Annotated in this window: 47 protein-coding genes and 6 pseudogenes (1 of these 53 running past the window's edge); 22 read left to right on the top strand and 31 right to left on the bottom strand. The window is 69.1% G+C overall.

What is annotated here, in order from left to right; translation table 11 throughout:
* Positions 1–426: the end of a cytochrome ubiquinol oxidase subunit I gene (locus NOD94_RS16055; RefSeq protein WP_281206602.1), read on the top strand. It extends 1,044 nt beyond the left edge of the window; only the last 426 of its 1,470 coding nucleotides appear in the window; the start codon falls outside the window, past its left edge; it ends in the stop codon at positions 424–426.
* Entirely contained in the window at positions 426–1,466 is a 1,041-nt protein-coding gene (locus tag NOD94_RS16050) for a cytochrome d ubiquinol oxidase subunit II (RefSeq protein ID WP_281206601.1), read from the top strand. The genes NOD94_RS16055 and NOD94_RS16050 overlap by 1 nt, the downstream gene beginning before the upstream one ends.
* A 32-nt stretch (positions 1,467–1,498) precedes the next feature.
* Here the strand turns inward: NOD94_RS16050 and NOD94_RS16045 are convergent, their stop codons facing one another.
* From NOD94_RS16045 to NOD94_RS16030, 4 genes are all read right to left on the bottom strand, one after another.
* On the bottom strand, positions 1,499–3,079 hold the full coding sequence (locus tag NOD94_RS16045) for a GMC family oxidoreductase (RefSeq protein ID WP_281206600.1): 1,581 nt from the start codon (positions 3,077–3,079) through the stop codon (positions 1,499–1,501).
* 178 nt (positions 3,080–3,257) lie between these two features.
* Positions 3,258–3,782 carry a gluconokinase gene (locus tag NOD94_RS16040; protein WP_281206599.1) on the bottom strand — a complete coding sequence of 175 codons (525 nt, stop codon included), beginning with the start codon at positions 3,780–3,782 and terminating at the stop codon, positions 3,258–3,260.
* Between the two features lie 8 nt (positions 3,783–3,790).
* A complete protein-coding gene (locus NOD94_RS16035; RefSeq protein WP_281206607.1) occupies positions 3,791–4,699 on the bottom strand; it encodes a cyclase family protein in 909 nt (302 codons plus the stop codon).
* A gap of 39 nt (positions 4,700–4,738) precedes the next feature.
* Positions 4,739–6,559, bottom strand: a complete 1,821-nt coding sequence (locus NOD94_RS16030; RefSeq protein WP_281206598.1) for a glycoside hydrolase family 15 protein — start codon at positions 6,557–6,559, stop codon at positions 4,739–4,741.
* 480 nt (positions 6,560–7,039) lie between these two features.
* Between NOD94_RS16030 and NOD94_RS16025 the strand changes: the two genes are divergently transcribed.
* On the top strand, positions 7,040–7,306 hold the full coding sequence (locus NOD94_RS16025) for a hypothetical protein (protein ID WP_281206596.1): 267 nt from the start codon (positions 7,040–7,042) through the stop codon (positions 7,304–7,306).
* 195 nt (positions 7,307–7,501) lie between these two features.
* Here NOD94_RS16025 and NOD94_RS16020 read toward each other — a convergent pair whose 3' ends face one another.
* Positions 7,502–8,146 (bottom strand): GAP family protein, encoded by a 645-nt coding sequence (locus NOD94_RS16020; protein WP_281206595.1) that lies wholly within the window; start codon positions 8,144–8,146, stop codon positions 7,502–7,504.
* Positions 8,147–8,392: 246 nt separating this feature from the next.
* Positions 8,393–9,679 carry a DUF2254 domain-containing protein gene (locus tag NOD94_RS16015; protein WP_281206594.1) on the bottom strand — a complete coding sequence of 429 codons (1,287 nt, stop codon included), beginning with the start codon at positions 9,677–9,679 and terminating at the stop codon, positions 8,393–8,395.
* Positions 9,680–9,827: 148 nt separating this feature from the next.
* Here NOD94_RS16015 and NOD94_RS16010 point away from each other — a divergent pair, with 148 nt between their 5' ends.
* Positions 9,828–11,675, top strand: a complete 1,848-nt coding sequence (locus NOD94_RS16010) for a glycoside hydrolase family 15 protein (RefSeq protein ID WP_281206593.1) — start codon at positions 9,828–9,830, stop codon at positions 11,673–11,675.
* Here the strand turns inward: NOD94_RS16010 and NOD94_RS16005 are convergent.
* The 5 genes from NOD94_RS16005 to NOD94_RS15980 form a co-directional block, all read right to left on the bottom strand.
* A complete protein-coding gene (locus tag NOD94_RS16005) occupies positions 11,672–13,480 on the bottom strand; it encodes a cation:proton antiporter (RefSeq protein ID WP_281206592.1) in 1,809 nt (602 codons plus the stop codon). The two genes, NOD94_RS16010 and NOD94_RS16005, sit on opposite strands and share 4 nt — an antisense overlap.
* 1,205 nt (positions 13,481–14,685) lie before the next feature.
* A complete protein-coding gene (locus tag NOD94_RS15995) occupies positions 14,686–15,126 on the bottom strand; it encodes a hypothetical protein (protein ID WP_281206591.1) in 441 nt (146 codons plus the stop codon).
* Between the two features lie 39 nt (positions 15,127–15,165).
* Complete coding sequence (locus NOD94_RS15990; protein WP_281206590.1) at positions 15,166–16,062, bottom strand: hypothetical protein; 897 nt, start codon at positions 16,060–16,062, stop codon at positions 15,166–15,168.
* A 463-nt stretch (positions 16,063–16,525) separates the two neighbouring features.
* Positions 16,526–16,765: a hypothetical protein gene (locus NOD94_RS15985; protein ID WP_281206589.1), complete on the bottom strand. Its 240-nt coding sequence runs from the start codon at positions 16,763–16,765 to the stop codon at positions 16,526–16,528.
* Between the two features lie 116 nt (positions 16,766–16,881).
* Entirely contained in the window at positions 16,882–17,460 is a 579-nt protein-coding gene (locus tag NOD94_RS15980; RefSeq protein ID WP_281206588.1) for a hypothetical protein, read from the bottom strand.
* 339 nt (positions 17,461–17,799) lie between these two features.
* Between NOD94_RS15980 and NOD94_RS15975 the strand changes: the two genes are divergently transcribed.
* The 5 genes and pseudogenes from NOD94_RS15975 to NOD94_RS15955 all read left to right on the top strand — a co-directional run bounded on the left by NOD94_RS15975 (position 17,800) and on the right by NOD94_RS15955 (position 25,471).
* Positions 17,800–21,822 carry a protein kinase gene (locus tag NOD94_RS15975; protein ID WP_281206587.1) on the top strand — a complete coding sequence of 1,341 codons (4,023 nt, stop codon included), beginning with the start codon at positions 17,800–17,802 and terminating at the stop codon, positions 21,820–21,822.
* A 289-nt stretch (positions 21,823–22,111) separates the two neighbouring features.
* Positions 22,112–22,540, top strand: coding sequence for a hypothetical protein (locus NOD94_RS15970; RefSeq protein ID WP_281206586.1), 429 nt, complete (start codon positions 22,112–22,114; stop codon positions 22,538–22,540).
* The gene (locus NOD94_RS15965) at positions 22,540–23,886 is read left to right on the top strand and encodes a protein kinase (protein WP_281206585.1); all 1,347 of its coding nucleotides are present in this window, start codon (positions 22,540–22,542) and stop codon (positions 23,884–23,886) included. The genes NOD94_RS15970 and NOD94_RS15965 overlap by 1 nt, the downstream gene beginning before the upstream one ends.
* Before the next feature lie 205 nt (positions 23,887–24,091).
* Positions 24,092–24,325 (top strand): annotated as a pseudogene (locus NOD94_RS15960) (SAM-dependent methyltransferase); the annotation flags it as partial.
* Positions 24,326–24,604: 279 nt separating this feature from the next.
* Complete coding sequence (locus tag NOD94_RS15955; protein ID WP_281206584.1) at positions 24,605–25,471, top strand: alpha/beta hydrolase; 867 nt, start codon at positions 24,605–24,607, stop codon at positions 25,469–25,471.
* 67 nt (positions 25,472–25,538) lie between these two features.
* On the opposite strand, the pseudogene NOD94_RS15950 reads toward NOD94_RS15955, so the two are convergent.
* Positions 25,539–25,687, bottom strand: a pseudogene (locus NOD94_RS15950) (SulP family inorganic anion transporter); the annotation flags it as partial.
* 87 nt (positions 25,688–25,774) lie between these two features.
* Entirely contained in the window at positions 25,775–26,245 is a 471-nt protein-coding gene (locus tag NOD94_RS15945) for a pyridoxamine 5'-phosphate oxidase family protein (protein WP_281206583.1), read from the bottom strand.
* Between the two features lie 279 nt (positions 26,246–26,524).
* Between NOD94_RS15945 and NOD94_RS15940 the strand changes: the two genes are divergently transcribed.
* The 3 genes from NOD94_RS15940 (at position 26,525) to NOD94_RS15930 (ending at position 28,440) form a co-directional block, all read left to right on the top strand.
* Complete coding sequence (locus NOD94_RS15940) at positions 26,525–26,989, top strand: cyclic nucleotide-binding domain-containing protein (protein WP_281206582.1); 465 nt, start codon at positions 26,525–26,527, stop codon at positions 26,987–26,989.
* Between the two features lie 26 nt (positions 26,990–27,015).
* Positions 27,016–27,654 carry a CBS domain-containing protein gene (locus NOD94_RS15935; protein ID WP_281206581.1) on the top strand — a complete coding sequence of 213 codons (639 nt, stop codon included), beginning with the start codon at positions 27,016–27,018 and terminating at the stop codon, positions 27,652–27,654.
* A gap of 87 nt (positions 27,655–27,741) precedes the next feature.
* A complete protein-coding gene (locus NOD94_RS15930; protein ID WP_281206580.1) occupies positions 27,742–28,440 on the top strand; it encodes a response regulator transcription factor in 699 nt (232 codons plus the stop codon).
* 16 nt (positions 28,441–28,456) lie between these two features.
* On the opposite strand, the gene NOD94_RS15925 is transcribed toward NOD94_RS15930, so the two are convergent.
* The 5 genes and pseudogenes from NOD94_RS15925 to NOD94_RS15905 form a co-directional block, all read right to left on the bottom strand.
* On the bottom strand, positions 28,457–30,187 hold the full coding sequence (locus NOD94_RS15925) for a GAF domain-containing protein (RefSeq protein ID WP_281206579.1): 1,731 nt from the start codon (positions 30,185–30,187) through the stop codon (positions 28,457–28,459).
* Between the two features lie 142 nt (positions 30,188–30,329).
* Positions 30,330–30,512 (bottom strand): annotated as a pseudogene (locus NOD94_RS15920) (DUF1918 domain-containing protein); the annotation flags it as partial.
* Positions 30,513–30,547: 35 nt separating this feature from the next.
* Positions 30,548–33,124 carry a cation-transporting P-type ATPase gene (locus NOD94_RS15915; protein WP_281206578.1) on the bottom strand — a complete coding sequence of 859 codons (2,577 nt, stop codon included), beginning with the start codon at positions 33,122–33,124 and terminating at the stop codon, positions 30,548–30,550.
* Between the two features lie 7 nt (positions 33,125–33,131).
* Entirely contained in the window at positions 33,132–33,995 is an 864-nt protein-coding gene (locus NOD94_RS15910; protein ID WP_281206577.1) for a universal stress protein, read from the bottom strand.
* A complete protein-coding gene (locus NOD94_RS15905) occupies positions 33,992–34,900 on the bottom strand; it encodes a universal stress protein (protein ID WP_281206576.1) in 909 nt (302 codons plus the stop codon). The genes NOD94_RS15910 and NOD94_RS15905 overlap by 4 nt, the downstream gene beginning before the upstream one ends.
* 252 nt (positions 34,901–35,152) lie before the next feature.
* Between NOD94_RS15905 and NOD94_RS15900 the strand changes: the two genes are divergently transcribed.
* The 3 genes and pseudogenes from NOD94_RS15900 to NOD94_RS15890 all read left to right on the top strand — a co-directional run bounded on the left by NOD94_RS15900 (position 35,153) and on the right by NOD94_RS15890 (position 37,138).
* Positions 35,153–35,818: a CBS domain-containing protein gene (locus NOD94_RS15900; RefSeq protein ID WP_281206575.1), complete on the top strand. Its 666-nt coding sequence runs from the start codon at positions 35,153–35,155 to the stop codon at positions 35,816–35,818.
* A 33-nt stretch (positions 35,819–35,851) separates the two neighbouring features.
* Positions 35,852–36,031, top strand: a pseudogene (locus NOD94_RS15895) (universal stress protein); the annotation flags it as partial.
* A gap of 147 nt (positions 36,032–36,178) precedes the next feature.
* The gene (locus NOD94_RS15890; RefSeq protein ID WP_281206606.1) at positions 36,179–37,138 is read left to right on the top strand and encodes a nitroreductase family protein; all 960 of its coding nucleotides are present in this window, start codon (positions 36,179–36,181) and stop codon (positions 37,136–37,138) included.
* A 20-nt stretch (positions 37,139–37,158) separates the two neighbouring features.
* Here NOD94_RS15890 and ppk2 read toward each other — a convergent pair whose 3' ends face one another.
* Entirely contained in the window at positions 37,159–37,953 is a 795-nt protein-coding gene (gene ppk2 / locus NOD94_RS15885; RefSeq protein WP_281206574.1) for a polyphosphate kinase 2, read from the bottom strand.
* Between the two features lie 275 nt (positions 37,954–38,228).
* On the opposite strand from ppk2, the pseudogene NOD94_RS15880 reads away from it, so the two are divergent.
* Positions 38,229–38,689 (top strand): annotated as a pseudogene (locus NOD94_RS15880) (histidine kinase); the annotation flags it as partial.
* A 97-nt stretch (positions 38,690–38,786) separates the two neighbouring features.
* Here NOD94_RS15880 and NOD94_RS15875 read toward each other — a convergent pair.
* Entirely contained in the window at positions 38,787–39,473 is a 687-nt protein-coding gene (locus NOD94_RS15875; protein ID WP_281206573.1) for a pyridoxamine 5'-phosphate oxidase family protein, read from the bottom strand.
* Positions 39,474–39,478: 5 nt separating this feature from the next.
* Positions 39,479–40,555, bottom strand: coding sequence for a zinc-dependent alcohol dehydrogenase family protein (locus NOD94_RS15870; protein WP_281206572.1), 1,077 nt, complete (start codon positions 40,553–40,555; stop codon positions 39,479–39,481).
* Positions 40,556–40,733: 178 nt separating this feature from the next.
* Between NOD94_RS15870 and NOD94_RS15865 the strand changes: the two genes are divergently transcribed.
* From NOD94_RS15865 to NOD94_RS15855, 3 genes are all read left to right on the top strand, one after another.
* Entirely contained in the window at positions 40,734–42,155 is a 1,422-nt protein-coding gene (locus tag NOD94_RS15865) for an MBL fold metallo-hydrolase (protein ID WP_281206571.1), read from the top strand.
* Between the two features lie 95 nt (positions 42,156–42,250).
* Positions 42,251–42,505 (top strand): hypothetical protein, encoded by a 255-nt coding sequence (locus NOD94_RS15860; RefSeq protein WP_281206570.1) that lies wholly within the window; start codon positions 42,251–42,253, stop codon positions 42,503–42,505.
* Complete coding sequence (locus NOD94_RS15855) at positions 42,469–43,122, top strand: CBS domain-containing protein (protein ID WP_281206569.1); 654 nt, start codon at positions 42,469–42,471, stop codon at positions 43,120–43,122. Before NOD94_RS15860 ends, NOD94_RS15855 begins: the two co-directional genes overlap by 37 nt.
* 186 nt (positions 43,123–43,308) lie before the next feature.
* Here the strand turns inward: NOD94_RS15855 and NOD94_RS15850 are convergent, their stop codons facing one another.
* Entirely contained in the window at positions 43,309–43,995 is a 687-nt protein-coding gene (locus tag NOD94_RS15850) for an HAD-IA family hydrolase (protein ID WP_281206568.1), read from the bottom strand.
* A 194-nt stretch (positions 43,996–44,189) separates the two neighbouring features.
* Between NOD94_RS15850 and NOD94_RS15845 the strand changes: the two genes are divergently transcribed.
* Positions 44,190–44,834 carry a hypothetical protein gene (locus NOD94_RS15845; RefSeq protein ID WP_281206566.1) on the top strand — a complete coding sequence of 215 codons (645 nt, stop codon included), beginning with the start codon at positions 44,190–44,192 and terminating at the stop codon, positions 44,832–44,834.
* 618 nt (positions 44,835–45,452) lie between these two features.
* On the opposite strand, the gene NOD94_RS15840 is transcribed toward NOD94_RS15845, so the two are convergent.
* From NOD94_RS15840 to NOD94_RS15815, 6 genes and pseudogenes are all read right to left on the bottom strand, one after another.
* Entirely contained in the window at positions 45,453–45,842 is a 390-nt protein-coding gene (locus NOD94_RS15840) for a hypothetical protein (RefSeq protein WP_185296817.1), read from the bottom strand.
* Positions 45,843–46,073: 231 nt separating this feature from the next.
* Complete coding sequence (locus tag NOD94_RS15835) at positions 46,074–47,060, bottom strand: IS701 family transposase (RefSeq protein WP_348652333.1); 987 nt, start codon at positions 47,058–47,060, stop codon at positions 46,074–46,076.
* A gap of 49 nt (positions 47,061–47,109) precedes the next feature.
* Positions 47,110–47,234: pseudogene (locus NOD94_RS41415) on the bottom strand (transposase); the annotation flags it as partial.
* A gap of 176 nt (positions 47,235–47,410) precedes the next feature.
* Complete coding sequence (locus tag NOD94_RS15825) at positions 47,411–47,983, bottom strand: GNAT family protein (protein WP_281206564.1); 573 nt, start codon at positions 47,981–47,983, stop codon at positions 47,411–47,413.
* 360 nt (positions 47,984–48,343) lie between these two features.
* On the bottom strand, positions 48,344–48,562 hold the full coding sequence (locus tag NOD94_RS15820; RefSeq protein WP_281206563.1) for a hypothetical protein: 219 nt from the start codon (positions 48,560–48,562) through the stop codon (positions 48,344–48,346).
* Between the two features lie 197 nt (positions 48,563–48,759).
* Complete coding sequence (locus tag NOD94_RS15815) at positions 48,760–49,368, bottom strand: transposase family protein (protein WP_281206562.1); 609 nt, start codon at positions 49,366–49,368, stop codon at positions 48,760–48,762.
* Positions 49,369–49,440: 72 nt separating this feature from the next.
* On the opposite strand from NOD94_RS15815, the gene NOD94_RS15810 reads away from it, so the two are divergent.
* Positions 49,441–49,773: a hypothetical protein gene (locus NOD94_RS15810; RefSeq protein WP_281206561.1), complete on the top strand. Its 333-nt coding sequence runs from the start codon at positions 49,441–49,443 to the stop codon at positions 49,771–49,773.
* Here the strand turns inward: NOD94_RS15810 and NOD94_RS15805 are convergent.
* The 3 genes from NOD94_RS15805 to NOD94_RS15795 form a co-directional block, all read right to left on the bottom strand.
* Positions 49,754–50,425 carry an FHA domain-containing protein gene (locus tag NOD94_RS15805; protein ID WP_348652332.1) on the bottom strand — a complete coding sequence of 224 codons (672 nt, stop codon included), beginning with the start codon at positions 50,423–50,425 and terminating at the stop codon, positions 49,754–49,756. The genes NOD94_RS15810 and NOD94_RS15805 overlap by 20 nt on opposite strands.
* A 1,566-nt stretch (positions 50,426–51,991) precedes the next feature.
* Complete coding sequence (locus NOD94_RS15800) at positions 51,992–53,188, bottom strand: RNA polymerase sigma factor (RefSeq protein WP_281206559.1); 1,197 nt, start codon at positions 53,186–53,188, stop codon at positions 51,992–51,994.
* 535 nt (positions 53,189–53,723) lie between these two features.
* Entirely contained in the window at positions 53,724–54,854 is a 1,131-nt protein-coding gene (locus NOD94_RS15795) for a polysaccharide lyase (protein ID WP_281206558.1), read from the bottom strand.
* 1,315 nt (positions 54,855–56,169) lie between these two features.
* On the opposite strand from NOD94_RS15795, the gene NOD94_RS15790 reads away from it, so the two are divergent.
* Positions 56,170–57,285 carry a helix-turn-helix domain-containing protein gene (locus tag NOD94_RS15790; RefSeq protein WP_281206557.1) on the top strand — a complete coding sequence of 372 codons (1,116 nt, stop codon included), beginning with the start codon at positions 56,170–56,172 and terminating at the stop codon, positions 57,283–57,285.
* Positions 57,286–57,671: the final 386 nt, after the last annotated feature.

Raw genomic sequence — 57,671 nt, 5'->3', positions numbered from 1 at the left:
CTCTGGTACGCCTGGGCCTGGCTGCGGCACCGGGACCTGCCGCGCAGCCGCTGGTTCTTCCGCTGCGCGGCGCTTGCGGGGGGCGCCTGCCTGCTGACCGTGGAGTGCGGCTGGATCACCACGGAGGTGGGCCGTCAGCCGTGGATCGTGTACAACCACATGCGGGTCTCGGAAGCGGTGACCGACACCCGCGCTGGTTCGCTGTGGGTGATGTTCGGTTTCGTCGTGGTGGTGTACGTGGCCGTGTTCGGCGCCTTCCTGATGACCGTCCTCAAGATGCGCACGCGTTGGCGCATCGCGGATGAAAGTCCCGGCAGTCCGGGGGCACTGTCCCCGGAGGCCGATTCTCCCTACGGCCCGAGAGGCGAGCGGGAGACCAGCGGAGCCGCTGACACGCGGGGCGGGACCTCGGGTGGTGTGTCGTGATGGCCGAGGTCGTCGCCTGGGTCCTGGTGGTCGCGATCGCCGCCTACGCCTGTGCCGGAGGCACCGACTATGGTGCCGGGTTCTGGGACCTTCTGGCCGGAGGCGCGGAGCGGGGCAAGCCGGTCCGCCGGCTCATCGACCACGCGATGGCGCCGGTCTGGGAGGTCAACAACGTCTGGCTGATCTTCGTCGTCGTGGTGATGTGGACGGGTTTCCCGACCGTGTTCCAGGCCGTCTTCGAGGCGATGTGGCTGCCCCTCGCGCTCGCGGTCGTGGGGACGGTGCTCCGCGGTGCCGGATTCGCCCTGCGCAAGCCGGCCCGGCGGCTGGCCCGGCGCCGGATCGCCGGGGTGACGTTCGCCGTCGCGTCACTGATCACGCCGTTCTTCTTCGGGACCGTCCTGGGCGGCATCGCCTCCGGCCGCGTCGCGGTCGGCACACCCGCCTCGGCGGACGCCTGGGCCAATCCGACCTCGCTCCTCACCGGTCTGCTGGCCGTCGCCGCCACTGCCTTCCTCGGCGCGGTGTTCCTGTGGTGCGACGCCCGCCGCTTCGGCGCCGACGACCTCCTCGACTACTTCCGGCTCCGGGCCCTGCTGGCGTTCGGCGCCGTCGTCGTCCTCGCGCTCGTCGGCCTGCCCGTGACCCGTGACGACGCCCGCTACGTCTGGGAGGGGCTGAGCGGGGGCCTGGGGCTGGCGGCGGTTATCCTGTCCGCGGTCTGCGGCGTGGCGACGGTCCTGCTGCTCGTACGACGCATCCACCGCTGGTCCCGCTGGACCGCGGTGGGAAGCGTCGCCCTCACGGTCGGTGCCTGGGGCCTGGCGCAGCGGCCCTACATGCTTCCCACGTCGCTCACCGTGACCGAGGCGGCCGGTGCGGCCCATACCCTGCGGTGGCTGGGCATCGTCACGCTCGTCGCGATCGTCCTCGTGGGCCCGGCCCTCGTCCTGCTCTTCCGGCTCGACAATCTCGGCGACCTCGAAGGGCTCGGCGATACGGACACGCGCGCCGCCCCCGCGCCCGGGGACGACCTGTAGGGGCGCGCGGGCCCGCGTGTTCTTCCTTGGGTTCAGTTCAGGCGGGCGGCGATGTGGTCGCCGACCCGTAGGGCGTTGGCGATCGCGGTCAGGGAGGGGTTGACCGCGCCGATGCTCGGGAAGAAGCTCGTGTCGACGACGTAGAGGTTGTCGAGGTCGTGGGCCTTGCAGTCGGTGTCCAGGGCGGAGCTCGTCGGGTCGGTGCCGAACCGGATGGTGCCGGCTTGGTGGGCGGTGGCTCCGATGGGCATGCCCTTGTGCAGGTAGATGCTGTGGTCCAGCAGGTGGTGCTCGTGCATGCCCAGGTGGCCGAGCATGCCCTGAAGCTTGTGCTGGAGGCGCTTGAGCCCGACGATGTTGTTCTTCTCGTCGAGGGCCAGGTGGATGCCGCCGTCCTTGTCCAGGGTGACGCGGCTCTCCGGCAGCGGCAGGTCCTCGCCGCAAAGCCAGAAGTCGACGGCGTGGTGCGCGAGCATCTCGAACGGCATGTCCGGGGCGACCGCGCCGGCCCAGCGTGGTGCCTCGCCGTGGATCTGGTCGGCGTCGGACTTGCCCAGCATCTGGATGCCGCCGAGCGGGAAGTCCCAGTCGTCCGCCCCGAGATACCAATCGTTCAGTGCCAGCGTCTTCTGGAACTTGGTGGGGTTCGGCTCCTTCGACACCGCCATCAGCGCCAGGTTGTTGTGCCGCATGTAGTGGCGGCCCACGACGTCCGAGCTGTTGGCCAGTCCGCCAGGGTGCTTGTCGTTCGCGGAACGCAGCAGCAGGGCAGCCGAGTTGACCGCGCCACAGGCGACGACGACGATGTCGGCGCTGAAACCCTCGGTCGACCCGTCGCCGAGCTCGGCGACCACACGGGTGACCGTACGGCCGGCCGGGTCGGTCTCCAGCTGCCGCACGTTCGCGCCCGTGAGCATGGTGACGTTGTCGTGTTGCAGCGCGGGATCGACGCAGATCACCTGGGCGTCGGACTTGGCGCCCAGCAGACAGGGGAAGCCGTCGACCCGCTCGCAGCGGATACAGGCGCTGGCGTGCGTGGCCCGGCCCTTCTCGTCCTGCGTCAGGTTGACGCCGATGGGCAGGTGAAAGGGGTGCAGCCCCTTCTTCTCCAGGTCGTCGCTGAGCTGCTGAATGCGTGGTTCGTGCTCCACCGGCGGGTGCGGATACGGGCCGCTCGCCGGACCCGCCGTCGGGTCCTCGCCGTGCCGTCCGTGCACGAGGTACAGCTGCTCGGCCTGTGTGTAGTAGGGCTCCAGGTCCTCGTAGCGGATCGGCCACGCGGGTGAGACGCCGTCGTGGTGGCGCAGCTCGCCGAAGTCCTCGGGGCGCAGTCGGAAGAGTGCGGCGCCGTAGAACTTGGTGTTCCCCCCGACGTAATAGTTGACCTCGGGGGGAAACGAGTTGCCGTGCTTGTCGTACCAGAACTCCGGCGCCCGGTACTTGCCCTTGACGAAGACGGCGGTGGAGTCCCAGTTGTCCCGCTCCCGCGGCAGGTAGTCGCCGCGTTCCAGGATCAGGATCCGCTTGCCGCTGGGAGCCAGCCGGTGGGCGAGGGTGCCGCCACCGGCTCCGGTGCCGATGACGATGACGTCGTAGTGCTGGTCCTCAGCCATTCGGAGATCCGTTCTTGGAGTCACCGGCCGTCCTGGCCGTGGCGTCCTTCCTGAGGGACGCGGTGCTGCGGCGTACAGGGACGCACCCGCGTGATCGGATTCAGGGGTATTTCGAACTTAACGGCCCCTGACGGGGGCGGCGACTCGGCGCGGGCTCCGCCGTGGGGAGGCTGGGCGTTCATGCGGGATTCGAGAGCGCCTCGGCCGCCTCGTCGACTATGTCCTGCGGGGTGGAGTCGGCGTTCACGGTCAGGCCGGGCTCGCCTGGGCGCAGGGGTTGGAGAGCGGCGTACTGGGAGGCCTCCAGCCGGGCGGGCATGAAATGGCCCGTACGTCCGGCCACCCGCCGGTTAGCGGTCGCCTGATCGAGCGCGAGGTGCAGGAACCAGACTCCGGCCCCCGCCCTGCGGAGCATGTCGCGGTAGGAGTGCTTGAGGGCCGAACATGCCACGACCCCGCCCCGTCCCGTGTCGGTGGCTTCCTTGATCCAGTGGGCGAGAGACATTAGCCACGGATGGCGGTCCTCGTCGTCGAGCGGCTGGCCTTCAGCCATCTTGGCCCGGTTCGCGGCCGAGTGCAGGTCATCTGCCTCCAGGAAGGGCAGCGACAGACGCTGCGCGAGCAGCGCGCCCACCGTGGATTTCCCCGATCCCGCGACGCCCATGACCACGACGACGGTGGGCACGTCGGCGGCTGTCTCCATGATCTTCCTCAGAGGACGGCGATCGGGTTGACCGGTGAGCCGGTGGCGTGCGGCAGCCGCAGGGGTGCGATGACGCACAGGAAGGACCAGCGCTTCTCTGCCTCGCAGGCGTGTGTCAGGTCCTCGAACTGGAGGTAGTCCAGCAGGTGCAGGCCCATGGCGTGTATGGCCAGGACGTGCACGGGGAAGTCGACGCCCTCGGTGGAGCTCGGGGCGGTGTCGTTGTTGCCGTCGCCGCCGAGGACGGCGACCCGACGGTCCGCGAGAAACTCCATGGCGGACGGGTGGAGTCCCGCGCGGGACTGCGCGGTGTGCCACGCACCCAGTTCGGTGCGGCGTCGCCGGTGGCCGACGCGGACGAACAGGAGGTCGCCTACGCCTACGCGGACGTCCTGGGCCGTCTCGGCGGCGGCGAGGTCGTCTGCGGTCACGTGGTCACCCGGTTCGAGCCACGGGACTCCGCGCGCCCGGGCGATGTCCAGTAGCACGCCGCGTCCCACGATCCCGTTTCGGACCGCCTCGATGGGGAGCGCCGTGGCGCCGCCGGACGTGACGCTGCTCGCCGCCACGCCGCCGTGGAGGGTGCCGTCGTAGATGACGTGGCAGAGGGCATCGATGTGGCTGTCGGCGTCCCCGTGCACGTTCATGGCGAACCGGTCCATGGCGAATCCCAGTCCGTCCGAGGACCCGCTCTCCGGAGTGCTCCTCATCTTGTGCTTCGCCGGTTCCGGGTTGTCCGGTCCTGATGTGGTTTCCACCCGTGCGGCGAGTGTTACTGTCCGGCCTGTCCGTACTTCACGGCTGGCGGCCAGCACACGGTCGGGAGTGAGGGCGACCAAAGCACCCCGCTCCCCGCCGGCCCAGGCCGCACCCTTCAGGAGACGTCGGTAGAGCGCGGCGAACTCCGCAGCGGTCAGCGTGGCATCGCCTGCCGGGCGAGATGGTGTGACCACTGCTCAGCGTCCGTCCTCGGCGTCGAGCGCCTTGTCGAGGGTGATGGCGGACATGATCAGGGAGAGGTGGGTGAACGCCTGCGGGAAGTTGCCCAGTTGCTCGCCGCTGGGACCGACCTCCTCGGCGAACAGGCCCACGTGGTTGGCGTAGGTCTGCATCTTCTCGAAGGTGTACCGGGCCTGGGACACCCGCCCCGCCCGCGCGAGAGCGTCGACGTAGAGGAAGGTGCACAGGCTGAAGGTGCCCTCCGAACCGCGCAGACCGTCCGGCGACGCGGCAGGGTCGTAGCGGTAGACGAGGCTGTCGGAGACGAGCTTGCGGTCCATCGCGTCGAGCGTGGAGAGCCAGGCCTGGTCCCGGGGAGCGACGAACCCGACCATGGGCATGAGCAGCAGCGAGGCGTCCAGGACGTCGCCGTCGTAGTGCTGGACGAAGGCCTGCTCCTTCTCGCTCCAGCCGCGTTCCATGACCTGCGCGAAGACGGCGTCCCGGGCTTGGCGCCACCGTTCCAGGTCGGCGGGCCTGCGGAAACGCTCGGCGAGTTGCAGCCCGTGGTCGAAGGCGAGCCACGACATGACCCGGCTGTAGGTGAAGTCCTTGCGGCCACCCCTGGTCTCCCAGATGCCCTCGTCCGGCCGGTCCCAGGCTTCGGCGAACCAGTCCAGCGTCCGGGCCAGGGCTTGCCATCCCCGGAAGCCGGCCTGCTGAGCGATCTCGGACCCCTGGGACAGGGCGTAAATGGCCTCGCCGTAGATGTCCAGCTGGAGCTGGTCGGCGGCACCGTTGCCGATGCGGACAGGGGCCGAGCCTCGGTAGCCCTCGAAGTGCTCGAGGGTCTCCTCAGGCAGGTCGGGGTCCCCGTCAATCCGGTACATCGTCTGGAGCGGCTCCCCCTCCTTGCCCGCACGTTCCTGGAGCCGGTCCACCAACCAGTGGACGAAAGCAGTGGCCTCCTCGACGAAGCCGAGCTCCAGCATGGCCCGTACGGACAGCGCACCATCACGGACCCAGGTGAAGCGGTAGTCCCAGTTGCGCTCCCCGCCGACCTGTTCGGGCAGGCCCATCGTGGCTGCCGCGACCAGCGCGCCGGTGGGGGCGTAGGTGAGGAGCTTGAGGGTGATGGCCGAACGGTGTACGAGTTCGGGCCACCGTCCCCGGTAGTGGGACTTGCGCAGCCAGTCCCGCCAGAACCGGCCGACCTCCTCGAACTGCCCGTGGAACCAGTCGGCGGTGGGCGGCGCGGGCGCGTCGCCGCCCGAGTCACAGACGGTGAACACGACACCACCGGACTCGCCGGCCTTCAGCGTCACCCGTCCGCGGACATCCTGGCCGTCCCTCTCCACCGGGAAGGTGGTCTGCAGGTGGCCGTCGATCCCCGCCGCCCGGAACACGGCCCCGGCCTCGCCCAGTTCGAGCTTGTGCTCGGCCCTGCCGTAGTCGAAACGGGGCCGGCACTCCAGCGTGAAATCGACGCTGCCCCGCACGGCGCGGACCATACGGACAAGGGTGTGACGGTCCGTGGCGGTCCCGGTCCGGTCAGGCGGCATGAAGTCGATGACTTCGCCCACCCCGTCCGGCGACAAGAACCGGGTCACCAGTATGGCGGTTTCCGGGTAGTACAGCTGCTTGCAGGTCCCGTCCGGATGCTCGGGCGCCAGCCGCAGGTACCCGCCGCCGTCATGGTCGAGCAACGCGGCGAAGATGCTGGGCGAGTCGAACCTGGGCGCCGCGAACCAGTCCACGACGCCCTGCGACGACACGAGCGCCGCTGTCTGCAGGTCGCCCACCAGGCCGTGCTCGGCGATAGGAGGGTAGCGGTCCATTGCGGCTCCGAGTTCTCGGGAGAGCCCCCGCGTCCACTATCGGCCACCTCGGCCGTGCCTGCCATGTCGCGATCATCGGCGCCCGCCGCGGGATGGTCCACGCCAGTGGACGCGTACGCCTCGTCGATCAAGCCGGAGCACCACCTCGCAAACCGGCGGAACGCCAAGTCAGCGGGGGCGACGAGAGGACGCTCGTCGGGCAACGCATGGCCAACATCCGCCCGAACGACGTGAGAGGCCCCAGACCGGGTTGCTTGCAGGCGGAAGCTTCACGGGAGGGAGCCCCGCTCCCGGCTGGACCCCCGCGGGCTGTGTCGGCTTGAAGTGCGTGCGGCCGTGGCTTCCTCTAGCGTCGAAGTGACTGATGCTTCGAACCGATCGCTCTCGCTAGGGGTGCCTCATTCGCGCATCTTCCTCGCCTGCGGTTCGGCGCATCGCGAATCGCGTGATCCCCCCCTCTGAGGAAGCAGGTGCACCGCCATGCGTGCTTTCGTTCGGATCCCCACGCTGCTCGCCGGGCTGGTCCTGGCTGCCGGCGGTGTCTTCATGGCCTCTCCGGCCGTCAATGCGGACGCCCAGGCCTGCGAACAACATGTCACCAAAAGCAATCAGTCGGTCACCGATGCCGTCCGGCAAGCGTGTTATCAGGGTCAGATCGGTAACCAGACCAGTTGCACCGCCAGCCTCAACGAGGCCGGCATCTCCAAGAGCGACGCTGATCAGGCATGTCGGGTGGCTCCGCAGTAGCAGCCTGCCGGCGCCCTGGGCCCACATGGCCATCGTCGGGATGCTCGTTGCCGTCTCGATGAGGCTCAGCATCAGCACGCCCTCGCCCCGACGAGGACTGCATCGTCGAATCTTGCGAACTCCATACTTGTCGGGGGCTCCAATGCCCGGCCAACGCGGGGACGGGCGACACGGGCAAGGCAGCGCTGTCCGCTGTCAGACGGTCAGCTCGTAGATACCCCGCCCCATCAACCACAGGCCGGCAAGGATGGACAGGGTAACGATCAGCTGCTCCTGGTGGTGCCCGAGCCAGGTCCGCAGGGCGTTCAACTTGGCGTCTGCGGCCGCCGGAGCCAAAACGCCATACGTCTCCATGACGATGAGGCTGAGCGTGGCCAGTAGGCAGTAGCCGGCCAGCGCGAGCCAGTCGGTGAGGGAGGATAGGTCCGCAGCAACGACCGTCGCTGCGCCGGCACCAACCAGTGCCCAAGGCTGCAGCAACCAAGCGAGCCCGGCAGCAGTGGCCCAGGAGGCGTTGTCCACGCGGGCGGTCCAGCGCGGAGGGCCGTGGGGGCGGGAGGGCCGCCGAAACCGGTGCGCGCCGTAGAGCACCATCCCGATGCCGATGGACAGTTTCACACATGCCACCCCCGTCGACGGTGCGCTGTGGCGAGCCGGAGGCTCGCCGCCCGTCAACAAGAGCACGCACGCAATCACCGTCACCAGGTTGGCGAGCCACGAGACGACGAAAGCCAATCCCGTGCGGACGCCACGCCGCGAGGAAAGCAGCAGGATGAAGGCGCTGTTGTGTAGGGGCCCCAGGGTGATAGCCGTACCGATCACGGCCAGGTCAAGGAGCATGAGCGCTTTCACTCCTGAAAGGTCGGAACCGTCTGCGGTCTTGGTCGGGTCGCGTCCCGACTTTGCGGGTGGCGGCCCTGTCGGTCAAGGAAGCCACGCGCAGCTCTTGCAGCGCAGCACCATCGTGTGGCGGCCGGGCCGGGCCGACAGTCCGGTCGTTCGAGATGGTCCGTCCACGGGTTGGGGAAGGGCGAGCAGGGCAGCGGTGCGGTGGTCCTCTCGTCGCCGAACGGCGCCCCTGGCGGATCAAGTCCCGGGCCGTCGACCGCTGCCGATGCCCTGGCGGTCGGGTGTCTGAGCTTGGGCGCGGCGGATGGGATCGGTGAAGTTCCGCTGGACGGCTTCGTCGAGGAGGATGAGTTCGGCGTGTACTGCCGACAGTCGGTCCGTCGGCTGGGTATGAAGCAGGTCCTCCAACAGGGCGCGCAGCCGTCTGCACACTTGAAGGGAGGTGGCCCCGTACTCACGGATCTCTGTGACCCCGAGCTGCAGATAGTCATCCCAGTTACGGCCGGGGATCACCAGCCGGGGACGGCCGTGTGCGTCCGCCAGTACGTACTGGTTGCAGAGTTGGGCTCGGCCGATGGCATGCAGAAACGTGTCGATGTGGTTGAGCGCCTGCACGGCGGTGGTGGGGTCGTTGACGGCAGGAGAGAGCGCTCGGATGGCGATGTCGACAAGGATGCGCAGGGCGAAGGCGGGATCCTGTTCGATGGTGCGCTCAGTTCCGAGAGCGATGTGTCCTGCGGTGTGTCGAGGGTCCGGAATCTGTTTGGTGCCGTGTACCTCGACGAGTGTGGCGCCGGGGGGTACGAAGTCACCGATGTGGTGGCACAGGGTGAATACACAGTCGTGGCGGGCAGCCGATCGAATCAGTCCTGCCACGTCGAACGCCTGGAGGACTCCGCCCCGTCCGGTCCTGACGTGGGTGACCGGAGCGGCGGACGGAGGGTAGGCCCCGGCAGGGGCTCTGGTGCGGCGGATGTGTTCGGTTCCGTGGAACATCACCTTTTGGCCCAGGCGTCCCACGATGTCGGCGATGGCCACGGGCCGCAGGTTGTGGGTGAAGCGGTTGAGATAGATGAGCAGGAGCAGAAGGCTGAGGGATACGGCGACGCCCGAGAGGGTCACCCCGAGGTTGGGGACGGAGTTGGGCTCGATTTTCCGCAGCAGTGAAAAGGCGTAGGCGAATGTGCCCGTGAAGGTCGCCAGCACGGCCTTTTGCAGTCGATCGCGGTACCACAGCCGCATGTAGCGGGGTGATAGCGTTCCGGTGGCTTGCTGGATGACGAGGACACCGATGGTGACGACGAACCCCAGGAGGGCGACCATGGCGCCCACGACGGAACTGAGCACGCTGCTGGCAGTGGTCGCGGAGTAGCGCCAGTCCCCGGGCAGGAGGTCCGCTCCGTCGATACCGGCGGTCCATTCCGCGAACACGGCTCCGAGCGCGAGTCCGATCAGAGGGACGATCCACAGGCTTGCTTTAGCGTGCTGCCGCAGCCGGAAACGCACCGACCAGGACATCTTCATCGACTCCCTGAATTCGGCGGCGTGAAGCGGCCTGTCGCTTCCGTCCATACTAGAGCGATTTGCCCGGGAATGCAGCGTTGCACGGTCGACGGGCTCGCCAGGAATTCCGCGCCTAGTCTGATCGGGTGGGCCGAGGAAGGAGTCTTTCATGGCAGACTATCCGCTCATCGAGAACCACGGCTTGATCGGCGATCTACAGACCGCGGCGCTGGTGACCACGGACGGAACGATCGACTGGTTCTGCTGTCCACGCTTCGATTCACCCAGCGTGTTCGGGGCGCTGCTCGACTGGGAGAAGGGCGGACATTTCGCGGTCAGACCTGCGGAAAGCGCCTACACCACCAAGCAGTTGTACTTGCCGGACACAGCGATCCTGGTGACACGCTTCATGACGGAGTCCGGAGCCGGCGAGGTCGTCGATTTCATGCCGGTCACCGGTGGGGCTGCCACAGACCGCCACGGCCTGGTCCGCATGCTTCGCTGTGTACGTGGGAGCATGACATTTCAGGTCGAGATCGCCCCGCGGTTCGATTACGGCCGCAAGCCTCATACCTTGCACGCCACTGAGAACGGTGCGGTGTTCTCTTCCGAGGGTCTGACACTCACCGTAAGCGTGGTGCGCGAACCGGGGGACGAGCGGCTTGTTCACACCCTCACCGGGGATGGCGACTTGCGTGTCGAAGTCGCGCTCACCGCAGGACAGCAGCGGGGTCTGGTCATGACGTCGGCTGACGAGCTGCCACCACGCGAGATCCGCGTCGCGGAGTTCCAGATGCTTTTCGAGGAGACACGCCGATTTTGGCGGTCGTGGCTGCGGCAGTCCCGGTACACGGGCCGATGGCGCGAAACGGTGGAGCGTTCCGCCATCACCCTCAAGTTGATGACTTACGCGCCGACGGGGGCAATGGTGGCGGCGCCCACGGCGGGCCTCCCGGAGCAGTTGGGGGGTGAGCGAAATTGGGACTACCGGTTCACGTGGGTTCGCGATGCGTCCTTCTCGGTGTATGCCTTGCTGGGCCTCGGGTTCACCGAGGAGGCGAGGGCGTTCATCGGCTGGTTGGGCGACCGAGTTAAGGAGAAGGCCGGCAGGGACACCTCCACCGGTCCGTTGAACATCATGTATCGGGTGGATGGCTCATCCGACCTGTACGAGGAAGTCCTGGAACACTGGGAGGGGTACCAGGGTTCCGCGCCGGTACGCATAGGCAATGGAGCGGCCGTCCAACTCCAGTTGGACATATACGGTGAGGCGCTGGACAGTATCTCTTTCGCCCATCAACATGGCATCCACCTGGACATACAGGGATGGGCATCGCTGCGCACCTTGCTCGACTGGCTCGTGGACAATTGGGATCAGGCGGGAGAGGGACTCTGGGAGACGCGCGGTGGTCGCCAGGACTTCACTTACGGCCGTGTGATGTCCTGGGTCGCGTTCGACCGCGCCCTTCGTCTGGCGGCTGCCCACGGCCGGCCGGCGGAGAGCGCACGCTGGACCACCGAGCGCGACCACATCTACGAGCAGGTACTGGCCAAAGGATGGGACCCGGAGCGCAAGGCGTTCGTTCAGCACTATGGCAGTGGTGTCCTCGACTCGGCTTTGCTTCGGATGCCAACGGTGGGGTTCATCACGCCCGATGACCCGATGTGGACGTCGACCCTGGATGCGATGGACCGCGAGCTGGTGACCGACAGCCTCGTCTACCGTTACAACCCCGAGGCCTCACCGGACGGCCTGCGGGGCTCCGAGGGAACGTTTTCCTTGTGCACTTTCATGTACGTCGACGCGCTGGCCCGGGCCGGGCGGACCGATCAGGCCAGACTCGTCTTGGAGAAGATGATGACGTACGCCAACCACCTGGGTCTCTACTCCGAGGAGATCGCTCTCACCGGGCGGCAGCTGGGCAACTTCCCCCAGGCCTTCACCCACTTGGCGCTCATCGATGCGGCCATCACCCTCGACGAAACATTGAACCGGATCCAGCACGGTGGTGTTTAATCCGAGGCCCCGCCTGAGGACGGATATTGCCCGCCGGTTCCGCCGGCAGGAGCGGGAGCCAGCAGGACGACGAGGTCGTCCGCTTCGGGGATGACGGTCTGCGTCGCGTCGCTGGGTTCCAGCCGCCCGTCGCCGCGGACCAGGAACAGCTGCTCGTACCCTGGTGGGAGGGGTTGGGAGGCGGGTTGGACTTCGAACCGTGCGCCCTGTTCGTAGCGGGCCGCCAGGACATGCCGGACGAGTGAACTGCCGAACAGGATTGCGCCTCCGGTGTAGGGGGCGACGACACCGTGGCTCTCGTCGGGCGGCCCCACCCGGTAGACGGGCCCTTCGACGTTGTCCTGGACAAGTACCGAGGCGAGCGCGTTGAAGTCATCGTCGTCGGTGAGCAGGAAAACCGCGTTGACCCCTTCGAGCCGCGCCCTCGGGTTGGTGGCCGTCGCCAGCAGGTCTCCTCGGGCGAGTTTGATGCCGGCGTCCTTGATGCGTTCGCGCTCTTCACTCTGCCCCGCCCACATCTGAACGTCGAGTCCCGCCGACCGCAATGCTGTGCCCAGTGCGACCGCCCACGGCGCACCCCCCACCAGCAAAGGCATCGTGCGATTGGGCCGAGCGACGCCGAGCAGGCGAGCGACGGGACCGGCGGTCAGGGCGTAGAGCACGACGGTCGAAACGATCACCAGGAAGGTGACGGGCAGGACCTTGGATGCTCCGGGGAGACCCAGTTGGACGAGGGGCGCGGCGAAGGCAGCCGCGGTCGAGGCGGCTACGATGCCACGCGGCGCCATCCATCCGGCGAACGCCCTTTCCCCCATGGTCATGTGTTTTCCCATGGTGGCGACGAAAGCCACGAGCGGCCGTACGACGAGTACAAGGACGGCCACGAGGAGGAGTGTCGGAAGGAGGACCGGTGTCAGCGAGTCGGGGGCGACGCTGGAGGAGATGGAGATGAACAGCAACCCGATGATGAGCTGGACCAATGTCTCGAAGAAGGGCCGGCGGGCGGGCATGTCGAAGCCGCGGATGTTGGCCGCGGCCATTCCGATGACAATGGCGGCGATGAGGCCGGTGTCGTCGCGCACGATGTCGCACGCTGCCGACACGGCAATGACTGTGGCGAGTTGAGCCAGAGTTCCGAGTGCTTCGCCGAGCCGGAGCACGCGCAGGGTGAGCCACAGAAGTCCGATTCCGACGGCTCCGCCGACGAGGCCGACGGCGAGGCTGATGATGAATTGGCCGATCTGATATCCACGGCCGATGTCGATCTGGTTCGTCGTGGCGATGGCGTGGAAGACGAGCGCACCGAGGATGGCTCCGATGGGGTCGGTCAGTGTCCCTTCCCAGATCAGCAGGCGCCTGACCTTGTCCGTCGGGCGTACGTACTGAAGCAGGGGTCCCACTACCGTGGGCCCGGACACGACGAGGATCATGCCCACCATGGAGGCCACCCTGAGCGACATTCCGAACAGGGCCGGGCCGATGGCGCAGACGGCCAGGAAGGTGAAGGCGACACCGAAGAGGAGCAGCCTGCCCACGATCGAGCGGGTGTCGCCCCTGAGGTTGCGTAGGTCGAGGCCGAGTCCGGCGTCGTAGAGGATCACCGCCACGGACAGGGAGACCAGCGCGGAGAACTCCTCACCGACCAGTTGGTCGGGATGGATGATGTCGGTGAGGGCTCCTGCTGCGAAGCCGACCGGCAGGAGGAGGATAAGCGCGGGAACCCGGAGTTTACCGGCGAGAATCTGGCAGGCGGTCGCCAGGGCCACGATCAGGGCGATGCCCAGGAGGATGTCGTCCTCGCTCACGGCGGCTTCCTTCCTCGCCCCGTGGGCGAGTTGCGGTCCTGTCGGGGCCGGTACTTCAGCAGGGCCGGATAGGGGGTGGCTTTTGTGCCCGGCGTTCGTCGGCCGTATGGCCGTACAGTTCCGCCACGGTGAGGGGGACGCCCCTTGGAGGCGGCATGGTTCGCGTGCCCCGCCCAGGGGATGACCCTCGACTGCCCCATGCGGTCAGCCGGACCGTGGCCCTACAGAGTCCGAACGCCACCGAAGCACCCACTGGTGGGAATCGGCGACCTGCTCGCTGCGCCTTTGGCCCAGTCGGCGGAACAGCGTCGCTCGCAAGGGGCAACACTCGCGGTCAGCTGAGCAACTCGACCAGGTGGTCGCCTATGCGGAGGGCGTCTCCATCGCAGTCGGGGACGGGCGCCGTCACCCCCCGACATGCCATCCGCAGTCCCGGCTCACCACGCCATCGGCTTCCGGCCCTGCAGAGAGGATCTTCCGCTCCCCGACAACCGGGTAACCCTTGACGACGATGGCACCCTCCGCCTTGCTCTCGACGAGGGACACCCCCGCAAGGCTGAAGCGGCTACGACACAAGCTCGGGACCGCGCAGTCGTGGGATATCCATGAGTACGTCGCGGCCGACGATTCCCTCTCCGGGGCCTCGACGGAGAGCGCGCGGGCATTGTGCGGGGCCACGTCGCTCACCGGCAGTTCGTCGCAGAGCTCGCCGTGGAAGAGTTCGTGACACAGGGCGTCGATGTGGCTGTGGACGTCCTAGGCACGTTCATCGCGAACCGATCTCTCACGAAATGCACTCCCCCGGCAGCTCCTACCTCGGGGTCGGAGATGGTCACCGATGGGCGCGGCGAGCGAAACAGTGAGATCGCAGCGGATTTCGGTGGACGCGGCCGTCACGCGCTCCGGCGTCAGGGTCCGTTGGGCACGCGGAGTGCGCCTTGTGGAGTTCCTCGTACGGTGCGCGAAAAAGGCGTCGTCGCTCATGGGCCCGGCCCTCGGTACCGCGCTGTCTTTGGTCATCAGTTGCCCCAGCATGTCAGGCCCCACCGCAGGACATGGCTTGCGCCGGGTTCCAGGACGGTGAGCGCAATACCGCTGCGAAAGGCATCCGCGGGGCAGGACATCGGTTCTATGGCGACGCTCCGTCGGCGCCGGTCGGGCTCTGCCAGCGTGTCCCCGGTGTATATCTGCACGTACTGGACGCCCTAGAGGAGACGCACATCGATGCCGTTTCTCCCCGACGGGTGGATCAACCGAACCACGCTGTGGCCGGCGGCGTCCCGGTCGAGGTCCGTGTGGGCGGTGTCCAGGCGTTCGTTGCCGATGGGCCGGGCAGTTCGGAAGTCATACGCCGTGCCCCCGACCGGTTCCTGCCCGATGGGAACTTGGTGTCTGCCGGTGAGGAGACGGGAGCGGGCCGGGACGGAGAGCAGTGCCGTGTCGACCACGTCGGTTCCCACGGTCAGATAGGGATGCTGGCCGGCGCCGTAGGGCGCGGCCGTCTCTCCCGCGTTGGTGGTCGTGATGGTGATTTCGAGGCCTTCCTCGCCGAGCCGGTACGTAGTAACAATTTCCAGGAGGTGGGGGTAGCCGGGCTGGGGAAACACGGTGATGCCCACCGAGATCGACGATGCATCCAGCCGCACGGCGGGTATCGCTGTCCCGCCTCTTGCAGGCTGGGAGAGTCAGTACCCCCCGAAGCCGCCTGTCCCGCTGGTACCGGTGCCCCCGATGTAACGGCTCGATGAGCTGCGGCCCGGCGGGGGCAAAGTGAAAGTGCGGTAGTCCTCGTAGAACAGTTCCCGCCACCAACTCTCGAAGCTCATGCTTTCCAGCTCGCGCTCCGTCTGACTGATCGCCGTACTGTCCCACCGCAGCTGGACCGGCTTCAGATCATTGAGTGCCTGGCGCAGACCCGGCAGGTCGACGGGCGGATTCATCGGCGTCGAAGTCGGTGCGATGCCGTCCCCGGCGGGAACGTCGTGCCGGAAGACGTACGCGGTCGGTCGGCCGTTCGTTGCCATCGACCAGCCCCAGACGGGCCGTTCGGCGAGCTCGGCCTTACGGAGGTGGGCCTGCCGTGCGCGTTCCCCTGCCTTGTCCTTCTCGATCCCCATCGCTTGCGCGATCTCTTGCCGGATCGGCTTGTAGGCCTCACCGGCCTCCCGCATGACACGCTCGTAGCGCCGCCGGGCCGTCTTCCAGTTGCGTAGGGCCAGGGGCGCGGCGAAGCGCCTCCACCGCGGGACGGACCTGGCGCGATGGTTGGCCGCAACCAGCTCGGCGCTGACGCCGTCCACGGCGGTGGCATAGGCGACGGCACCTTCGACCCAGCGACGGCAGGTCTGCGCCGTGCACGGTACGAGACAGCTGTCTCCGTCGGTGTCGACCAGAAGGGGGCGGCCCGTCGTGCTGAACCGAAACCCTCGGGGTGCGTCATGCGGCCGGGGGGTGCGAACCGGAAAGAAGCGGTCCGGGTGTGCCCGCCATCCACCGAGGAGCCATGGAGGCCGGTATTCCAGAACGTAAACCTTGCCGTCCTTGGGTTCGACCAGTTCGGCGGCTTCCTGCAAGGACAGCAACGCCCTACCCACCACAAGGTACGGCAGTTCTAAGCGACTCATCGGCTCTCCCCCGTGTGCCTAGACCCTCATAATGCTGTCCTACCCACCCGCCAGACAATGCCGCCGCTCGGTTGTCACGAGTGGCGGCAGGAGCAGATCGACTTCTGCGCGCCGAGAAAGCCGGCCGCGGTTGGCGATCACCGACCCAGCGGCCGCGTCGCCAAGGCCACCACCTGGGCACACCACCAAAGGGTCGGACCGAACATGTGCGGCCCAGCATCAGCGGGCCGGTGGTACTGCCCCCCACATGCTGGGCACCGGGCCTAACCCGTGCACGCCATATCGGCACGGGCTGGACCAACCCTAGCCGGCCCCGCCCGCGCTCCGACGCCCCTACGGATCAGGGGGAATCGCCCCGCCACACGTACCGGCCGCCGGCGTCCGGTTCGGCCGGCTCGTAGTCGGAGCGGCCCCCAGATGCTCAGAACCCGTCGCCCCATCCGAAGGTGACGTTGTACGCGCGCTGGAGGGCATGACGGCCATGATCCCCGTCGGCGTAGGCCCATGCGAGGGCTGCGGCGAACCAGAGCAGAAACACCCCGCTTACGACGCCCAGAGCGATCAGCTTGCCGTACGAGCTGAGGAGCACCAGGGCCACGGTCACGATGGCCGCGCCGAGATGCGCTCCCCGCGAGTCGCGTTTCGCGGCCTTGCGTGCCACTCTGCCTGAAGCTCGTTCTACGGCGAAGCGCTCCCCCGCGAACAGGTGTGGAGCACCGAATCCGCGGAGTTGAATGGCGGCCGCTGGTGCCACTCCTCGGGGCGGCCGGGCCGGCTTCACAGCCGCTGTCCGGGCCCGATGATCGGGAGTCCCACCTGTTCGGCGATCCAGTGCGCGTATGGCTCGTTCACCTGGTGGCCGTCGAAAATGGCGCTGCGGACGTGGACGAGGACCGTGTGGTCGTCAGCGGGCTCGTGGAGGTGACGCGTGTGAGTGTTGAGGAGGAGTGTCACCTCGGAGTGCTTGTGCTCGCCGCGAAAGCCGAGTTCGGGCGCGTCCGGCCAGCACAGCGTCTCCCAGTTGATCTCGCCCGTGTTCGGGCCGATCGCCGCGGTGAAGGCGTCCTCGATACTCCCGACCGGCAGGTCAAGCAGCGAACACTCCACCGGCAGCCGTCCGTCGTACGAGGTGGGCTCGGTTGGCAGACCGGGCCCTTGGACGCCGACAACCAGCACGGGGTACTCCTCCAGAGGCACCCCGTCGAACTCTCCGTGCTCCTCCTGCCCGCGGAACCACCCCTCGGGCAGCTCCTTCGCCATCCGCCGCACCTCGGCAATGCCCATGGCGTCGGGGCCGCCCAGCTCGGCCTTCTGAATCCAGTCCCGCAGCAGGTGTCCGCGGCGTCGGCGGAGCATGTCGGTGAACTCCCGCGCGAGGTCGCGGGCCTGGGCGATCTCCGGGCAGAGGGCAATGGACGGCCGGTGTCGAGGACGAGCTGCTCCAGCTCCTCCAGCAGGCCGGATGCAGCCGGCTGCGCTCCGAAGGCCTTCGGAGCGCACTCGGCCCGCATGCCGCATGACTGCCGCACGGGGCGCACCGTCCCGTGGCCGCCCGCGAGTCCAGGGCCGATGTCATCTAACTGACCCTCAAAAAGTAGCCCCGTCAGGTTGGATGGGAGCCATCGTCCGCCGCGGCGGGGTTCATGGGCCTGCTCTATAGTGGGCGATCGTCGATGATCATGGGTGGTGTCGGGGGTGGCTGTGGACGAGGCATTCGAGATACCGGCGGTGTGGCGCGTCGGCGACGTCATCGATGGACGGTACAAGGTCTCCCTGGTGCACGAGCGCGGCGGGATGGGGTTGGTCTACCGGGTCCGGCACCTCGCGTGGGGGATCGACCTGGCGGTGAAGTGCCCGCGGCCGGAGCTGTTCACCAGCGCGGTCGACCGCGAGCGGTTCGTCAACGAGGCCGAGACGTGGGTGTCCCTGGGGCTGCATCCGAACGTCTGCAGTTGCTACTACGTGCGCTCGATGGGCGGCATTCCCCGGGTGTTCGCCGAGTACGTCCCCGGCGGGAGCCTGCGTGAGTGGATCGACGACCGGCGGCTCTATCAAGGGGGGCGCCAGGAGGCATTGGCACGGATCATGGACGTGGCGATCCAGGTCGCCTGGGGGCTGGCGCATGCCCATGACCGGGGGCTGGTCCACCAGGATGTGAAGCCGGACAACGTCCTGCTCGATGGTTACGACCCGCAGGACCTCGCGGCCAAGGTCACCGACTTCGGGCTGGCGCGGGCGCGTGCGGCCGTGGGGACACTGTCCGGCGGCGACAGGCCGTCGGACGGGACCGTGATGGTGCCCACCGGCGGGATGACTCGTGCTTATGCCTCGCCCGAGCAGCTGGCCGGGCAAGCTCTGGGGCGGCGCAGCGACATCTACAGCTTCGCGGTGTCGGTCTTGGAAATGTTCACCGGCGGAGTCAACTGGATGATCGGCTCCGTTGCCGGTGAGGTGCTCACCGCCTATCGCACGGGCGGGCCGGAAGAGGACGGACTGCCGCAGGCCCCGGATGCTGTGGCCGACTTGCTCGAGCGGTGCTTGGAGGCGAACCCGGCCCGGCGACCCGGGACGATGGCCGAGGTCGCCGGCTCCTTGGCGGGCATTTATCGGGACGTTGTGGGACGCCCGTACCCCCGCGTGCAGCCGGCGGAGGCCGATCTGCGGGCGGACGAATGGAACAACCGCGCGCTGTCACTGGTCGACCTGGGCAGGCCCGCCCAGGCGCAGGAGGCGTTCACGGCAGCGCTGGCGGCGGATCCTCGGCACGTGCGGGCCACCTACAACGCCGGCATGTGGCGGTGGCGGCGCGGTGAGATCAGCGATGTGGGACTTCTGGCCGACATCGAATCGGTCCGCGCCGACACCGGGGACGCGTGGCAGGCACGACACGCCCTCGTCCAGGTGCAGCTGGAACGCGCCGACCTCGACGAGGCGCACGCGCTGGCCGAACGGCTCGTACGCGAGCAGCCGGCAGAGCCCGAGGTCCAGGATGTAGTACGCACCCTGCGCTCAGGGCACCTCACCCGGGCCGGCTGCGTCGACCGGCGCGACCTACCGTGGCTCTCTCAGCCGCCCGCCTTTCCGACTGCGCTACGACTCACTGCCGACCTGCGGTTCGCGTTCGTCGGGGGCCGTGACGGCATGCTGCGGCTGTGGGACGTCCAGAGCGGGAAGTGCGAGGTGGCCATCAAGGGGCACGAACACGCGATCCGCTACGTCGACGTGAGCGCGGATGGGCGTTTCGCCCTCTCCGGAGGCGCTGACGAGGTGGTGGGGTTCTGGGACCTGGCCGAGGGTCGCTGCCTGGGCCGCGCAGCCATCCCCCTCCCGGAGGGGCGGCCCAACCTGGGCGCGATCCGCCAGGTGCGCTTGAGTGGCGACGCCAGTCTGGCCCTGTGCGCAACCTCCTACGGGAAGATCTTTTCCTGGGAATTCCACTCCGGCAAAGGCCGAACCGCTCTCGAAGGCCCGGAGGAGCACGGGCGAACGCTCGTGGTGAGCGATGACGCGCGCTGGGCCCTGGCGTCCGGGGGCATGACCGAGCATGCCACGGTACGGCTGTGGGACCTGTCCGCCGGACGGCTTCGACATGTCCTGCGCGGCTCCGGATTCTCCGAACCGAAAGGCATCAGCCCGGACGGCGCGTCAGCCATCACAAGCGGCACCGATGGGAAGATCCATGTCTGGGACATCGACAGCGGCACATGCGTGCGCACGCTCAGCGGGCACTCCACGACAGCGTCGGCGGTGTCGCTGAGTACCGACGGCCGGCATGCGATCAGCGGCGGACGGGACAAGAGCATCCGCTTTTGGGAACTGGAGACCGGCCGCTGTCTGCGGACCTTCGAGGGTCTGAAGAGCGTGCCGCTCGCGGTCGCGCCGAGCCCGGACGGACGGCACGCGGTCTCCGTGGAAGCGGATGTCCGCCGCACCTGGGAACTGCCGGGAAGCCACTCCAGCGTGCTGCTGCCGAGCCGGCCGCGGGCGCACAGCGAGGTGAGCCGGCTGAGAGCCCAGGTGACGGATCTGGCAGCGGAGGCGGAGCAGGCACGCGCGTCCAACCGGTACGCGCACGCGCTCGATCTGCTCACGCGGGCAAGGAACATCCCCGGATTCGAAAGGGATCCCGAACTTCTTTCCGCATGGCGGGCCTTGGGCCTCTCAACCGTCCGTGCAGGCCTGCGGTCCGCTTGGCGAGTCAGGACCCTTCGCGCCCATGACCGCCATCTCAACTCGGTCGACGTGTCCGGGGACGGCCGGATTGCCGTGACCGCCGGCAGTGACCGGACGGCAAGACTGTGGGACCTGGAGAGCGGAGCGTGCATCCGCGTCCTCGACGGTCACTCCCACCACAATGTCGAGTCGGTGCGGCTGAGCGCCGACGGGCGGTACGTGCTGTCCGGATGCCAGGACGGCACCGTACGGCTGTGGCGCGCCGATGACGGCGAGTGCCTGCGGGTCCTGGACGGTCACCGCCACGGGGTTTTGTGGATGCGGTTCAGCCCCGACGGCCGCTCGGCCCTGGTCGGCGCGTCGGGGAACATGATCCGGTTCTGGGACCTCGAAAGCGGCAGGCTGCCGATGACTCTGGAGGCCGAGCGTGCACAGGCGGACACGGCCGGAGCCACCGCCGGCGATCGCCTCGTCGCCCACCGCGGCTACGCCGCCAATTCCGTACAGCTGTGGGATTTGGACAGCGGCGAAGGTGTGCTCACCTTGCGGGGGCACGCCGAGCAGCTGACATCAGTGTGCCTGAGCGCTGATCAACGAGCCGTGCTCTCCAGCGAGCGGACCATCCGACTGTGGGACACGGCGAGCGGACAGTGCGTGCGGGTATTCGACGAGCAGGCGGGCCGGGCGAACGCCGTCCAGCTCAGCGTGGACGGCCGTTTCGCGGTGTCCGGTCACAGCGACTCCCTCGTCCGCGTCTGGGATGTGGAAAGTGGACGCTGCATTCGCGTCCTCGAAGGTCACCGGACAAGTGTGTCCAGCGTCGCCTTGACGCCCGACGGCCGTTTCGCCCTCTCCGGCGAACAGGACGGCACCGTTCAGCTCTGGGAACTCGACTGGGAACTGGCCGCACGCGAACCGGCCGACTGGGACGACGCCGCGTCGTCGCACGTGGAGACCTTCCTCGCCTGGCACCCGACACCGTTGACCGACCGCGATGTGGACACCCTGCTCGGCCGTCTGCGCGACGCCGGCTACGGCTGGTTGCGTCCCGACGGCGTACGTGCCCAGCTACGCCGCCTGGCCACCGCCCCCGCGGCACCCTCCCGAAGGGAGGAACACGAGGCCCTGCGCACCGTCACCGCGAGCCCTGAACCGGAGCGGGCGAACACGAAGCTGAAGCCGGTCGGGCTGTACCGGCAGATGTACGAAGGGTGGCTGCAGCACCTGCCCTCCATCCATGAAGTCCGTACGGGGCACGTGCTCGAGGACCGGGCCCAGGTCATCGAATACATGAAGACCGAAAAGTTCGCAGCGATGGACTACATGTCGGCCATCCGCGACCTGCTCGACCAGAAGGAGTTCATCCTCGGTGGGCCGTCCTTGCATACCGACGGAGTGTGGGTCTGGCGAACCGACTCGATCCACTACTTCGAGAATCACCAGCTGGAGATTCCTGAGGAATTCCTCCGCCACGTACGTGAAAGCGACTATCGGCCGCGCACCGATCACGGCTTCGACGACCACGATCTCGACCCGTTCATGTAAGCCTGGTGCCGAGCCGTTCGGGTCATTCGGCACGCTGCGTACGTGGGGAAGGGCATGGGGAGGACATCTAGGTTGCCGTTGCAGCAGGTGGCGCGGGGGGAGTCGGAGCGGCTGCCGGCAACGGAGGAGCAACTGCGTCGCCACGTGGTCGGACAGGAGGAGGCAGTCCGGGCTGTGGCCGAGGCGGTGCGCACCGCGCGGTCGGGGCCGGGCGGTTTCGCGGCCCGCCGGTGACTTCGGAATCGCAGGGGCGTCGCCGGCCGGTGTCGCGCCCCGGGGCAACGGGTCCGTGCCCACCGGGCGGGAGGCGGCGTCCCCCGCCGGGCCCGGGCCTGCCGACCCTGCGCACCGGCCGGTCCTGGACGCCCTGCGCCAAGCCTTCCGTCCCGAACTCCTGGGCCGGATCAGCCGGATCGTCGTCTTCTCCCCGCTGTCCGAGGCTGATCTGCACCCCGTCCTCGATAAGATCCCGGACCGGGTCCATGCCCGGCTTGCCACCCGCGCCATCACCTTGACCCTCACCCCCGCCGGCCGCGCGCTGCTCCTGCGCCACGGCACCGACCGCCGCGCCGGCGCCCGCTTCCTCGATCAGGCCATCGCCCGCTTCCTCGTCCTGCCCCTGGCCCGCGCCCTCCTCACCGGCGACATTCGCGACGGCTCGGCGGTCCGGGCCGACGCCGCAGGTGAGGCGCTGTCCATGACCATGGAGAACTCCTGATGACACCACCGCCCGCCACCGTCAAACTCACGCTCGTCAAAGGGCGGCTGGACCCGGCCGAGTACGTCTACGACGACCGCACCACCTGCGTCCTCGGCCGCTCCTCGGACTGCTCCCCTCAGCTGCCGAACGACGAGCACCACCGCACCGTCTCCCGCCATCACTGCCTCATCGACATCAATCCGCCCGACATCCGCATCCGCGACTTCGGCAGCCTCAACGGAACCTATGTCAACGGCGAGAAGATCGGCCAGCGCCGCCAGGGCCTCACTCCCGCCGAGGCCGCAGGCGATTCGTACCCCGAGCACGATCTGTCCGACGGCGACGAGATCCGAGTCGGCGAGACCGTGCTGCGAGTCGGCGTCACGCGGCAGCAGCCCACCCGTGTCCTCGACGCCTGCGCCACATGCGGCCGCGAGGTGGCCGACCCCGGCCGCGACGGCGAGGTGTTGTGCGCCGTCTGCCAGTCGGAGCCCGCCGCCGTACTGAAGCTGCTGCTGGACCAGGCGAAGGGCGGGCACGTCGATCTCAAGGCCATCCACGGCTACACGGTGCTGCGCGAGCTCGGCCGCGGCGGCATGGGCGCGGTCTATCTGGCGCGACACGAGTCCACCGGAGCAGAGGTGGCGCTCAAGGTGATGCTGCCCAAGGTCGCTGCGAACGCCACGGCACGGGCCCGCTTCTTGCGCGAGGTGGGGCTGACCCGGGCGCTGCGGCATCCGCATGTGGTGGCACTGCACGACGCGGGCTTCGCCAGCGGTACTTTCTATCTGACCACCGAGTACTGCACCGGCGGCAGCCTCGACCGCCTGTTGGCCGAACGGGGCGGACGCCTCCCTGCCGACGAGGCCGTCCCCCTGGTCCTGCAGGCCCTGCGCGGACTGGAGCACGCGCATGACCGGGGCATTATCCACCGTGACCTCACCCCGTCCAACATCCTTCTGGACGGCACCAGGACGGCGAAGATCGCGGACTTCGGCATCGGCAAGGCTTTCGACCAGGCAGGCCTCAGCGGCCTCACGCGCACCGGTGCCACGGCGGGCAAGCCGATGTTCATGCCACGCCAGCAGGTCATCAACTTCCGCAAGGCACCGCCCGCGGTGGACGTCTGGGCTGTCGCCGCCTGCCTGTACCAGACGCTCACCGGAAGAACACCCCGCGAGTTCCCTCCCGCGAAGGACCCCTGGCAGGTGGTCCTGCAGGAGCCGGCCATCCCGATCCGCCGCCGCGAGCCCGGCATCCCGGCGCCCCTCGCCGACGTCATCGATCAGGCGCTGCGTGAACGCCCGGAGATAGGTTTCCGGAGCGCGGCCGACTTCCGGATGGCATTGGAGCAGGCCTCGTGATCCTCACAGCGCGGTTAGAGAACTGATGCCCGATTCTTCGTTTCGCGCGGGATGAACGGGCAGGTCACGGCGGCATCGGTCGACGATGGCCGAGGCGTGTGAACAAGCCTGGCTCGGCCTCGGCCAGGATCCCGCGGTCGGCCAGTCGCTGGAGCTTGAGGCGGACGTCGTCGTGCCCCGACTGCTACCACCCCGTCTACGAGGCACCCGCCATGAGCTGGACGCCTACGAGTGGGCTTGCTGAGGCTCCTTGGCCTCCTGGGCTCTGGACCACCGCGCCGATCCGGCCGGCGCGCAGGTAACGGCCAACGCCCGGCGTTCTCAGTGGTTGAACGGGTACCGGGACAGCCTCGGCTTCCTTTGCCTGGTCCTGCGCCGAACATCGGATTGGCCGCCCGAGGCAGCCGGCACACCCCTTCGCCCAGCGCGGTTCGGGTGAGCCGAAGCCGATGTCTGTCAGGCCCCGTTCGGCGGTGATGCGGTTACCCTTCCGCTGGACAAGTAGATCTTGGGACCTCGAACGAGTGCCTTTTCCATGCCCGCCCGGCGCGGCTTGACCGCACGTGCCGAATGACGCGTTTCCGTGCACGAGAACGTCCCCCGCCACGGGGCGGATGCCGCGGACGTGGACCATTCCCGGCACTGAGTCGGCTCGTCATGCCGGGAGGCCTGTCATGGCCGACGCCAAATCGCGACGGCCGGAAAGTGAGTACACACAATGCAACCGACGTTCATACTGGTGCACGGAGCCTTCGCGAATTCCTTCTCCTTCGCCCCCCTGCAGGCCGAACTGGGCCTCCTCGGACACCGTTCGGTCGCCGTCGACCTGCCCGGTCATGGCTTCCAGGCGACCTTCACCCTCGCCTACCAGTCACCGCAGAACCCCGACGGGCTCGCCACCACGCCCGGCTCGATCAAGGGCGTCACGCTCGCCGACAACGTGGCACACCTGGTCGAGATCCTCGAACGGGCCAAGCGGAACGGCCCCGTGATCCTCGTCGCCCACAGCCGTGGCGGTATCACGGCCACCGCCGCGGCCAACGCCCGTCCGGACCTGATCGACCGCATCGTCTACATCTCCGCCTGGTGCCCGGTCCGTCTCGACGTCGGCGACTACTACGCCGAGCCGGAAATGGCCGGGGTCGATCCTACCGCCTTCGCCTCGGCGCTGGCCGGAAATCCTGCCGACCTCGGCCTTCTCCGCGTCAACTTCCGCACCGCGAGCCCGGACGCACTCGCCGCTTTCAAGGCAGCGTTCTTCGCGGACGGCACCGACGAACAGTTCCTGACCTTCCTGAACACCTTCCAGCCCGACGAGAACCTGGACGCCGGCGGCCCCGCCGACCGCGCACAAGCCCATACCTGGGGCAACGTCCCCAAGACCTACATCCGCCTGGCCGACGACGCCAGCCTGCCTCTCGCTCTGCAGGACCGGCTGATCCGCGAGGGCAACGAGCTGACACCCGACAACCCGTACGATGTCCGCACCCTGGAGGGAAGCCACCTCAAGTGGCTGGTCGACCCCGCGCCTGCGGCCCGCGCCTTGGGCGAACTCGCCACGCTTTCGGCGCCGACCCCTGCCTGATCCCCGCTACGCCCTTGGCCCTCTGCTCCCGAACCGCTCCTCCGCGCTTCGGGGGCCCAAAGGCCGACGGCAGGCCGGCAACACCGGCGTAGGCCATGACCTGCGGCACGAGATGGGCCGCGACCGTGATGCCGGCCAACACGTCCCCCGGAGCCAGGCAGCCCTGTAGCCGTGGAAGGCAGGTGGGAACGCCACGGTCCATCCGTGCTTCGGCATGGCACCGCCGGAACTCCTGCGGACGTGTGCCGCACCATCGTGACGTGCGGAGGGCCGGGCGGAGGTGAAGCGCGCGAACGGGCACCGCTACGGGCCGCCCTCGTGCAAGCGGAAGCCGGTCACCAGATCGGGTCTGATCCGGATCGCTCCCGATGTGCTGCCCGCTGCCCAGGGCTCCAGGAGGTGCACGTACCGCTCGATCTCGTCCGGGTCGGTGACAGCGGTGGCGTAGCCGGTGGCGACCACGCTCCAGCCCAGGTGTTCACCCGGATCGATGTCATCGGCCTCGTAGGCGACGACCACGGCTGCGCCTTGCTGGGCCGTGAGCAGAGCCGCCAGCGTCGATCCGTCCTGGACGCGGATGATGATGTCGCCGCGATCGAGAACGTGGTTGACCGGGCGCACGGCGGGCAGTGCGTGCCGGGTGAAAACGATCCGGCCCAGTTCGGCGGTGCCGAGCAGCTGCAGCGCTTCGTCGGCGCTGAGCTCCTCCATCTGCCGTCCTGGCAGATCGAGGGCAGGCGAACCGGCGGTCGCACCGGCCGAGTGGGTTTTCATCGTGGGCGTCCTTCATCGAGCGAGCAAACCGCTGTCCGGACGGACGGCATGGTGAGGGAGGCGAACACCTCCGATCTCCGTGCCATGTCCGTTCCCGTACGTCGCACGCCTGTCAGTCGCTCAGGGGCAAAGGCCGTGAACGGGCCGTCCACTGCCAGGATCTCCGCCTGCGCCGATCGCGGACATGGGCCGATCGGCCCCAGGGCGGGACCACAGGGCCCATGCCCGGGGCCGGCGGAATCGCCAAGACTGAAGACGGACTCGAACAGGAGGCCGTCCATGAGCACCTCTTCGCCCACCCGCATCTCCGAGGCGCTGCCCGCCGACTGCCGCTCCCGGCTGATGGAGCTGGCCCGAGAGGTCGACTTCGACAAGGGGACCCGGCTCTTCCGTGAGGGTGGCCACGCCGACCGGTTCTGGATCGTCCGGTCCGGCACCGTGACCTTGGACGTCCATGTGCCCGGGCGGCGCGCCGCCGTGATCGAGAGTCTGGGCACCGGCCAGCTGGTCGGCTGCTCGTGGCTCTTCAAACCGTATTCCTGGCGTCTGGGCGCCGAGGCGATGACACCCGTTCGCACGTACGAGTTCGAGGCGGAGCGTGTACGGATCCTCATGGACGCCGACGCCGCCTTCGGTTCTGCCGTCGGCCACTGGGTGGGGCAGGTCCTCGCCAACCGGCTGCAGGCCGCCCGGGTGCGCCTTCTCGATCTGTACGCGCCCTACGGCAGCGGCAGCTTCCTCTGATCGCCCGTACGCCCAAGGAGCTGGTCATGCCCGTATCCCGCTACACCGTCAGTGACGTCATGACGCACACAGCCGTCGCCATCGGCCGAGAGGCGTCCTACAAGGAGATCGTCGAGCTGATGCACGAGTGGAAGGTCAGCGCGGTCCCCGTCCTGGAAGGCGAGGGGCGCGTCGTCGGCGTGGTCTCCGAGGCGGATCTGCTGCCCAAGGAAGAGTTTCGGGGTACTGACCCCACCCTGCCCGAGCAACTGGAAGAGGCCTCGAAGGCCGGCGCGGTGCTGGCCGAGGAGCTCATGTCGAGCCCGGCGATCACCGTGCACCCCGACGCGCCCGTCGCCGAAGCCGCGCGGGTCATGGCACGCAAGCACGTCAAGCGCCTGCCCGTGGTGAACGCGCTCGGGATGCTGGAGGGTGTGGTCAGCCGCAGCGACCTCCTGAAGGTGTTCCTGCGGCCCGACGAGGAGCTCGAGGAGGAGATCCGCCAGAGCGTGCTCACCGAGCTGATCCCCGGTGTGACCTTGGACTTCGCTGTACAGGACGGCGTCGTCACTCTGCGAGGACCCCTGCGGGACCGCGCCCTGGTCCCGCTGCTCGCACGGGCGATCCGCGCGGTCGAGGGTGTCGTGGACGTCCGGATGGAGCTGGACGGCGCCCTCGCCGCATAGAGCCTTCTCACCGCCACGGGTGCTTCGCACGCCTTCCTGAGACAATTCGGATGGAAACATGTCGTACAGGCCGAGCCAAGGGCGATCATGTCCGACGATCTGAATGCCGCCGCCGGAGCGCCGATCAAGGTGTTCCTCCTCGACGACCACGAGGTGGTTCGGCGCGGACTGCGAGACCTCCTGGACGCCGAGCCGGACATCGCCGTCGTGGGCGAGGCGGGTACGGCCGAGCAGGCATTGGCCCGCGGGCCGGCGCTGCGCCCGGACGTGGCCGTGCTCGACGTACGGCTGCCCGACGGCGACGGCATCACCGTCTGCCGCGAGCTGCGCTCCCGAATGCCCGGCCTGGCCTGTTTGATGCTGACGTCCTTCGATGACGAGGACGCACTGCTGGACGCGATCATGGCGGGTGCCGCCGGGTACGTGCTGAAGCAGATCAAGGGCTCCGATCTCGTCTCGGCCGTACGCACGGTCGCCACCGGCCAGTCCATGCTGGACCCCGCGACCACCGCCCGCCTGATGCGCTCCCTGCGCGACCCGGAATCGGCAAAGGCACCGGAGGACGCCCGCCTGGCAGCTCTTTCCGAACGGGAGCGGGCCGTCCTGGAGCTCATCGGCGAGGGCCTCACCAATCGGCAGATCGCCAAACAGCTCTACCTGTCGGAGAAGACGGTCAAGAACCACATCTCACGGCTGCTGGGCAAGCTCGGCGTAGAACGGCGGGTCCAGGCAGCTGTGATCGCCGCCCAGGTCCACGAGCACGAGGCCGGAACGGCGAAACCGTAGGAACGTCCGGTGACGGTCATCGCGTCGGTGGGACCAGAGGTACCTGCCACTCCAGGCGAGTACCCCGCTCCCCATCGCGCCGCGCCGCGGCCTCCATCCGACCATCGAGCCTTTCGGCACGCTCTGCCAGATTCCGCAGTCCGCTGCGCCGACCGCCTGCGGACAGGCCCACGCCGTTGTCGGTCACGGTGACCGTCAGGTTCCCGTCGGCCGCAACGATCGAGACATCCGCCCGTGTGGCCTCGGCATGGCGGGCGACGTTGCTGAGCGCCTCCCCCACCACGGCGAGAGCCTCGTCCGCGACGACCGACGGTACGTCCGTGTCGATCAGCCCCTCCACCCGCAGGGCCGGGGCGAAGCCGATGGCTGCCGAGGCCTCATCCAGGGCGTGGGCCAGGCGGGAGCGCATCTTGGACGCCTCACCTGGGGCCTCGTGTTCGCGTAGTCCGAAGATGGTCGATCGGATGATCTTGATGGTGGCGTCGAGGTCGTCCACGGCGCGGGCGAGGCGTTCGGACGCCTGGGGGTGGTCGACGAAGCGCTGGGCGCTCTGGAGGGTCATGCCTGTGGCGAAGAGGCGCTGGATGGCCAGGTCGTGCAGGTCACGGGCGATGCGGTCATGGTCCTCCAGCAGACTCATCTGCTCGGCGTCATGGCGCCGGTCGGCAAGCTCCAGTGCGAGGGCGGCCTGGCCCGCGAACCCCGGAAGCGCAGCGACCTCCGTAGTGGCGAACACGGGGCGACCGTGCAGCCGGGCGAGCATCAGGACGCCTCTGAGCTTTTCCTTGGTGCCAACGGTGACGGCCACGGCCGGGCCGAACCCCTTCCACCGCTCGGGTTGCACGGTGACGCGCTCGTCGGTCGCCATATCTGGGACTGTGATGAGGCCGTTGCGGGCCAGCGCGGCCTCGGCGAGAGTGCCCTGCGTACTGGGCAGGACGATCCCGCGGTGCGCCTCTGCTCCCTCTCCCAGGGCGAGGGAGCCTCGCAGTTCACCGCCGGAGCCGAGCAGGTAGAAGACGCCCATGTCCGCGCCGGCGATGTCCTTGGCCCGCTCCAGCATGCCCTCGAGGACCTCGTCCTCGGGTGCTCCGGAGAGCAGGGCGCTGGTGATCTCGGCGCTGGCCTCCAGCCAGCGCTCGCGCAGCCGGACCTCCTCGAAGAGCCGGGCGTTTTCGATGGCGATGCCGGCCGCGACGGCGAGGGTGGACAGGACCGCTTCGTCCTCCGCGTCGAACTCGGCGCCGCCGCGCTTCTCGGTCAGATAGAGGTTGCCGAAGACCTCCTCGCGAATGCGGATCGGGACACCGAGGAAAGAGTGCATCGGCGGGTGGTGGTCGGGGAACCCGTACGAGGCCGGATGTTCGGACAGCTCCGACAGTCGCAACGGTTCGGGATGGCGGATCAGCTCGCCGAGGATCCCGTGGCCGGACGGCAGGTCTCCGATCTGTGCGCGGAGGTCATCGCTGATGCCGACGGGAAGGAACTCGGCCAGCTTCTTGTCGTTCCCGATGACTCCGAGGGCCCCGTATTCGGCGTCCACGAGCACCACGGCGGCCTCGACGATGCCGTGCAGCACCTGCGGCAGATCGAGTTCCCGGCCCACGGACATGACGGCCTCGAGCAGACCGTTCAGCCGGTCGCGGGTGCCCCTGACCTCGTCGATCCGCACCTGCAGCTCATCCAGCAGTTCGTCGAGCCGCAATCGAGGAACACCGCTCCCGGTGGGCTGTTCCCCTGTGCTCATGCCCACCTCCGGCCGGAAGCGATGGCGAGATGGCCATCATTTCCACGGTATCTCCGGCCGGGGGGCCCGGCCTTCCCACTCAGCAGGAGGCGACTGCCCCGCTCGGCCTCTCCTCGTGCCGCGGCGTGCCGGGTTCGTCGTGCAGGTGCCGGACGTGGGCGTCCGGGCCGGGGAAGAACACGGTGGTACGACCGGTGTCGGACCAGCGCACGTCGTACGGCGGGGTGCCGTCCTCGTGGTGCAGGGCAACGACTTCTCCGTCCCGGCCCGGAGCTCCGACGGTGGGGCCGCCCACGACGATCTGGTCGCCCAGCTCGGCGTAAATCCCGTGCCCGTAGGCAGGCGAGTACGCGTTCATGATCAAGCCTTTCTGTGGAATGCGCCCCGCAGAAGCCGGGCGGCGATGAATGCCGCGAGCCCTGCCGCGGTGGCGAGGCCCGTGCCGGCCCAGCCCACCGGCTGGGTGTCCAGCAGCGACTGCAGTGCGGGAACGTGCAGGGCAGCCATCGCAAGGAGGGCGGAGGCCGCCACGGAGGCGGGGAGGAAGAGGTTCCGGGTGGTGACCAGCCGAGCCCGTAGACCCAGGGCCACGCCCAACTGGGCCCCGAGCAGAGACAGGAAGAGCACGCTCTGCCAGGGCAGGCCCATGGCGCGCGCGCCGATGCCGGCGAGCAGGCTGAAAGCTGACACGGCGATGGCAAGGACGAGGAGGCGTTGCCACACGCCTGCGGCCAGGATGTGCTGTCCGGGCGGCCGGGGAGGGCGCTGCATGGCCTCCGGCGAGGCCGGTTCGGCACCCATGGCTACGCCGGTCAGGCCGTGGGTGAGGAGGTTGATCCACAGGATCTGCCCCGCCCGCAGAGGCAGGGCCAGGCCGAGTAGGGGGCCTGCCAGCATGACTAGGATCTCGGCGGTTCCGCCGGCCATGGCATAGACGAGGAAGCGCCGAATGTTGTCGTAGACGCGACGGCCTTCTTCGACGGCCGTGACCACGGTGGAGAGCTCGTCGTCCGTGAGGACGAGATCGGCGGCCTGGCGGGCCACCTCGGTGCCGCGGGCGCCCATGGCGACGCCGATGTCGGCCTCGCGGAGGGCGGGGCCGTCATTGACGCCGTCCCCGGTCATGGCGGTCACGGCGCCGCGGTCACGCCAGGCGTGGATGATGTCCAACTTCTGCTGTGGATCCGTCCGGGCGAAGACGCGCACCCGGGTCAGGTCGGTGTCCGGTGCCGCGGCCAGATCGGATCCGGTGACGACCGCATCGGCCGGACCGTCCTCGACGAGTCCGATGCGTACGGCGATGGCGTGGGCCGTCGCCGGGTGATCGCCGGTGATCATGACCGGGGTGATGCCGGCGGTGCGGCAGGCCGCCAATGTGATGGCGGCGGTCGCTTTCGGCGGATCGCTGATGGCGATCAGGCCGAGAAGGCGTAGCCCGTGTTCAGCCTCGGCGGCCGGCGGGTGCCACGAGAGCAGTTCGGTGCCTGCCACCGCCAGGACCCTGAATCCGTGCGCGGCCAGCTCGGCGGCCTGCCCATGGGCCTGGTCAAGGATCTCGGGCGGCTCGGCGAGCACCATGGGAGCCAGGACCGTCTCCGGCGCTCCCTTGAGGCAGACCAGGACGTTGCCGTCGGGCAGGTGGTGGAGGGTGGTCATCCGTTTACGCAGGCTGTCGAAGGGGGCTTCTCCGATCCGGGGGCAGTCCCGGTGCAACTCGGCGGGGTCGGGGCAGTCTGCCTTGGCAGCGGCTGCCAGCAGTGCGGCCTCCATGGGATCACCCACGGCCGTCCAGGCGTCGGAGCTGCTCTGGGGCGGTTTCAGGCTCGCGTCGTTGCACAGGGCTGCCGTGGTGAGCAGCTCCTGCAGCGGGCGGAGCTGCTCGGGCGTCAAGGAGCGTCCGGTCCGGGTCAGGTCTCCGTGGGGTTCGTAGCCGCTGCCGGACACGTCCGCGGCTCCTGACGGCGTCCACACGCGCTGAACGACCATACGGCCCTCGGTGAGGGTGCCGGTCTTGTCCGTGGCCAGCACGCTCACCGAGCCCAGGGTCTCGACGGCCGGCAGGCGTCGGACCAGGGCGCCCCGGGCCGCCATGCGGCGAGCCCCGAGAGCGAGGGCGAGGGTGACCACGGCGGGCAGGGACTCGGGTACCGCGGCGACGGCCAGGCTGATGGCGGTGACGGCCATCGTGCTCACGCCGAGGCCGCGTACGAGGCCCAGGGCGAAGAACAGCACGCACAGGCCGAGAGTGACGGCGGCCAGAATGCGGCCTAGGGACGCGAGGCGGCGCTGGAGCGGGGTCGGCCCGTGTTCCCCGTCTAGGAGCGCAGCGATGCGGCCGAGGGCACTGGCGGATCCTGTGGCCGTGGCGGTCGCGACACCCCGGCCACGCACCACGACGGTGCCGGCGCTGACGGTGTCACCCGTGGTCTTGGCGACGGGTTCCGATTCGCCGGTGAGCATCGACTCGTCCATCAGGAGAGCGGATGCCTCGGTGAGATCGGCGTCCGCGGCAACGATGTCCCCCTCGCCCAGCAGCAGGCTGTCACCCGGCACCACGAGCGCTGCCGACAGTTCGTAGGCGGCGCCGTCACGCAGTACCCGGGCGCGCGGGGCCGAAAGAGCGGAGAGCGCTGCGACCGCGTGGTCCGCCCGTACCTCCTGGGTGACGCCCACGGTCGTGTTGAAGACGACCACCAGGCCGATGACGACAGCGTCCGGGTGATCGCCGATCGCGATGGTCAGCAGTGCGGCACCGAGCAGCACCATGATCAACGGATCACGCAGCTGCGCCAGCACTCGACGGTGGAGGGGCGTGGGCCGTGGCGGTTCCACCTCGTTGCGGCCGTACTGGACCAGTCGGTGTTCGGCCTCGGCCTGTGTCAGCCCTGTCGGGGCCGGGGAGCCGACGGGCGGCGTGTCGATCGCGCGGCTGGTCATGGCGCGCTCATCCGGTGGGGACCGTGATCACGGGGCAGTGCGCGCGGTGCAGGAGACCGTGGACGACGGATCCGATCCGCATGCCGGTGTATCCGCCGCGGCCGCGGCGGCCCACGACGACGGCCAGGGCGTGCTCGGCGGCCCGGGCCAGTTCCTCGACGGGGTGGCCGGTGATGACCTCGTGGGTGACGTGCACGTCCGGGTACTTCTCGGACAGGCCTGCGGTGGCCTCGAAGAGCAGAGTGCGCTGGGCCCGCAGCGCCACCTCCTCGTCGTCGAGCATGATCAGCGGCGGCTGCCACACACAGACGACCCGCAGTGCCGCACCCCGAAGGTCGGCCTCGTCGAAGGCGAGGGCCAGCGCCGCAGTGGCGGACGCGCTGCCATCGGTGCCCGCGACGACGTACGGCGGCTGCTGGCTGATGTGCTCGGCGTCGCCCACCACGACGACCGGGCAATGGGCCTGGGCGGTGATGGGGACCACGATCGAGCCGGCGCTGAAGAACTCGGCGGTGCGGCTCAGGTGCCGGGAGCCGAGGACGATCATGCGGGCTTCTCGTGCCGCGCCGCCCAGGACGGGGGCGGGGAAGCCGCCGAGCAGATCGCCGGTGACGGCCACCTCGGGGTGGCGGTCACGCACCCAGATGCACGCTTGTTCGAGCTTGTCGGAACCGGCCTGCCGCTGGGCGGTCCGACCGGGGGTGTCATCGACGTGATGGGTGTCGTGTCGGGGCGGTACAGCGAGCACCAGGCGCAGCGGGAGCCGGCGCCGTTGTGCCTCGTCGGCGGCCCAGGCCAGGGCAAGGTGCCAGTCCCTGGCCGGGTCGATGCCCACGACGATGTCATGGGTTCCTGCGGGGTGGATGGTCATGACCGGCTCCCGAAGTCACTGCCGGCCCGGGGAATGAGGAGGACGGGGCAGTGGGCGTGATGCAGCAGGCTGTGCGTGGCCTTGCCCAGGTTGGGGGCCAGTCCGAGGGGCCCTGGGACCCGGCGGCCGCCCATGACGAGCAGGTCTGCGTGACGGGACGCCTCGACCAGGACACCGGCCACGGAGATGCTCTTCTCCGCATCGGCCTGCACCTCCAGGTCGGGGAACTCACCGCGGACCACGTCCGTGACGGCCCGCAAGCTCTCTGCGTGGCCGCCGGCGATCTCGTCGACGCCGTCGAGCATGCTGACCACCTCGCCGACGGACTGGAGCACGTTCCACACGTGCAACAGCCGCAGGGAGGCCTTGTGCAGCTCGGCTTCCCGGGCGGCGTACCGGGCGATCAGGAGGTCGTGTTCGTCGCGGATCGCCGCGAGGACCGTGCCGGTCTCCTCGGTCCCGTCGATGCCTCGGACGACGATGAGGGGGGTCATGGCGATGGCCGCGGTGCCCAGTCCGACCGAGCCGAGCATGAGGGAGTTGAATCCGCCCAGACCGCGGTTGCCCACCACGACCGTGCCGTGGAGTCCGCCGGCCCGGTGGAGGCTGTCGACAGCGCTCGCGCGGCTGAACTCGGTGGTCACGTTCAGCCCGGGGTACTCGGACGACACGGCCTTCGCCGTGTGGTCCAGGAGGGCCCGACCGTTGGCGCGGACCCTTTCGATGGTCTCCGCCGACAGGTACAAGGCCCGGCCGTCGGTGTCGGCGCCATAGACGATGTGCAGGGGTCGGTCACGGCGTACAGCCTCCTTGGCTGCCCAGAGGGCAGCGACGCGCGCCGACTCCGAGCCGTCCACGCCGACGGTGACCGAGCTGGTGTCCGGGGTGCGGAATGTGCTTTCCACGATTCCTCCCAACCGAGAAGCCGATGAGGGACACCACTCACACTGGCAGCGTCCCTGCTTCGGCAAGAGGGGCCGCCCGGGGCAGCCGACGGGACCAAAGGGCCCCATCGTCGTCGACCGGACACCTCGGGCCCTTGCGGGCCCCGGACGGGACCGTTCGGCCCTCGATCTCGAGCAGTCGTCGGCGGATGGTGAGGGTGAACCGCACACCGGACATCAGCCTCGCGTGACACGGCGGAGCAGGAGGGTCTCATGAAGCATCTCAAGGTGGCGGACCTGATGATCGACGAGGTCGTCTCCGTGGCCCCGGGTACCGGCTTCAAGGACGTAGCGAAGCTCCTCGCCCAGTACGACATCTCCGGAGTCCCCGTCCTGGACGACGAGGACCGCGTGGTGGGCGTCGTCTCGCAGACGGACCTGCTGGCCCACACGTTGCCGGGGCCCCAACCCCCCGAACAGAACACGCCAGTGCCCGGGCCGCCCACCGCGGGCGACGTCATGTCCGCGCCCGCGGTCACCATCCACGCCGAAGAGACAGTGGCTGACGCCGCCCGGCTGATGACCCGCCGCAGCATCGAACGCCTCCCCGTCGTGGACGTGGAGGACCGGCTCGTCGGCATCGTCACCCGCCGGGACCTGCTCCGCATGTTCCTGCGCCCGGACTCCGAGATACGCCGACGCGTCACCGACGAGGTCCTCACGGAGGTACTCCGTGTGCCGGCCGGTGACGTCGACGTCCACGTGGTGGACGGCATCGTCACCCTGGAGGGCCATGTCGAGCGCCGGAGTCAGCTCGCCGCTCTTCTCAGCCTCGTGGAACGGCTCGACGGGGTCGTCGCCGTGGCATCGCGCGTCACCGCCGGCACCGACGACACGGCCACCCACGCGGACCACGCCCGGCACGCAATGCCGTGGTGATGAGCGCCGGACCGGACGACGGGAATCGCAGCCATGAAGAACCACGTGACCGTCGGAGTCGACGGCTCCGCGGAGAGCCGGGCAGCAGCACACCGGGCCGCGCAGGAGGCTGTCCTGCGGCAGGTTCCGCTGCGCCTCGTGCACGCCGTCGACCGGCCCCTGGACCCAGTGTTCCCCGGCCTGGGTCGCCAGGATGTCGACCGCTGGGCGGACCGGCCGGCATTCGGCGCCCGCCTCGGCCCCATCACCCACGCGGTGATGCACCACGCCACCTCACCGGTCGCCGTCGTGGCGCACGACTGAGGCCGCACAGACAGGAACAGTCCCGTGACCGCAACACACTTCGACCCCGACACCGTCATGCGGCTCGTCGGCGACGCCGTCACCGCCCCCTCCATGCACAACGCCCAGCCGTGGAAGTTTGTGTTCCACGTCGGCAGTGGTGCCCTCGCCCTGTACGGCGATCCGGACCGGGCCATGCCCCGAACCGACCCGGATCACCGTAGTCTCCACCTCGGCTGTGCTGCGGCACTGTTCAACCTGCGCGTGTCCGCAGCCTCGATCGGCCTCCCGGTCCGCGTACGGCTCTTGCCCGACGACGCCGAACCGTGGCTGCTCGCGACGGTGACCATCGACGAAGCTGCGGGCACGGACCGCGAGCTGGCCTCCCTGCACGACGCCGTCCGGCGTCGGCACACCAGCCGGTACCCCTTCAGCGAGGAGCCAGTGCCGACCCCACTGCTGGACGGGCTGTGGGCCGCGGCCCACTTGGAGGGCTGCCGACTCACCGTCCCGGACACCTGGCACATCGACACCGTACTCGGGCTGGTACGGGACGCGGAACACCGCGAGGAGATCGATCCGCTCGCCCGGGCGGAGACCAAGGCCTGGACCTCCCACGCTCAGAGCGCTACAGGCACACGGCGCGACGGCATCCCCGCCGCCGCATTCGGACCCAAGGCTTCCGGCGGCCCCACCCCCGTGCGCGACTTCGGTTGGGCCAACCCCATACCGGATCGCGGCTGGGCCGTGTTCGAGAAGCGGCCGCAGCTAGCTCTGCTCAGCACCCCGGGGGACACGAGGCTCGACTGGCTGCGGGCCGGCCAGGCGATGGAGCGCATCCTTCTCCAGGCCACTGCCGACGGCCTTGCCACTTCGATGACGTCCCATCCCCTGGAGTGGCCGGAGCTGCGGTGGACGCTACGCGACCCGGTCGCGGCCATGGGACACGTGCAGATGGTCTTCCGCATCGGCTACGGCCCCGCAGGCCCCGATACCCCGCGCCGCCCGTTGACCGAGGTACTGGCGATCCGGGAGTAGACACCACAGGCATCGACCGTTCAGTCCCTCCCGAGGGTAGCCGCGTGGTCGGGTACGGCGGTCTGCAGTTCCTTGGACGGACGCTCGTAGCCCGTGGACGGCGGCCTCGGAGGCAAGGTCAGCGACGGTGGGGCCACGTCCGCGTAGGGAACCGAAGACAGCAAGTGGGCCATCATGTTGAGCCGCGCGCTGCGCTTGTCGTCGCTCTCGACCACGTACCACGGGGCATCAGCCGTATCCGTGTGGACCAGCATCTCGTCCTTGGCCCTCGAGTACGCCTCCCAGCGGGTGAGGGACTCCAGATCCATCGGGGAGAGTTTCCACCGGCGCAGCGGGTCATCCGCCCGGCGCCGGAACCGCTGCTCCTGCACCGCGTCGCTGACGGAGAACCAGTACTTGCGGAGCAGGATCCCGTCCTCGATCAGCATCCGCTCGAAAACCGGGCACTGGCGCAGGAAGCGCTGGTGCTCGACGGGCGTACAGAAGCCCATGACGTGCTCCACTCCGGCGCGGTTGTACCAGCTGCGGTCGAAGAGGACGATCTCGCCGGCGGCGGGCAGATGCTCGACGTACCGCTGGAAGTACCACTGGGTACGCTCCCGCTCCGTCGGCGTGGGCAGCGCCGCGATGCGTGCGACGCGGGGATTGAGGTGCTCTGCGACGCGCTTGATCGTGCCCCCTTTGCCCGCGGCGTCCCGCCCCTCGAAGACGACGACCAAGCGGGCGCCTTCCGCACGAGTCCACTCCTGGAGCTTGACCAGCTCCGTCTGGAGCCGCAGCAGTTCTCTCTCGTAGACCGCCTTCTTGAGGCTCATCGCCGCCGCACCGTCCCTCTCGCCGTCCAGTGATGCGAGCAAGTCGGTCACGGCACGCGCCCGCGCGCAAGGGTGCCTCGCGCGTCGCACAGGTGTGTCGAGGTGTTGGCCCGGACTTCACCGACAGCTGTCACCGGGCGCCCACTCCCCATTCCGTATCGACCGCGGTGGAGGCCTCCTCGGGCCCGGCCTCGCCGATACGCCGGCTCCGAACGGGGCGGGCGGTGAAGGGGAATCACGTGAGTGTGGGGGATCCGTTGACGCAAGTGCCCCGGATGCGGCTGGACGAGCTGCTCGACGAGCTCCAAGTACGCATCGACGCCGTGCGCGGCACCCGGGACCGGGTGCACAGCCTCCTGGAGGCGGTCGTCTCGGTGGGCCGGGAGCTGGATCCGGCCCAGGTGCTGCGGCGGATCGTGGAGGCCGCGGCCCTGCTCGTGGACGCCGACTACGGGGCGCTCGGGGTCATCGGCCCCGACGGCCGCACTCTGTCGCAGTTCCTGACCGTGGGGCTCGACGAGGAGGCCGTCGCCGAAGTCGGTCCCCTGCCGGCCGGTCACGGCCCGAGACTGTGATCTCCACCCTCTGGGTGGCGGCGGGCGTGGCGATCGACAACGCGCGGCTGTACGAGGCGTCGCAGCGCCAGCAGCGGTGGCTCAAGGCCAATGCAGAGATCACCGAGATTCTGCTGTCGGGCAGTTCCCGTCCGGCGGTGCTGGAGCTCATCGCCCTCCGGAGGCAGCCGTCGGATGCCTCCTTCCAGGCAGCCGCATGGCGGTTGGCCGTGGCGAGGAGCACTCCGTCGGTGTCGAAGATGACCGCGCGTAGTTCGTTCATGAGCCGTGCTCCACGCGACGGCCGGTGATGCGGGCGGGGGTGAGCTTCATCCACTGAGTGCGCGGGCCGCCGGCCCAGGGCTGGGAGCGGGCCGTGGCACTGAGGTGGTGAATCCCGTCCGGGTCCGTGACCGCTGCCAGTTCGCCCACGGCCAGCACGCTCCAACCCGTGGCGGTCACGTCGTCGATGTTGTCGATCTCGAAGGCCACCTCGGTGCCGGCGGCTCTGGCAGTGACGGCTTCGACGGAGGTGCGGAAGGCGATGTCGGGGCCTGTGATCAGGTAGTTGACGGGGAGGACGGCCGGGCCTTCGGGAGTGAAGATCGCGATGCGGCCCACCCCGTGGGTGTTCAGCAGCCGCCGGCATTCGGTCTCGTCCAGTGGCACGAGCGTACTGTCGCGCCGGGCGGTGGATCGGCCGGCAACACGGTGGGCGTTGCCGCCGGTCAGGTCGTCCACGGTGAGGCCGAGGGCGTCGGCCACCCGGACAAGGGTGCCGATTGCGGGACTGGCGGCGTGCTCCTCCAGGTAGGCGATGTACGTGGCGTCGGCACCGCACCGCCGGCCGAGTTCGTCGCGGCTCAGACCGAGGGCTTCGCGGCGAGCAGCCAGGCGGCGGCCCAGGTCGGTGCGTCCGGTCATCCCGCTGGACTGCTGGGGGTGCATGCTCGGTGTGCTCTTCACGGCACTCACTGCTCCTGGGGTGGTACGGCGACCGTGTCGTGCTGCGGTCCGCCGAGCACGACCTTGAGGGCGCCGGTGTCGCCGGCGCACGAAAAGACGTCGTAGGCCTCTTCCATCCGGTCCAGCTCGAAGCGGTGGGTGACCATCGCGGCCCCGGGCAGGCGGCCGGCAGCCATCATGCGCAGCAGCATGGGCGTGGAGTGGGTGTCGACGAGACCGGTGGTGATGGTCACGTCCTTGATCCACAGGTCCTCGAGGTGGAGGACGGCGGGCTTGCCGTGCACCCCGATGTTGGCCACTCGGCCGCCCGGGCGGACCATGCGGGTGCACATCTCGAAGGCCTCGGGCACGCCGACCGCCTCGATGACCACGTCCGCGCCGAGTCCATCGGTCAGGTCCTCCACCAGCCGCTCGGGCTCCTCGTCCGCGCTCGCGGTGGCATCGGCGCCGAGGTCGCGCGCGGCGGCGAGCCGGGACGCGGCGAGGTCGACGGCGATGATACGAGCGGGGCTGTAGAGCTGTGCTGTGGCGATCGCGGCCAGGCCGATGGGGCCGGCACCGACCACGACGACCGTATCGCCCGGGCGCACGTTTCCGTTGAGCACGCCGACCTCGTAGGAGGTCGGGAAGATGTCGGCGAGCAGTACGGCCTCATGGCCGGCCAGGGCGCTGGGCAGCGGGTGGACGGAGAGGTCGGCGAACGGGACGCGCACGTATTCGGCCTGGGTGCCGTCGATGGTGTGGCCCAGGACCCAGCCGCCGCCCCCGCGGCACTGGCCGTAGCGCCCTTCACGGCAGAACCGGCAGCGGCCGCACGCTGAGATACAGGAGATCAGGACGCGGTCACCGGGGCGGACGCTGCGGACGTCACCGCCGACCTCGACCACGGTTCCGACGGCCTCGTGCCCGAGAATCCGGCCGGGCGTCACTTCGGGGACGTCGCCCTTGATGATGTGCAGGTCGGTGCCGCAGATGGTGACGACGTCGACCCGGACGATCGCGTCGGCGGCGTCCTTGACGGAGGGGTCCGGGACGTCCTGCCAGGAGGTCTGTCCGGGCCCGTGGAAGACGAGTGCCCTCATGGCGAGGCCTTCTCTCCATGTGCTGTGCGGGAGGGGGGACACCGCCAGGCTGTGCCCGTGCCGCTACCTCCCGCATGGGCCGGTCGGCCCCTACCCGGGACCGGTAGGTCCCCGGCGGACAGGGCGTTGCGGTGCGACGGTGGAGACCGGCATCCGTTCCGAAAGGAGGGCTGCTGCCATGTCCCAGTCAGCCCCTTCCCCTGCTTCCGGCCGCCCGGCTCTGCTGAGGTTCCTCGGCGGAGTGCGAACCGTCACCGGCAGCAAGTTCTTGGTCGAGAGCGACCACGCCCGGATCCTCGTCGACTGCGGACTCTTCCAGGGTGTCGCGGACCTGCGCCGCCACAACTGGGACAGGCTGCCCTGCGACGCCTCGGACATCCATGCGGTCGTCGTGACACACGCCCACCTGGACCACTGCGGCTACCTGCCGCGACTGGTCCGGCACGGCTTCCGCGGCCCCATCCTCACCAGCGCCCACACCGCCCGGCTCGCCGAGATCGTGCTCCGCGACAGCGCCCGCCTCCAGATGGAAGCCGCCGAGCACGCCAACCAGCACGGCTGGTCCACACACCGCCCCGCCAGGCCGCTCTACGACGACGATGACGTCGACCGGACGATCAAGTACTTCGACCCGGTACCGGTGGGCAGCGAGATCGAGATCATGGCCGGCACGAAGCTGATGCTGCACCACGCCGGGCACATCCTCGGCTCCGCCTGGGCACACCTGACCCTGGAAGACGGCCACACCCTCGCCGTCAGCGGCGACCTCGGCCGCCCCGGCCACCCGCTCCTCCTGCCGCCCGAGCCGTTCTCCGGCGCCGACGTCCTTCTGATGGAATCGACGTACGGCAACCGCCGCCACGACCACGAAAGCGCCCGCCGGGAATTCGCCTCGGTGATCACGCGGACCCTGTCCCGTGGCGGAACGGTGGTCATACCGGCCTTCGCGATCGACCGCACCGAGGTCGTCCTGCACGAGCTGGCCACCCTGCGCGACGACGGCACCCTGCCCCGTCACGTACCCGTCTACGTCGACAGCCCCATGGCCCTGGCCGCACTGGACGTCTACCGCGACGCCGTACGGACCCACTCCCCCGAGCTGCGCCCCGAGATCCTTGCCCGGGGCGAGGCGGCGATCAGCCCGGAGCCCTTCCTAGCCGCCCGGACCGTCCAGGAATCGATCGACATCAACAACACCACCGGTCCGGCAATCATCGTCTCGTCCGCCGGCATGGCGACCGGCGGCCGCGTCCTGCACCATCTCCACCGGATCCTGCCCGACCCTCGCAACGCCGTGGTCATCGTCGGCTTCGCCGCCGCCGGCACCCGCTCGCGCGACCTCGTGGACGGCGCCCGCACGCTCAAGATGTTCGGCGAGTACATCCCCGTACGCGCCGAGGTCGCCGACGTACCGCACTTCTCCGCGCACGCCGACGCCGACCAGATCATCGACTGGCTGCGCGCAGCCCCCGCCCCGCGGACCACGTACCTCGTCCACGGCGAGGAGACCGCCTCCGAAACACTGCGCGACAGGATCGATGACGAACTGGGCTGGACGACCGTCGTACCCAAGTCCGGGGAAGCCGTCCTGGTCCGCTGACTCGGGCCGGACGGCCCCGGCGGTGTGCACCGCGCGGACCTCCCGGACGTGGTGGCCCACCCCGCAGGGTGGATGCAAAGGGTTGGAGGCACTCCATGAGCACCATGCACACCATCATCGAAGCGCTGGCACCGGAAGCCCGCGAAGCCCTGCTCGCCCGCTCCCACCAGGTGACCTTCCCGGCCGGCAGTCGCGTCTTCAACGAACACCGACGGGCCGAGAAGTTCTGGATCATCCAGTGCGGCACCGTGGAACCTGTTCGCCCCTTGCGGCAGCGGCAACCCGCTCGCCTACGCACGCTGAGGAACCCGCCATGCCCTCCACCCCTTACACCGTCGCAGACGTCATGACCACCAAGGTCGTCGCCGTCACCCCCTCGACCGGCTTCAAGGACATCGCCACCGCGATGGAGCGGTGGAAGGTGACCGCCCTACCCGTCATCGAGGGCGAGGGCCACGTCGTCGGCGTGGTCTCCGAGGCCGATCTCCTACCCAAGGAGGAGTTCCACGAGCACCGCCCCGGCCTGATCGAGCAGATGCGCCGCCTCGGCGACACCGCCAAGGCCGGCTCCACACGGGCCGAGAGCATGATGACCACCCCGGCAATCACGATCCGCCCCGACTCCACGCTCCCTCAGGCCGCCCGCCTCATGGCCGACCGGCACATCAAGCGCCTCCCGGTCGTCGACGCCGACGGCACCCTCAAGGGCATTGTCAGCCGAGCCGACCTCCTCAAGGTGTTCCTACGCACCGACGAAGAGCTCGCCACCGAGATCCGCCGCACCGTCGTCGACCGCCTCTTCCCCCTCTCCCACAAGGCCGTCAAGGTCACCGTCACGGAAGGCATCGCCACTCTGACCGGCCAAGTCAGGGACAGCCATCTGATCGGAATGGCCGCACGCCTCACCCACTCCGTCGAAGGCGTCGTACAGGTCCACTGCCGGCTGGAGGCGCCCACCTCGCCGTGAGCTCGAACTCACAGGGACAAGTGAGGCCCACAGACGGTAAACACCGTCGGGGCCACCGCACTTCAGCGTTGGCCCCGACGGCATGCCTACGCAGTCCCTGTACGACGGACCAGCACAGGCGGTCGGTATCGGGCGAGCGCCGGCCAGGACGGCTCCGACGCCGTGATCACACCAGCCACAGCAAGATCACTCCACCGTGGCTGAGCCCTCCAGCCGGTCAGGACGGGCCCCGGACGCGAAGGCAAGGATCTCCGGGGCCGCCTCCCACAGACTGCCGAAGTGACGATGCACGCCATCGACTGCCGCGAGGGTGTTGACGCCCCACACCGTCATCCCGGCGCGCAGCCCGGACTGCACCCCGGAGGGGGCATCCTCGATGACCAGGCAGTCTTCCGGTTCGGCACCGAGTTGTGCGGCCGCCTGCAGATACGGCACCGGCGACGGCTTGCCGTCCGCCACGGCGGCCGCATCCACGACAACCTTCGGGACCGGCAAGCCCGTCCGTGCGAACCGTCCACGTACCCGGTGCTCGTAGTTCGAGGTCACGAGGGCCCAGCCCCCGGGTTCCAAGGCGTTCAGCAGTTCCGAGGCACCGTCGAAGGCCGAATACGAGCCGGCCCGGACGTCCTCGTCCTCCAGCTCATGCAGTGCGGCCAAGCACTCCTGAGGGTCCCGGTCCGGGGCAACCTGCGCGAACGTCTCCGTCGGCCTCGTCCGCAGCGCCACTCGGTAGACCTCATCAGGGTCGAGTCCGTACCGCTCTGCCCACGTGCGCCAGACCAGGCGCTGATTGTCCACGGCATCCATCAACGTGCCATCGACATCAAACAGGACATACCGCTTCGCACCGGGACGGCCGCGTTCGTTGATCACGCCTCAGATCATGCCATCAGGCCCTGAGCACGCAGTGTGCGGGACAAGCCTTGGCTGGTGACAGTTGGCGCGACCCCCGGGGGGCGAACGCGCAGATCGTGGGGTGCGCCTGGTGACGACCACCTCGACCAATCACACCTCCCGGCCGGGGGGGCTTGCCCAGGTGTGCTGAACGGGTGGAGCGGGCCTGTGGCGTGCCTGAGCGGCCGGGCAGCGGTTGTGGGTTCAGCAGACCGATCGGACCGTGCACGGATCACAACGGCATCCTCATCACCTCCTCCCCCGCCGAGATCGACGGGGCCCCGGCCTCGTGGCAGCTGCGCCTGCGCAACGACGACGACGGCCAGGGCCTGAACGAGATGGGCACGGCCATGAAGGCCGGGCGCGGGCACGTCTACAGCGTCACCGAGGAGCCCGGCGCCAAGACCGTCCTGGCGTTCCTCCCGAACCACCCCGAGGAAGGCGTCGGAACGCCGGCCCGGATCCGTACCAGCGAAGGCCCGGACGGCGACGACGTCGTCTTCGAGCGGTCCGCGGAGCGGCCGATGGCACAGTGGGCCGAGGCCGGGGAGAACCTCCTGCGGATCGTGCCGCCGCTCGGCCCGGACGCGCCGGCCGGGGACGGAGTCGATGACTGCCTGCCGTGCCCCGGCTGCTACCGGACCGTCTACGGCAGCTCCTCCTCGCACACCCTCATCGGCGCCACCCCGTTCCCTCTGGCCGGGTTGTGCAGGCTGTGCGCCGACGGCACCACGCTCCGCTCGCTGCGCCAGGCCGACGTCCCGGTCGACCCGGAGCAGCTCGTCGTCCTGGAGACCGTCGCCGCCGCGAAGTCGTAACCCGGCCCCCTGTGCAAGCCGCCCTTGCGGGTGGCTTGCCCAGGCTCCCCAAGGCTTGCCCGGCGGATCAGGTTTGCCCGGCGGCCGGCTCCCACAGCGGGCGGGCAAGCCCGGTGCCGTCGCAGTGGAAGCACCGACCGCCCCCGGGCGTGCTGCGGGCCACGATGGTGCCGGGGCGTGGCGCATGAGCCGGGTGAGGCCGTCGACACAGGCCGGGTGCAGGGCGAGTTCGTGGCGCTTGCCGACCAGGACCTCCAATGCGACCCCTGGCCCCGCGTAGCCCAGTTCCGTGGTGACGCCGTGGGTGACCGTGCGGATGAGCTCGTGGAGGTGGCTCATCGTCTCCATCCCGGACAGCTCCACCCGTGCGGTGAAGAGGAGGCCGTCCGGCTTGGTGAGGAACAGCAGCGCCTCCGGTCGCTCGAACGGCACGAGGCGGCCGACCGGGTCGCGGTGTGCGGCGTGAAGGCGTGCCAGCGCCGGCCACATGTCGCCCGCATCGCTCTGTCCGAGCCCGGCTCCAGCTCGCCGCCATCGTCGAGCTCGGCGGTGAGCTGGAGCTCCCGGCTACCCGTCACAGGCGCTTCAGGGGCGCGGTCATCCCAGAAGGCTGCGCGGTCAGCGCCGGCCGCCGCCGATGCGGCGGTCGTCGGCCAGTGCGGTAAGCGGGCCGAACTCGCGGGCAAGCTGGTTCCATGTCAGAACCTCGCCACAGCGGGCCGGGAACTCCTTCGGGTTGAACTCGGGCATGGTCCAGGTGCCAGTGCCCCGGTCCCGCAGCCACAGGTCCCCGTCACCGTCGACCACAGTCGGCGGGACCGGTACGGGCTCGGCCTGATCGGTGGGCTCCCAGGTGACCCGGCCCGGGTGGGAAACGCGGCGCAGCTCCGTGGTCGCCAGCCGCGCGGCCAAGTCACGGGTGGACTCTTCGGCGTCCTTGACCGACGCGAGTCGGTATGCGTCGTCGAGTACGGGCAGGGCTGGATTCTTGCTGCGCTTTGAACTCATACGCTGACTACCTCCGGTGGGGGGCGTCACATCCGTTATGGCACCCCGTAGAGGAACACGGTAGCCGAGGCGGGAGCCGGGCCGGCTACGACGACTGTCCAGGTGGAGGCGCCGGCGCGTGCCGGGCGGTGGGCTAGTAGGACTCCGTCAGGTCGTTCTTGATCTTTGGGTCGAGCCCGGCCTGATGGGGAGGGGTTGGTGGCAGGTGGTGCAGATGCCGGTCCCAGCACCTCAGGATGCTCTGGAGGGCATCGAGGGTCTGGTAGAGAGTGAGGCCGGTCCTGGGACTTTTGGGGCCAGTCGCTGTTCGGTGAGGAATGCCTGGGCTGCAGCCACGAGGGTGACGTGGTGGTGCCGGCCCGGCCAGGACCGTCCCTCGAAGTGGTCCAGACCCAGGCCGTGCTTGAGTTCTCGGTAGTCGTGTTCAATGCGCCGGCGGACCTTCGCCAACCGCACCAGCTCGGTGATCGGAGTGTCGGCAGGCAGGCTGGAGAGCCAGTGGTCGGTGGGGGCTGCAGCGCCGTCCGGCCATTCGACCAGCAGCCGGCAGTCAGGCAGGACCCCGTCCCACCAGCCTTGATCGGAGGAAGCGACGGCTTCGATCGGACGCTCGACGGCCTTGCCGGCGGGCCGGACGCGCGCAGCGGTGAAGCGGGACTTCAGCCGACCTCGGGTTCCCTGACGCCAAGCGACGATGGTGAATGCCTCCGGCCCGAGACCTGCGGCCAGGGCCGCCACCGACGGCGCGGGGTGTCGGTAGCGAGGCTGGGGCCGGCAGCCGACCGGTCCTTTGCGGGGCGGCGCCTCGGGCTCGGTGTCGAGCGGATGGGCACTCACGTCCGCTCGGACGGCCAGGACGTAGTGGATTCCGCGGTCGGTGAGCGCCGCCCGGAAGTGTGCGTTGGTGCCGTAGGCGGCGTCCGCCACCACGACCGGAGGCCTCATGTCCCACTCGGCCGGCGTGTCGAGCATGTCCGGGGCCAACCGCCATTTCTCACGGTGTGTGACCTCGGACGGAACGCGGGCGGACCTCCTGCGATCGTTGTCCGCTTCCCATGGCCGAGGCAGGAACAGCCTCCACTGCAGTGGGCATGAGGCGGTGTCGGTTGCGGCATGGACGCTGACCGCGACCTGGCAGTTTGCGCGTTTGCCCAGGGCCCCCGCAGTACTGCGGGGCCACTCCCACCGACATTCTCCCGTCCTTGGGCAGCGACACATCGTCGATCACCCACGCCGTCGGAGCGATGAGCGGCAGCATGCGTTCGCAAATCCGACGCTGCACCGGCACCGGATCCCAGGTGGACTGGTTCACGAACTGCTGCGGGTTCTGCCGTTGCCGTCCGGCAGCCGAGCGGCCATGGCCTGGATCGACTTGCGACGGCCCTCCGGCATCAGTCCCCGCAGGTAACAGTCGCTCTTGGCCCGCTGGTCCTTGGGCCTCTGAGAGGCGAACACGTCAGCCACATACGACGCCAACTCGGCGCCTACACGCTCCACTTCACGCGTATCCACACATCCGGCCTGCCCGCCCAGGAGCAGCCCGAACCGGAGGACCTAACGGAGTCCTACTAGCGGCCGGCCGTCGGCGTGGCCGTCGGGCGCCACTCACGGCGGAGGAGGCCGAAGACCCAGGAGTCGGAGACGTCGCCGTTGACGACGCAGTCCTCGCGGAGGGTGCCTTCGCGGACGAAGCCGAGCTTCTCCAGGACCCGGGCGGACGCCACGTTGCGGGTGTCGGTCTCGGCCTGGACGCGGTTCAGGTCCAGGGTCTCGAACGCCCACCGCAGGACGGCGTCCGCGGTCTCCGTGGCGTAGCCGTGCCCCCACGCGGTGGCATCGAAAACGTAGCCCAGGGACGCACTGCGGAAGTCCGGGTTCCAGCTGGTCAGGCCGCACCAGCCGATGAACGCACCGTCGGAGACACGGTCGACGGCCACCCGCGCTCCCGCGCCTTCCTCCTCGATCGTCCGGCAGGTCGCGATGAAGCGCTGGGCGCGGGCCGGTTCGGTCCACGGCGGGGAGTCCCAGTAACGCAGCACGTGTGCACTGCTGTGCAGCGCGTAGATCGGTGCCGCGTCGGCGTCGGTGAACCGCCGCAGTCGCAACCGGGCGGTTTGCAGCTCGGGGGTGGGCAATGTCATGCGGAGCATCCTGCCGCGTCACGCTCACCCCCCGCCATCCGTTTATCCGCACGCTCGGGGGCGCATACGTCCCCGGTGACGCCGGACGCACCGCATGGGCGGTGAGTCCGCGCTACCGTGCCGAAATGGCGAGCAAACGGCGGCCGTACTGGCGCACCCTCGGAACGCCGACCAGCCGCGTCCTGTACCGGATCCCGGACGGATGGGGTACGCCGTCCACTTCACCGGGCCTGCCGGCATCACCGACGGCACTCTCGCCGGTCCTCCGCCCTCGTCCGGACCGGACATCGGGCAGGCGGCTCTGGTTCAGACCCGAACTGGAACAGACCGCCGAACACGTCCGCGACTTCGGCGAGATACTCACCAATCGCCTCGGCGCCACGCTTCCCAACTGGATCGACGCAGCCGATGCCGACCAATCCTGCGTGAAGAGTACGCCTTGCGCCGGCGCTCGCGCTCGTGGATCTCCTCGTACCAGTCCGGCGGGTTCTTCTTGAACTCGCGGTGCGGTGGTGTCACCACGCGGCCGCCGGTCTGGGCACCCAGGCCCTGGTAGCCGGCGTCGGCAAGGATCTCCACGGCGGCCTGGGCTGCCAGTCAGGTGCTTGACCAGGCCCAACTGCCGGGTGTGGGTGATGTCGGCACAGCTTGCCGGCTGGGCTGGACCGCAGAACAGGATCCTGCCGCCGGCGTCGGTGAGGACCTTGGCCTAGACCGCGTTCTGCTTGTTCCTGCCGGAGATGAACTTCTCCCGGTCCTTGCGACCGACGGCCGACCTATGGACCGAATCTCGGTCCCGTCGATGATCCCGGTCTGCCCGCCGGCGCCGAGGTCGTCGATGACCTCGGCAAGGGTGCGGAAGCGGATGCCGGCCACGATGGTGCAGGCGCGTGCTGCGGGCAGGGCTGCACCTCGCCGATCGCCCGGGTGATCGTGGAGCGGTCAACGCCGAACCAGCAGGCCGGTACGTCGTGAGTGGCACCGTGGCGAAGGTGGACGAGCGTGGCCAGGAGCCGGTCGATGAAGAGCAGATGGTGTTTTGCGCCGGCACCGACGGCCCGCCGGCGTGGCCTGGACTCCAGTCTCGCCCGGTGCCGTTCGTGCCATAACGGACCCACCTCGGCGACGAATTCGGCGATCACACCGGCCGACAGCCCTGTGATCCTCCGATCGCTGATGATCGCTCCACGAGTCCGGTTCCCCACCACACGAACATGATCAGGGATCACGATCCAGCGTCGCACCGCCAACCATGCACGAGTTCGTAAGGGCTCGCAGAGAATCAAGGTGTTGCTTCCCGCGGTTCGGCTCGTTGGTGCGATATGCGCATATCCGGCGAGGTCCGTGATCAACTCGGCCTGAAGTTCGCAGTGTTGTTTCCTCATCTGGACGAATGCTGCTTCCGCACGTAAGGAGTGTGCGGGACGGCGGGGCTGATACACGGTTCTTCCCGGACGGTGCAGAGCCGGCGAACGGATGCGGAGCACCAGTCATTTCACCTGAATCCGCACGCCGAGCGCTACAGCCGCTGGGCGGCAGCCGGCACGCGCCGCCACGAGCTCGTCACGCAGGTCCCTCCCGCCCCGCTCGACGGCGGCCGCAGCACGCATCGCCGCCATGTGCAGCACTCAACGGGCCGTATCAGCATCGCCCGGATCGACATCCCCAGCGTGCTCGATTTCGTGCCGGGATACGCCGCGCAGGACGCAGGAGAGGTTGCGGCGGGCTTCGGCGAGGAGGTGGTGGCGCTTGAACGCGCCATGCTCCTCTCTAACCGTGACGGACGGTGATGGTGGTCCAGGCGCCGACATGGATCTGGTCGCCGTCGCCGAGGGGGATCGGAACGTACGGCTGGATCGGTTCCTCGCCGCCGTTGATGGTGGTGCCGTTGGTGGAGTTCTGGTCCATCACGGACCAGCTTCCGTCGGGGCGCTGGACAAGCATCGCGTGCTGGTGGGAGACGCCGGGGTCTTCGGGAGACACCGAGAGGTCGATGTCCGGTTGATCGCCCCGGGATGCGCGCCGGCGACCAATGGTGATCTGTCCGCCGGAGAGCGCGAGGTGCCGCTCGGGGAAATCGGCGGGCAGATTCAACCCGGCCGCCTCCGGGCCACTTCGCCGCATCATCGACATGTAGTACGAGCTGTCGGGGCCGACCGTCGCGCTCCAGACGCCGCCGACGTGGGATGGGACCTGACATCGGGCCGCGTATTCCTGTTGCTGCCGATGCAGTGAGGGCTGCTGGTACTCCTGATGAAGGTGCTGCTGGGCATACGACTGCTGTTCGGGCCCGGGCTGTGGGAGCAGTCGGCTGTCATGGTTGCCGAGCGGCTCGGCCGACCGCTCCACCCAAGACGGCTGTGAGCCGTGGTATTCGAAGGGGGCCTGTGAGAAGGCCGACGGGAACTGTGGCGGTGGGATGTTCACGTTCGGGTTGCCCACCGTCGTGCCCGGCTTTGGCGCGTCCGGGGTGTACGGAGCCGGCGACCGCGTCTGAAAGGTGCACCGACACACCACGCAGAACGGAGCCATGCCCTCGCGCGGAGTCCAGCATTGCGGACACGTTCCTGCAGGCGCGGTCGGCTCACCGGCCGTGGGATGGCCGCCGCCGAGGGCCGGCGAGGCGGGAGTGCTCGGGGCGGCCGCCGGAGGGTAGCAGCAGGCCTCGCACCAGTGCTCGTAGGCGGACTGGTGCCCGTTCGGACAGGTTGGCATGGCGCCACTTCTCCCTTCTCCTTGGGTCATCCGACCAGGTCTTGATTCAGGACTTCTTCACTCGGACGGTCCATGCCGAGGGGACTCCGGAATTGTGGTCCCTATTCCTCCAGCGCTCGACGGGTCGCCGGCCCGTAGGTACCCCATCCGTCGTCCTCAACCCCTAGGGCGAGCTGGAACTTTGACAGAGCTTGCCTGACTCCCCGGTCGAATCGGCCGTGGATTTTGCCCTTGTAGAGGCCTTTCCTGGCAAGCAGTCCCTGCAGCCCCTCCACCTCGGGGCCCGAGTCGCCGAACCTGAGGATCGGCGGCGGCGAGGGCGGCGGCTTGTGGCTGGGGAGACGATCCACGCCCGGGGACGGGCTCAGCGAAGTAGACGGTGACGCCGGAAGGGATGAGGCGGACGAGGGGGACGGGGACGTGCGGGAAAGGCTCGGTGACGAAGAGCCGGAAGCCGAAGCGGACGGCGAATGGCCGGAAGCTTCGGCGGAAAGTGTCGGGGAGGGCACGGGAGCGAGCGTGCTCGCCGCAGGAGCAGACAGTCCGATTTCCGGAATCATGATGTCATTGCCGGATGAATTCGGCGTCAACAACGCCATGGCCGTCCCGCCGACCGCGATCACCGTGGCGGCAGCGAGCAGCGGCGCCGCCGACCGCCGGGAAGTCCGGCCGACAATCTCCTTGCGGGGACGGCCCGCCCCGGCCGGGCGCGCCGTCTGCCCGCCCGGTCTCGGGGCAGGCAGCCCGGGAACCGACTGGAGCCGACTCGTGTCGGCGGCGTGCGGGACGGGCTCCATGGCGTCCGGCCAAGGTTGGTCCTCCAGTGGTGCGGGCACCCGGTACCGCTGGGTGTCATCCGGTGGGGGTGTCACCGCCCCCAGAACCGGAGGAAGGGACACCGTGGCATCCGTCCCGCAGGGGTCGGTGAACGTCACGTACGGACGGATACGCATGGGGTCGAAACCCCCACCATCCACACACCCGCAGCCGGCACCCACAGAGCCACAACCCGGACAACGCCCACCACTCACTACATTCCCTCCCTCGGCCATTACCGGCCACGACGCAGGCCGCTGACCCAGCCTGCCCCCCACCTCTTCAGCGGGAGCCCGGGACACCCCTTGCTCCCCGTGTGATCCAGTACGCCACCCAGCGGGCCTGGACGCGTCTGTGCTCGCACACTGACCCGTTCTCATCGATGCCGAGCGAGTCGAACCCGTCTTCGTGTACCGGCTCCGTGCTGCACTCGCCGGCCAGGAAGCGCACTGCTGTCCGCACGGTGCTGCGCCGCCCCTACCAGTCCCACACGCCCGCCCCGAGCCCGGTGCCACCGGTTTCCGGCTCGGGGGACGGGACTGCGCTGCCCGAATCGGAACTCCGACGTCTGCCGTCGTGAGCCGGCGCGGTCGAGGTCAGGGTCGGGGTCGACGTCGGCGTCGGCGTCGGCGTCGGCGTCGGCGACTCGGTGGTCGGTGCGGACTTGGAGGGGCGCGGGGCTCTGGTGGGTGAAGCGGGGGCGGTGCCAGATGTGGTGCCGGTGACCACGGCCGGTGTCGCCGTCACGATCGGACCGCTCGGGGTGGAACCGGGGGCCGAATGCGTCCTGGCGGGTGCGGCGGGTCGGTCGGAACCGTTGTTTTCGGCCTCGGCCGGCAGCAGGGCGACCACGGCGGTAACCGCTGCTCCCGCCACGGCGACCGCGACGGCGCATTTCATGGCTCCGGCGAGCTGGGCCCCGTTCAGCGTTCCCGCGGCGAGATGGGCGCCATTCTCACCCAGGGTCGCCAGGAAGGCGGCGGGCTTCCAGAGCAGGATTCCGCCCAGTAGCAGTGCCCCCAGACGGCCGTTGAGGTCGCGCAGGTCGCGCTCGGCGCGTGCGCAGTCGTGGCATGCGCGGAGGTGTCGGTCCAGGTCCCGGGTGCGGCGCTTGCCCGGCCGCCGGAGTGTGGCGGCGATCTGCACGCCGTAGTGCCTGCACTCGTCGCTCGCGCTCTGGTCCAGGTGGGCGCGCAGGTAGGCCTCGCGCAGGCCTTCTCGCGCACGCGCCACCAGGGAACCGACGCCTCCCGCCGATATTCCGAGGCGACCGGCGGTCTCGGCGGCCGGCTCGTTCTCGACGACGGCGTGCCACAGCACGGCCCGCCAGCGCTCAGGCAGCGACTTGTAGGCCCGCAGGACCAGCGACCCCTCTTCCGCCGAGAAGACGGCCTCCTCGACGTCCTGGTCATCCGTGATGTGCGCGGCCCATTCCACGAAGTCGTCGGACATCCGCATACGGGCACCCTCCCGCGTCCATGCGACCGCAAGGTGGCGAACACAGGTCAGCAGGTACGGTCTCCAGGCGCACTCGGGCCCGGCGCCCCATACGACGGCCCGGTAGGTACGGGCGAAGGCCTCGGCGGCGAGGTCCTGGGCGGTGGGTAGGTCCCGGCAGCACGTACGGGCGTAGGCGAGCACCGAGGAATGGTGACGGGCGAACACCTCGGCCATTACATCGTCAACGGCGGCGTCGGATTCCGACGTGTGCCCACGCAGCAGGGCGCACAACTCCCCGTCACTCAGGCTTCGAAGGTCCTGCTGACGGGCAGTACCCAATGTGTTCAACGCGTGCTCCAGTGTGGCTTGCTGATACCCCGCAAGGCAGCTCCCGAGGAAAGCGGTCCCTCGCCGCGGTAGCCGATCACTCGATGGGTTGTTGGTGGTGCGGGGTAGCGCGATGGCGCTACCAAGGGGCTTGGGCAGAGTTCGTCCTCGCGGACAGTGGCGCGCGAGGACGTGTCCAGACACCAGGGACATGACTGGGAGGCGCCGGTCCGATCGCCGGCCCCGCTGCCACGGGGCCCGCGTCCTCGATGCCCCTTCGCGACCGTCAAGGCCTAACGCCGGACTCGGATCCGTCCGCGAGCGGTATGGATCCCTCTGCGAGAAGGGTCGGACCAACCCTGGGACACCCGGCGCTCCCGCCCGGTCGGGCGGCGGAAGCCGTGCGCTCACGATCGGACCGGCTCGCCCGCACCCGGTTCGCTTACCTCCTCCGGTCGACGACCAGGAGCCGTGCCACCCTGGCGCGGCCGCGGAGGAAGAGGAGAAGGCCGGCGGCAAGCAGGCCGCTGCCGATGGCAAGGATGATCGGGGTTCGGCTGGAGGCACCGGTCTCGGCCAGGGGTTTGGCGTCGTTGTCGGTGTCCTTGTCCGTGCCGGTGTCCATGGGGATGCCCTCCGCAGCGTCAGGTATCGAGCCGGACGTGCCCGGTCCCGTTGCCGGAGCCGACGTGGATGCCTGCGCCGAGGGGGATGACGATGAGCCGGGCAGGTCGGGTGCCGAAGTAGCCGCGGCGTTCGCGGAGGGTGTGGCCGGCGGTGGTACGGCTGCTCCCGGGGAGATGGCGGTGATGGTGACGTCGTCGTAGTAATTCACCACGGCCGGTGTGCCACCCGCCTTGTGCCCCTTGGAGGCCTGCCAGTTGGGCCGGTACAGACCGATCTTGTGGTACGGGGCGGTGTCCTGGTGATAGCTGTTGGGGCCCCGGTGTGATCCCACCTCGGCCCCATTGAGCCGGGCGGTGATGGAGCCGGTGGTGGTGGCGGTGGACCAGGTGATGTCGAAGGACCACTGGTTCCAGTGTCCGAACCGAACAGGGCCGAGGTCGTACTTGACTTCGTGCGCCGGCTTCTTGCTCTCATCCACCTTCTCGGAACCGGTCTTCCAGTGGACGATCATCATCCAGCGGTCACCCTTGACGGCGAGAACGACCGCGGGGTAGGTACCTGACCCGCCGTGCCACTGGGAGACGATGGTCTGTGCGTCGTATCGCAGCCAGTCGCTGGGCAGGTAGTTGGCGAAGGTGTACCGGTAGCTGCCGTAGGGGACACGCGCTGTGGCTATCTCGGTGCGGTAGGACTTCCCGTCATCGGGCATGGCGAACCGGACGGCCTTGCCGCCACGCCCACCGGGCGCAGCCTTGACGTCCACGACGCCGGTGCCGTCTATGCCCTTGCGCGGGAATGCGGTGGTGTCTCCGGACTCGAACCCGTCCTTGAAGGGGACGGGAGTCAGCGCACGGTCGGCCATGGCCTCGGTCGCCCCGAGCCCCACCACCAACACGGCCGCCAAGGCTGCCCCGACCCGACGTCTGTGGCTGTAGCGCTGGAACATGAACCGTCCTTGAGTTGGAGGGGGATGAGAGGTGAACCACGGCGTGACAACCAGTGGTCGCAGAAACGAAGGGACACGACCTGCCGCCCGGCGCGGCGGCCACGCACGACAGATTGCAATCGATCAGAAACCGACATCATCGCACATGTAAGCACATGACCGCTTCAGTGGGCGGGTCAGTCAAGTGCGCACGGAAGCGCGAGATCCGCTTGCAACGCTTGCGCACCCGCCCGCGAGGAGGCGGGTACTCGAACGTCCTGCCGAGCGCGTCGCATCCATCGCGGAATCGCCACGCCATACCAACCGGAATTCGCGCAAGTGTGCACTCTCGCAGCACCGCAGGCAACCACTACTCATGGGCGTGACAAGTCGGCGGCGAACAGCCGAACCAGGCGGCCGCCGGATGGGACGGGGCTGAAGATTCGGGCCAACCATGGGCAAGACCTGCCATCACGCGACGACGGCCCTACGCTGGGCGGCTGTTGAACTCGTGCGCCTGTACCACGAGCGGGATGGGAGCGACGCCGATCATCGCAGCCGATGCGCCGGAGACAACAGGACCGCCCCCATGGAGGCGGTCCCGTTTCGGAGATTTCTCCGCCTCCAGGATCCGGGCCGATCAGGACGAACAAACGAATCCGGAATGCCCGACGTGCCCGGCGCGCCAGCCACGCGCCCTTCACTGAAGCACGCCGAAAGTGCGCCGTTCACGGTCGCCGAAGTGAGGACGCGGCAGACCGCACGCCTCAGGTACCCAAGCGGCTTGGATACGGTGCGAGGAGGGAGTAGGGAGCTTGCGCTCAGATATCGCGCCGCGCAAGGGCAGTGCCTCCCGGGCTCAGGGCCTCGGACCGTCCTGCGGCGCATGAAGCCGGCAGAGACCGGATGCGCCGCCCGGACGATCTCGCCGACCCCACCGGAGACGGCCCGACACCCATCTGCTCGACCACCCTTCGCAAACAAGCCTCCCCCCGGCCCCGGCTCCCCCACCGAGGCGCCCCGCCGCGGGAGCCGGCCCGGACACCGGACGGGGCGGAGGTCCTGGCGGCGGCGCAGCCGTGCACGTGGCCCGGCCGCTCGGGCTTCTCCCAACGCTGTACGACCTCGCCCCGCCCGCGCGCCCGCCCGCCCGCCCGGGAGGAAGGCCTCTCCCGACGTGTCAAGGTTCACCCCCGAATCCGCCGCCGCACCTCCCCAAAGGTAAAGATCAGGCAATGTGGCGGGTCCGTAGGTACTTGGCGCTCTCCTGGAGGGAGTACAAGGCGCTCAACTCCCCATGTTGGGAAAGGGCCCGCACCATGGAGGCGAGGTAACCATGTCCAAACTGCTGAACCGCAGGTGGGCCCACCCACGCGGCGAGTGGGCCCAGTCCCTGCGAACGGAGCTACCCGCACTGGCCGCGGCGATCGTGGGGGAACTGCGCACCGGCATCCCCGGTTTCCCCACTCACATCGAGGGCATCGACCACGACGTCGTCAGACAGCACGTGGAGGCGGCCCTTCTCACCACCCTCGGTTACCGCGAACCCTCGGTCACGCGCAAGGACGAAGGGAATCCTCGACGACGGCACGCGCTCGACAGCGACCCGTTGGCTCCCCTCCGGGCGGTCACCGTCCAGGGACGCGAAACAGGGCCCGACCGTGCTCGCCAAGAGCTCCTCACCGCTCTCACATCTGACACGCCCGTGTGCGAGACGGCCTTGCACGAATTGGCCGAGGCGGCCCACTGGCCCCTGCCCGACTACGTCCGGGCCATCGTCCTGACCTCGCCCGGTGAGACCCAGCAACTGGCGGCCGTCCTGGGTGACGCCCTGCTCGGCCTGGTGTGCGGGCAGCCTTGCCTGCTGGTCCCCACACCCGACCCGGAGGCCCGCACCACACTGGAAAGCGCGCTGCACGGTTGGGACGCCGTCGTCGGGCACCCGGTCCCACCCCGCGACACGGCCTCCTCCCAGCGCTGGGCCGGGCGCTTGCTCTCCCTCATCCCCATCGCGTCCGACCCGGACGCGGGCACAGTGTTCGTCGACGACCACCTTTCGACCATGATGCTGCTCCAGGACGAACACCTTGCCCACGCGTTCGCCGCACACCGGCTGCGGCCACTGGCGGACCTCACGCCTGGTCAGAGAGCACGACTCGAAGAAACTCTGCTGGCCTGGTTGGAGGGCGGAGGCGCACCCGGGGCCGCGAGGGCCCTGAGCGTGCATCCCCAGACCGTCCGATACCGCATGCGGCAACTGACCAAGCTTTTCGGCCCCGATCTCCGCAACCCTCGAACCCGCTTCGAGTTGGAGCTGGCCCTGCGCAGTAGGCGCCTCATGGCCAAGGTCGAGCGCCCGCGCTCCCGGTTGCCCCACAGGGGCCGTGCCGTGCCGGCAAAGTTCCACCCGCCGGAGGACGTGGCACGAATGGCACGGGTCAACGGGCTGTAGACCCCGGGCGACAACGCCCCCCGGCCCAAGGAACCGGCTGTCCCTCCCCGTTACAACCGATTTCATCCAAGCCGGAAAAGCTCTGTGGCTGGTAAGGCCGCATTTGACAAGCCCCTGCTCGACACCGGACCCGAACTGCGCGAGTTCGCCAAGCCGCAGTCCACGCACGGGACGGTCGCGGTCGGCCGGCCTCGATCGGTTCCTGCTCGCCGGCCCTGGCTGGGACATGTGCTGCCCCGGGGTAGGTGCCCTCAGCAGGGGTGGGGGGGGGGCCCGCCCCCCCCCCCCCCGGCCCCCCCGCCCCCCCCAACCCCACCCCCACACCCCCCCCCACCCCCCCAAAAAAAAAAAAACACCACACTACAACAAAACCACATATAAGCTTG

This window comes from Streptomyces sp. Isolate_45 (assembly GCF_024721315.2).
Classification (GTDB): Bacteria; Actinomycetota; Actinomycetes; order Streptomycetales; family Streptomycetaceae; genus Streptomyces.
Note: the sequence above shows the minus strand (reverse complement) of the source record. Positions and strands in the feature narration are given on the sequence as shown.

Excerpts from the sequence above, each read along its gene's own strand:
- ppk2 (WP_281206574.1), bottom strand. The coding sequence starts at position 37,953 with ATGAGCCTCAAGAAGGCGGTCTACGAGAGAGAACTGCTGCGGCTCCAG.
- NOD94_RS15790 (WP_281206557.1), top strand. The coding sequence starts at position 56,170 with ATGTCCAAACTGCTGAACCGCAGGTGGGCCCACCCACGCGGCGAGTGG.
- NOD94_RS15955 (WP_281206584.1), top strand. The coding sequence starts at position 24,605 with ATGCAACCGACGTTCATACTGGTGCACGGAGCCTTCGCGAATTCCTTC.
- NOD94_RS15965 (WP_281206585.1), top strand. The coding sequence starts at position 22,540 with ATGACACCACCGCCCGCCACCGTCAAACTCACGCTCGTCAAAGGGCGG.
- NOD94_RS15840 (WP_185296817.1), bottom strand. The coding sequence starts at position 45,842 with ATGAGTTCAAAGCGCAGCAAGAATCCAGCCCTGCCCGTACTCGACGAC.
- NOD94_RS15935 (WP_281206581.1), top strand. The coding sequence starts at position 27,016 with ATGCCCGTATCCCGCTACACCGTCAGTGACGTCATGACGCACACAGCC.
- NOD94_RS15800 (WP_281206559.1), bottom strand. The coding sequence starts at position 53,188 with ATGGCCGAGGTGTTCGCCCGTCACCATTCCTCGGTGCTCGCCTACGCC.
- NOD94_RS15945 (WP_281206583.1), bottom strand. The coding sequence starts at position 26,245 with ATGAAAACCCACTCGGCCGGTGCGACCGCCGGTTCGCCTGCCCTCGAT.
- NOD94_RS15980 (WP_281206588.1), bottom strand. The coding sequence starts at position 17,460 with ATGCTCCGCCGACGCCGCGGACACCTGCTGCGGGACTGGATTCAGAAG.
- NOD94_RS16040 (WP_281206599.1), bottom strand. The coding sequence starts at position 3,782 with ATGGAGACAGCCGCCGACGTGCCCACCGTCGTCGTGGTCATGGGCGTC.
- NOD94_RS16025 (WP_281206596.1), top strand. The coding sequence starts at position 7,040 with ATGCGTGCTTTCGTTCGGATCCCCACGCTGCTCGCCGGGCTGGTCCTG.
- NOD94_RS15865 (WP_281206571.1), top strand. The coding sequence starts at position 40,734 with ATGTCCCAGTCAGCCCCTTCCCCTGCTTCCGGCCGCCCGGCTCTGCTG.
- NOD94_RS16015 (WP_281206594.1), bottom strand. The coding sequence starts at position 9,679 with ATGAAGATGTCCTGGTCGGTGCGTTTCCGGCTGCGGCAGCACGCTAAA.
- NOD94_RS15890 (WP_281206606.1), top strand. The coding sequence starts at position 36,179 with ATGCGGCTCGTCGGCGACGCCGTCACCGCCCCCTCCATGCACAACGCC.
- NOD94_RS16050 (WP_281206601.1), top strand. The coding sequence starts at position 426 with ATGGCCGAGGTCGTCGCCTGGGTCCTGGTGGTCGCGATCGCCGCCTAC.
- NOD94_RS15870 (WP_281206572.1), bottom strand. The coding sequence starts at position 40,555 with ATGAGGGCACTCGTCTTCCACGGGCCCGGACAGACCTCCTGGCAGGAC.
- NOD94_RS15925 (WP_281206579.1), bottom strand. The coding sequence starts at position 30,187 with ATGAGCACAGGGGAACAGCCCACCGGGAGCGGTGTTCCTCGATTGCGG.
- NOD94_RS16030 (WP_281206598.1), bottom strand. The coding sequence starts at position 6,559 with ATGGACCGCTACCCTCCTATCGCCGAGCACGGCCTGGTGGGCGACCTG.
- NOD94_RS15930 (WP_281206580.1), top strand. The coding sequence starts at position 27,742 with ATGTCCGACGATCTGAATGCCGCCGCCGGAGCGCCGATCAAGGTGTTC.
- NOD94_RS16010 (WP_281206593.1), top strand. The coding sequence starts at position 9,828 with ATGGCAGACTATCCGCTCATCGAGAACCACGGCTTGATCGGCGATCTA.
- NOD94_RS15795 (WP_281206558.1), bottom strand. The coding sequence starts at position 54,854 with ATGTTCCAGCGCTACAGCCACAGACGTCGGGTCGGGGCAGCCTTGGCG.
- NOD94_RS15855 (WP_281206569.1), top strand. The coding sequence starts at position 42,469 with ATGCCCTCCACCCCTTACACCGTCGCAGACGTCATGACCACCAAGGTC.
- NOD94_RS15825 (WP_281206564.1), bottom strand. The coding sequence starts at position 47,983 with ATGACATTGCCCACCCCCGAGCTGCAAACCGCCCGGTTGCGACTGCGG.
- NOD94_RS16020 (WP_281206595.1), bottom strand. The coding sequence starts at position 8,146 with ATGCTCCTTGACCTGGCCGTGATCGGTACGGCTATCACCCTGGGGCCC.
- NOD94_RS15860 (WP_281206570.1), top strand. The coding sequence starts at position 42,251 with ATGAGCACCATGCACACCATCATCGAAGCGCTGGCACCGGAAGCCCGC.
- NOD94_RS15900 (WP_281206575.1), top strand. The coding sequence starts at position 35,153 with ATGAAGCATCTCAAGGTGGCGGACCTGATGATCGACGAGGTCGTCTCC.
- NOD94_RS15940 (WP_281206582.1), top strand. The coding sequence starts at position 26,525 with ATGAGCACCTCTTCGCCCACCCGCATCTCCGAGGCGCTGCCCGCCGAC.
- NOD94_RS15835 (WP_348652333.1), bottom strand. The coding sequence starts at position 47,060 with ATGTGTCGCTGCCCAAGGACGGGAGAATGTCGGTGGGAGTGGCCCCGC.
- NOD94_RS15815 (WP_281206562.1), bottom strand. The coding sequence starts at position 49,368 with ATGAGGAAACAACACTGCGAACTTCAGGCCGAGTTGATCACGGACCTC.
- NOD94_RS15915 (WP_281206578.1), bottom strand. The coding sequence starts at position 33,124 with ATGACCAGCCGCGCGATCGACACGCCGCCCGTCGGCTCCCCGGCCCCG.
- NOD94_RS16045 (WP_281206600.1), bottom strand. The coding sequence starts at position 3,079 with ATGGCTGAGGACCAGCACTACGACGTCATCGTCATCGGCACCGGAGCC.
- NOD94_RS15910 (WP_281206577.1), bottom strand. The coding sequence starts at position 33,995 with ATGACCATCCACCCCGCAGGAACCCATGACATCGTCGTGGGCATCGAC.